Origin of the sequence: Bacillus sp. 3G2 (assembly GCF_044324725.1) — a bacterium.
In the GTDB taxonomy this organism is placed as follows: domain Bacteria; phylum Bacillota; class Bacilli; order Bacillales; family Bacillaceae_G; genus Bacillus_A; species Bacillus_A mobilis.
In genome coordinates this window covers 155,001-212,671 of sequence record NZ_CP172246.1, presented here as the reverse complement: position 1 = coordinate 212,671, position 57,671 = coordinate 155,001, and the positions used below count along the sequence as shown (strand labels likewise).

Annotated in this window: 53 protein-coding genes, 9 tRNA genes, 2 rRNA genes, 1 pseudogene and 3 riboswitches (2 of these 68 cut by a window edge); of the genes and pseudogenes, 19 read left to right on the top strand and 46 right to left on the bottom strand. The window is 35.9% G+C overall.

Annotation, left to right across the window (positions count from 1 at the left end; translation table 11 throughout):
* Window positions 1-1,146, top strand: the 3' portion of a protein-coding gene (locus tag ACHZK0_RS01205; RefSeq protein ID WP_395761076.1) for a DUF2334 domain-containing protein. It extends 504 nt beyond the left edge of the window; 1,146 of the gene's 1,650 nt are visible here — the last part of the coding sequence; the start codon falls outside the window, past its left edge; it ends in the stop codon at window positions 1,144-1,146.
* A 35-nt stretch (window positions 1,147-1,181) separates the two neighbouring features.
* Here the strand turns inward: ACHZK0_RS01205 and ACHZK0_RS01200 are convergent, their stop codons facing one another.
* The 6 genes from ACHZK0_RS01200 to ACHZK0_RS01175 form a co-directional block, all read right to left on the bottom strand.
* On the bottom strand, window positions 1,182-2,687 hold the full coding sequence (locus ACHZK0_RS01200; protein ID WP_395761075.1) for a DL-endopeptidase inhibitor IseA family protein: 1,506 nt from the start codon (window positions 2,685-2,687) through the stop codon (window positions 1,182-1,184).
* A 95-nt stretch (window positions 2,688-2,782) separates the two neighbouring features.
* Entirely contained in the window at window positions 2,783-3,547 is a 765-nt protein-coding gene (locus tag ACHZK0_RS01195; RefSeq protein ID WP_262741422.1) for a TatD family hydrolase, read from the bottom strand.
* A 743-nt stretch (window positions 3,548-4,290) separates the two neighbouring features.
* On the bottom strand, window positions 4,291-4,647 hold the full coding sequence (locus ACHZK0_RS01190; RefSeq protein WP_262741423.1) for a YxeA family protein: 357 nt from the start codon (window positions 4,645-4,647) through the stop codon (window positions 4,291-4,293).
* A gap of 138 nt (window positions 4,648-4,785) precedes the next feature.
* Entirely contained in the window at window positions 4,786-5,622 is an 837-nt protein-coding gene (locus ACHZK0_RS01185) for a YitT family protein (protein WP_262741424.1), read from the bottom strand.
* A gap of 117 nt (window positions 5,623-5,739) precedes the next feature.
* The gene (locus tag ACHZK0_RS01180; protein WP_395761074.1) at window positions 5,740-6,069 is read right to left on the bottom strand and encodes a PH domain-containing protein; all 330 of its coding nucleotides are present in this window, start codon (window positions 6,067-6,069) and stop codon (window positions 5,740-5,742) included.
* A gap of 147 nt (window positions 6,070-6,216) precedes the next feature.
* Window positions 6,217-7,194 (bottom strand): LacI family DNA-binding transcriptional regulator, encoded by a 978-nt coding sequence (locus tag ACHZK0_RS01175; protein ID WP_395761073.1) that lies wholly within the window; start codon window positions 7,192-7,194, stop codon window positions 6,217-6,219.
* A gap of 304 nt (window positions 7,195-7,498) precedes the next feature.
* On the opposite strand from ACHZK0_RS01175, the gene ACHZK0_RS01170 reads away from it, so the two are divergent.
* Entirely contained in the window at window positions 7,499-7,594 is a 96-nt protein-coding gene (locus tag ACHZK0_RS01170) for a DUF3948 family protein (RefSeq protein ID WP_070127837.1), read from the top strand.
* 73 nt (window positions 7,595-7,667) lie between these two features.
* Here the strand turns inward: ACHZK0_RS01170 and ACHZK0_RS01165 are convergent, their stop codons facing one another.
* Window positions 7,668-8,273: a lysophospholipid acyltransferase family protein gene (locus tag ACHZK0_RS01165; protein ID WP_000277789.1), complete on the bottom strand. Its 606-nt coding sequence runs from the start codon at window positions 8,271-8,273 to the stop codon at window positions 7,668-7,670.
* Window positions 8,274-8,609: 336 nt separating this feature from the next.
* Here ACHZK0_RS01165 and ACHZK0_RS01160 point away from each other — a divergent pair, with 336 nt between their 5' ends.
* Window positions 8,610-8,705, top strand: a complete 96-nt coding sequence (locus tag ACHZK0_RS01160; protein ID WP_001060007.1) for a DUF3948 family protein — start codon at window positions 8,610-8,612, stop codon at window positions 8,703-8,705.
* A gap of 60 nt (window positions 8,706-8,765) precedes the next feature.
* On the opposite strand, the gene ACHZK0_RS01155 is transcribed toward ACHZK0_RS01160, so the two are convergent.
* Together ACHZK0_RS01155 and ACHZK0_RS01150 are read right to left on the bottom strand one after the other, a co-directional pair.
* Window positions 8,766-8,906, bottom strand: coding sequence for a YrzO family protein (locus ACHZK0_RS01155; RefSeq protein ID WP_061677922.1), 141 nt, complete (start codon window positions 8,904-8,906; stop codon window positions 8,766-8,768).
* A gap of 21 nt (window positions 8,907-8,927) precedes the next feature.
* On the bottom strand, window positions 8,928-9,896 hold the full coding sequence (locus ACHZK0_RS01150; protein WP_262741427.1) for a DMT family transporter: 969 nt from the start codon (window positions 9,894-9,896) through the stop codon (window positions 8,928-8,930).
* A 127-nt stretch (window positions 9,897-10,023) separates the two neighbouring features.
* On the opposite strand from ACHZK0_RS01150, the gene ACHZK0_RS01145 reads away from it, so the two are divergent.
* Together ACHZK0_RS01145 and ACHZK0_RS01140 are read left to right on the top strand one after the other, a co-directional pair.
* Window positions 10,024-10,890 carry a LysR family transcriptional regulator gene (locus tag ACHZK0_RS01145; RefSeq protein WP_262741428.1) on the top strand — a complete coding sequence of 289 codons (867 nt, stop codon included), beginning with the start codon at window positions 10,024-10,026 and terminating at the stop codon, window positions 10,888-10,890.
* Between the two features lie 255 nt (window positions 10,891-11,145).
* Window positions 11,146-11,247 carry a DUF3948 family protein gene (locus ACHZK0_RS01140; protein WP_001060017.1) on the top strand — a complete coding sequence of 34 codons (102 nt, stop codon included), beginning with the start codon at window positions 11,146-11,148 and terminating at the stop codon, window positions 11,245-11,247.
* 216 nt (window positions 11,248-11,463) lie between these two features.
* On the opposite strand, the gene ACHZK0_RS01135 is transcribed toward ACHZK0_RS01140, so the two are convergent.
* A complete protein-coding gene (locus tag ACHZK0_RS01135; RefSeq protein ID WP_262741429.1) occupies window positions 11,464-12,411 on the bottom strand; it encodes a helix-turn-helix transcriptional regulator in 948 nt (315 codons plus the stop codon).
* A gap of 133 nt (window positions 12,412-12,544) precedes the next feature.
* On the opposite strand from ACHZK0_RS01135, the gene modA reads away from it, so the two are divergent.
* From modA to ACHZK0_RS01100, 7 genes are all read left to right on the top strand, one after another.
* The gene (gene modA, locus ACHZK0_RS01130) at window positions 12,545-13,351 is read left to right on the top strand and encodes a molybdate ABC transporter substrate-binding protein (RefSeq protein ID WP_270606371.1); all 807 of its coding nucleotides are present in this window, start codon (window positions 12,545-12,547) and stop codon (window positions 13,349-13,351) included.
* Between the two features lie 5 nt (window positions 13,352-13,356).
* Window positions 13,357-14,031: a molybdate ABC transporter permease subunit gene (modB, locus tag ACHZK0_RS01125; RefSeq protein ID WP_000006670.1), complete on the top strand. Its 675-nt coding sequence runs from the start codon at window positions 13,357-13,359 to the stop codon at window positions 14,029-14,031.
* A gap of 300 nt (window positions 14,032-14,331) precedes the next feature.
* Window positions 14,332-15,183: a GRP family sugar transporter gene (locus ACHZK0_RS01120; RefSeq protein WP_000353549.1), complete on the top strand. Its 852-nt coding sequence runs from the start codon at window positions 14,332-14,334 to the stop codon at window positions 15,181-15,183.
* A 212-nt stretch (window positions 15,184-15,395) separates the two neighbouring features.
* Window positions 15,396-16,199: a pyrroline-5-carboxylate reductase gene (proC, locus tag ACHZK0_RS01115; RefSeq protein ID WP_262741431.1), complete on the top strand. Its 804-nt coding sequence runs from the start codon at window positions 15,396-15,398 to the stop codon at window positions 16,197-16,199.
* Between the two features lies 1 nt (window position 16,200).
* Entirely contained in the window at window positions 16,201-17,034 is an 834-nt protein-coding gene (locus ACHZK0_RS01110; RefSeq protein ID WP_270343628.1) for an aldo/keto reductase, read from the top strand.
* Window positions 17,035-17,187: 153 nt separating this feature from the next.
* Window positions 17,188-17,292, top strand: a riboswitch (SAM riboswitch).
* A 132-nt stretch (window positions 17,293-17,424) separates the two neighbouring features.
* The gene (locus tag ACHZK0_RS01105) at window positions 17,425-19,065 is read left to right on the top strand and encodes a peptide ABC transporter substrate-binding protein (protein ID WP_262741433.1); all 1,641 of its coding nucleotides are present in this window, start codon (window positions 17,425-17,427) and stop codon (window positions 19,063-19,065) included.
* A gap of 480 nt (window positions 19,066-19,545) precedes the next feature.
* Window positions 19,546-21,186, top strand: a complete 1,641-nt coding sequence (locus tag ACHZK0_RS01100; RefSeq protein WP_395761072.1) for a peptide ABC transporter substrate-binding protein — start codon at window positions 19,546-19,548, stop codon at window positions 21,184-21,186.
* A 47-nt stretch (window positions 21,187-21,233) separates the two neighbouring features.
* On the opposite strand, the gene ACHZK0_RS01095 is transcribed toward ACHZK0_RS01100, so the two are convergent.
* The 4 genes from ACHZK0_RS01095 to ACHZK0_RS01080 form a co-directional block, all read right to left on the bottom strand.
* On the bottom strand, window positions 21,234-22,376 hold the full coding sequence (locus ACHZK0_RS01095; RefSeq protein WP_262741435.1) for a YhgE/Pip domain-containing protein: 1,143 nt from the start codon (window positions 22,374-22,376) through the stop codon (window positions 21,234-21,236).
* A gap of 58 nt (window positions 22,377-22,434) precedes the next feature.
* Window positions 22,435-23,016 (bottom strand): TetR/AcrR family transcriptional regulator, encoded by a 582-nt coding sequence (locus ACHZK0_RS01090; protein WP_262741436.1) that lies wholly within the window; start codon window positions 23,014-23,016, stop codon window positions 22,435-22,437.
* 65 nt (window positions 23,017-23,081) lie between these two features.
* On the bottom strand, window positions 23,082-23,273 hold the full coding sequence (locus tag ACHZK0_RS01085) for a hypothetical protein (protein WP_395761071.1): 192 nt from the start codon (window positions 23,271-23,273) through the stop codon (window positions 23,082-23,084).
* 18 nt (window positions 23,274-23,291) lie between these two features.
* Window positions 23,292-24,191, bottom strand: coding sequence for a helix-turn-helix transcriptional regulator (locus ACHZK0_RS01080; RefSeq protein WP_262741438.1), 900 nt, complete (start codon window positions 24,189-24,191; stop codon window positions 23,292-23,294).
* Window positions 24,192-24,363: 172 nt separating this feature from the next.
* Between ACHZK0_RS01080 and ACHZK0_RS01075 the strand changes: the two genes are divergently transcribed.
* A complete protein-coding gene (locus tag ACHZK0_RS01075) occupies window positions 24,364-24,831 on the top strand; it encodes a YusW family protein (protein ID WP_262741439.1) in 468 nt (155 codons plus the stop codon).
* 29 nt (window positions 24,832-24,860) lie between these two features.
* Here ACHZK0_RS01075 and ACHZK0_RS01070 read toward each other — a convergent pair whose 3' ends face one another.
* From ACHZK0_RS01070 to ACHZK0_RS01020, 11 genes are all read right to left on the bottom strand, one after another.
* Entirely contained in the window at window positions 24,861-26,450 is a 1,590-nt protein-coding gene (locus ACHZK0_RS01070; RefSeq protein ID WP_270343625.1) for a peptide ABC transporter substrate-binding protein, read from the bottom strand.
* A 13-nt stretch (window positions 26,451-26,463) separates the two neighbouring features.
* Window positions 26,464-27,237: an ABC transporter ATP-binding protein gene (locus tag ACHZK0_RS01065; protein ID WP_262741441.1), complete on the bottom strand. Its 774-nt coding sequence runs from the start codon at window positions 27,235-27,237 to the stop codon at window positions 26,464-26,466.
* Window positions 27,234-28,244 (bottom strand): ABC transporter ATP-binding protein, encoded by a 1,011-nt coding sequence (locus ACHZK0_RS01060; RefSeq protein ID WP_262741442.1) that lies wholly within the window; start codon window positions 28,242-28,244, stop codon window positions 27,234-27,236. The genes ACHZK0_RS01065 and ACHZK0_RS01060 overlap by 4 nt, the downstream gene beginning before the upstream one ends.
* Complete coding sequence (locus ACHZK0_RS01055) at window positions 28,201-29,205, bottom strand: ABC transporter permease (protein ID WP_262741443.1); 1,005 nt, start codon at window positions 29,203-29,205, stop codon at window positions 28,201-28,203. The genes ACHZK0_RS01060 and ACHZK0_RS01055 overlap by 44 nt, the downstream gene beginning before the upstream one ends.
* 17 nt (window positions 29,206-29,222) lie before the next feature.
* On the bottom strand, window positions 29,223-30,140 hold the full coding sequence (locus ACHZK0_RS01050; protein WP_262741444.1) for an ABC transporter permease: 918 nt from the start codon (window positions 30,138-30,140) through the stop codon (window positions 29,223-29,225).
* A 134-nt stretch (window positions 30,141-30,274) separates the two neighbouring features.
* Window positions 30,275-30,380, bottom strand: a riboswitch (SAM riboswitch).
* A gap of 292 nt (window positions 30,381-30,672) precedes the next feature.
* Window positions 30,673-31,176, bottom strand: coding sequence for a hypothetical protein (locus tag ACHZK0_RS01045; RefSeq protein WP_061677906.1), 504 nt, complete (start codon window positions 31,174-31,176; stop codon window positions 30,673-30,675).
* Window positions 31,177-31,577: 401 nt separating this feature from the next.
* A complete protein-coding gene (locus tag ACHZK0_RS01040; RefSeq protein WP_395761070.1) occupies window positions 31,578-32,828 on the bottom strand; it encodes a multidrug effflux MFS transporter in 1,251 nt (416 codons plus the stop codon).
* Between the two features lie 127 nt (window positions 32,829-32,955).
* A complete protein-coding gene (locus ACHZK0_RS01035; RefSeq protein WP_395761686.1) occupies window positions 32,956-34,674 on the bottom strand; it encodes a DUF3981 domain-containing protein in 1,719 nt (572 codons plus the stop codon).
* 78 nt (window positions 34,675-34,752) lie between these two features.
* Window positions 34,753-35,286 carry an MFS transporter gene (locus ACHZK0_RS01030; RefSeq protein WP_242255662.1) on the bottom strand — a complete coding sequence of 178 codons (534 nt, stop codon included), beginning with the start codon at window positions 35,284-35,286 and terminating at the stop codon, window positions 34,753-34,755.
* Entirely contained in the window at window positions 35,283-36,719 is a 1,437-nt protein-coding gene (locus ACHZK0_RS01025; RefSeq protein WP_375807670.1) for an FAD-binding protein, read from the bottom strand. Before ACHZK0_RS01025 ends, ACHZK0_RS01030 begins: the two co-directional genes overlap by 4 nt.
* Before the next feature lie 110 nt (window positions 36,720-36,829).
* Entirely contained in the window at window positions 36,830-37,594 is a 765-nt protein-coding gene (locus ACHZK0_RS01020; protein WP_262741448.1) for a DUF6612 family protein, read from the bottom strand.
* 145 nt (window positions 37,595-37,739) lie between these two features.
* On the opposite strand from ACHZK0_RS01020, the gene ACHZK0_RS01015 reads away from it, so the two are divergent.
* From ACHZK0_RS01015 to ACHZK0_RS01000, 4 genes are all read left to right on the top strand, one after another.
* A complete protein-coding gene (locus ACHZK0_RS01015) occupies window positions 37,740-38,648 on the top strand; it encodes an NAD(P)-dependent alcohol dehydrogenase (protein ID WP_395761069.1) in 909 nt (302 codons plus the stop codon).
* Window positions 38,649-38,728: 80 nt separating this feature from the next.
* Window positions 38,729-38,843, top strand: a riboswitch (SAM riboswitch).
* Between the two features lie 85 nt (window positions 38,844-38,928).
* Window positions 38,929-39,741: a MetQ/NlpA family ABC transporter substrate-binding protein gene (locus tag ACHZK0_RS01010; protein ID WP_262741450.1), complete on the top strand. Its 813-nt coding sequence runs from the start codon at window positions 38,929-38,931 to the stop codon at window positions 39,739-39,741.
* A 12-nt stretch (window positions 39,742-39,753) separates the two neighbouring features.
* The gene (locus tag ACHZK0_RS01005) at window positions 39,754-40,794 is read left to right on the top strand and encodes a methionine ABC transporter ATP-binding protein (protein ID WP_262741451.1); all 1,041 of its coding nucleotides are present in this window, start codon (window positions 39,754-39,756) and stop codon (window positions 40,792-40,794) included.
* The gene (locus ACHZK0_RS01000) at window positions 40,769-41,437 is read left to right on the top strand and encodes a methionine ABC transporter permease (protein WP_071724876.1); all 669 of its coding nucleotides are present in this window, start codon (window positions 40,769-40,771) and stop codon (window positions 41,435-41,437) included. Before ACHZK0_RS01005 ends, ACHZK0_RS01000 begins: the two co-directional genes overlap by 26 nt.
* Before the next feature lie 37 nt (window positions 41,438-41,474).
* Here the strand turns inward: ACHZK0_RS01000 and ACHZK0_RS00995 are convergent, their stop codons facing one another.
* A complete protein-coding gene (locus tag ACHZK0_RS00995; RefSeq protein WP_262741452.1) occupies window positions 41,475-42,251 on the bottom strand; it encodes an SDR family oxidoreductase in 777 nt (258 codons plus the stop codon).
* A 461-nt stretch (window positions 42,252-42,712) separates the two neighbouring features.
* Between ACHZK0_RS00995 and ACHZK0_RS00990 the strand changes: the two genes are divergently transcribed.
* Both ACHZK0_RS00990 and ACHZK0_RS00985 read left to right on the top strand, forming a co-directional pair.
* Window positions 42,713-44,014 carry a DUF5068 domain-containing protein gene (locus tag ACHZK0_RS00990; RefSeq protein WP_395761068.1) on the top strand — a complete coding sequence of 434 codons (1,302 nt, stop codon included), beginning with the start codon at window positions 42,713-42,715 and terminating at the stop codon, window positions 44,012-44,014.
* A 157-nt stretch (window positions 44,015-44,171) separates the two neighbouring features.
* Window positions 44,172-44,678 (top strand): DoxX family membrane protein, encoded by a 507-nt coding sequence (locus ACHZK0_RS00985; RefSeq protein WP_000236336.1) that lies wholly within the window; start codon window positions 44,172-44,174, stop codon window positions 44,676-44,678.
* 73 nt (window positions 44,679-44,751) lie between these two features.
* Here the strand turns inward: ACHZK0_RS00985 and ACHZK0_RS00980 are convergent, their stop codons facing one another.
* The 20 genes and pseudogenes from ACHZK0_RS00980 to ACHZK0_RS00885 all read right to left on the bottom strand — a co-directional run.
* Complete coding sequence (locus tag ACHZK0_RS00980) at window positions 44,752-45,318, bottom strand: DUF4256 domain-containing protein (RefSeq protein WP_262741453.1); 567 nt, start codon at window positions 45,316-45,318, stop codon at window positions 44,752-44,754.
* Window positions 45,319-45,415: 97 nt separating this feature from the next.
* Window positions 45,416-47,380 carry a S9 family peptidase gene (locus ACHZK0_RS00975; protein ID WP_395761685.1) on the bottom strand — a complete coding sequence of 655 codons (1,965 nt, stop codon included), beginning with the start codon at window positions 47,378-47,380 and terminating at the stop codon, window positions 45,416-45,418.
* A 268-nt stretch (window positions 47,381-47,648) separates the two neighbouring features.
* Window positions 47,649-49,451 carry a glutamine--fructose-6-phosphate transaminase (isomerizing) gene (glmS, locus tag ACHZK0_RS00970; protein ID WP_262741455.1) on the bottom strand — a complete coding sequence of 601 codons (1,803 nt, stop codon included), beginning with the start codon at window positions 49,449-49,451 and terminating at the stop codon, window positions 47,649-47,651.
* 12 nt (window positions 49,452-49,463) lie between these two features.
* Window positions 49,464-49,650, bottom strand: a pseudogene (locus ACHZK0_RS00965) (hypothetical protein).
* 286 nt (window positions 49,651-49,936) lie between these two features.
* On the bottom strand, window positions 49,937-51,283 hold the full coding sequence (gene glmM / locus ACHZK0_RS00960; RefSeq protein ID WP_262741456.1) for a phosphoglucosamine mutase: 1,347 nt from the start codon (window positions 51,281-51,283) through the stop codon (window positions 49,937-49,939).
* Window positions 51,276-52,751, bottom strand: coding sequence for a CdaR family protein (locus tag ACHZK0_RS00955; protein WP_270343604.1), 1,476 nt, complete (start codon window positions 52,749-52,751; stop codon window positions 51,276-51,278). The genes glmM and ACHZK0_RS00955 overlap by 8 nt, the downstream gene beginning before the upstream one ends.
* Entirely contained in the window at window positions 52,744-53,565 is an 822-nt protein-coding gene (cdaA, locus tag ACHZK0_RS00950; RefSeq protein WP_048528662.1) for a diadenylate cyclase CdaA, read from the bottom strand. Before cdaA ends, ACHZK0_RS00955 begins: the two co-directional genes overlap by 8 nt.
* A gap of 248 nt (window positions 53,566-53,813) precedes the next feature.
* Window positions 53,814-54,707 (bottom strand): arginase, encoded by an 894-nt coding sequence (gene rocF / locus ACHZK0_RS00945; RefSeq protein ID WP_063262605.1) that lies wholly within the window; start codon window positions 54,705-54,707, stop codon window positions 53,814-53,816.
* A 209-nt stretch (window positions 54,708-54,916) separates the two neighbouring features.
* On the bottom strand, window positions 54,917-56,062 hold the full coding sequence (locus ACHZK0_RS00940) for a glycerate kinase (protein WP_262741458.1): 1,146 nt from the start codon (window positions 56,060-56,062) through the stop codon (window positions 54,917-54,919).
* Window positions 56,063-56,177: 115 nt separating this feature from the next.
* Window positions 56,178-56,250, bottom strand: a tRNA-Ala gene (locus tag ACHZK0_RS00935).
* A gap of 10 nt (window positions 56,251-56,260) precedes the next feature.
* Window positions 56,261-56,332: transfer RNA gene (locus ACHZK0_RS00930), tRNA-Gly, on the bottom strand.
* Window positions 56,333-56,337: 5 nt separating this feature from the next.
* Window positions 56,338-56,413 (bottom strand) — tRNA-Lys (locus tag ACHZK0_RS00925).
* A gap of 5 nt (window positions 56,414-56,418) precedes the next feature.
* Window positions 56,419-56,493: transfer RNA gene (locus ACHZK0_RS00920), tRNA-Gln, on the bottom strand.
* A 65-nt stretch (window positions 56,494-56,558) separates the two neighbouring features.
* Window positions 56,559-56,642 (bottom strand) — tRNA-Tyr (locus tag ACHZK0_RS00915).
* A 17-nt stretch (window positions 56,643-56,659) separates the two neighbouring features.
* Window positions 56,660-56,735, bottom strand: a tRNA-Val gene (locus ACHZK0_RS00910).
* A 5-nt stretch (window positions 56,736-56,740) separates the two neighbouring features.
* Window positions 56,741-56,815: transfer RNA gene (locus tag ACHZK0_RS00905), tRNA-Glu, on the bottom strand.
* Window positions 56,816-56,836: 21 nt separating this feature from the next.
* Window positions 56,837-56,909 (bottom strand) — tRNA-Thr (locus ACHZK0_RS00900).
* Window positions 56,910-56,913: 4 nt separating this feature from the next.
* Window positions 56,914-56,988, bottom strand: a tRNA-Asn gene (locus ACHZK0_RS00895).
* A 9-nt stretch (window positions 56,989-56,997) separates the two neighbouring features.
* Window positions 56,998-57,113 (bottom strand): 5S ribosomal RNA (gene rrf, locus ACHZK0_RS00890).
* Between the two features lie 90 nt (window positions 57,114-57,203).
* Window positions 57,204-57,671 (bottom strand): 23S ribosomal RNA (locus tag ACHZK0_RS00885) (it continues 2,454 nt past the right edge of the window).

The window sequence follows — 57,671 nt, the reverse complement described above, 5'->3', positions numbered from 1 at the left end:
AGCCCACTAATCGTTCAGCATGAAACATCTTATTATGTTGCAACATCAAATCTCTTTGACTGGATGTCTCATTACGTCGGCGAAATGTTATTTTCTTACTTCGGACAAAAACCAACGACAGATAAAGTGGAAGCTTATTTACGTCTTGAGGATATTCATCCAGCCGCAGATATAAATAAATTAAAAGAAATTGCTGAATTACTAAAAGAGAAAAAGATTCCTTACATGATTACAGTCATACCGGTATATAAAGATCCGGATACAGGAAAGACAATACATTTAAAAGATAAACCTGAGCTAGTCGATCTTTTGCGCTCTATGCAAGATGATGGTGCAGCAATTATTATGCATGGTTATACGCACCAATTTTATGATAGTGAAACTGGAGAAGGTTTTGAATTTTGGGACGTAAAAACAGACCAACCAATTCGTCAACCGAAGCATGAAAAATCAAAAACAAAAGATGATTTTCCTAATATAGAGGCATATAATGCATACGTAAAAAAAGGGGAAGAATTTGAAGAAAAATATACGACTGAGCATATTGAAAAAGGCATTCAAGAACTTGTAGATGCCAAGCTATATCCTGTCGCATTTGAAGCACCCCATTACACGATGTCCCAAAAAGGATATGGAATATTATCAAGATACTTTTCAACTTATGTAGGACAACTACAGTTAAGTGATACAACTTGGAAATCCATGCACTCACCATTTTATACAAGTACTCCATCATTTTTACATGGGATGAAATTAATTCCTGAAACAGTTGGTTTTATTGAAGAAGATAAGCCACACGCTATTGCAAAGATGAAGGAACGTGCTGTATCTGTTGCTAAATTATCCGATGGAGTTATTGGTGCATTCTACCATCCTTACTTAGGTGTGAAACCATTAAAAGAAGTATTAAAGGATCTAGAAAGCATTCCAAATATAGAATGGATTGATTTACAAAAAGAAACAAATGAAGTAAAAATGCAAGATATTCATATTACTACGAATAAAGACGGCATTCACGTTGAAAAACCAACAAGCGCAAGCGACGTAATGGATTACGTAAAACAATATGGATTCTTCCTTATACTCGGTTTCTTCATCATTGTCTTTCTATTGTTATTAAGACGTGCGAAAAAATTAGAATCCTAAAATAAAACCACCAAGCAAAATGCTTGGTGGTTTTTTTAACTTAAACCAAAACGTGGCATGTTATTAATAACCCATTGATTATTTTCATAAATAAATTCAACTTCTACTTTTTCCGTTACATTATCATATTCATTATACGTTTCTACCTGCGCTTTTATTTTTCCATCCTTTAGCTCGGCAGAAATAATTTTTGTAAATTTAGTTGCTGCTTTTGATCCTGGATCTCCAATAGCATAGTGCATTTTTCCATTTAACTCTTTCATATACTTACTCTTCATGTACTCTGCTATAAATGGTTGTGAGAAGTACGTAGATAGCGTAGTCTCTAAAGTATCCTTCGTATTATAAATAGGATTCACTAATTCCCCGTATGAAAAATCCCCTACTCGTTTTGGATTTCCTGTTAGTGCAGCCATTTGAACATTAATAAGTTCCTTCTGTGCATTCCATACTTTCTGTAACATAACATCATCTGCTAATTTCTTATCTTTTTCTTCATTTGATTTCTTTGTATCTAGATTTAAAATAGTTCCATTATCCGTATAGAGATACATATCTCCTGCTACAAAATATAAATAGGATTTAGTTGGTTCAACCGCTTTATTATAAATTACTTTTTCATTTCCACTATTCATTTTCTTCTTATATACTCCATCCTTTTTTAAATAATAAAAAGTATCCCCTTTCATATTCATCTGCAAAGCACCCTTTACCAATAACTTTTCGTTATTTTGTTGAATGTCTATTTCATATATGCCATGCTCAACTTCATTTGTTTCAAAAGGTAACGAAAAGTCGACAACAGCATATAATTTTTCATTATTATAAGTAGCACTAGATATTGTTGCATAATTTTCTTTTGACCAAGTTTTATTATCTTTTGTCACTTGTGTTCCACGATTTTTATTCCAATGTAGAATACTATCGTCTATCGTTTGAGACCAACCTGAGTTTTTAAATGCCGCTTCTTCTTCCTGCCCCGTTTTCAAATCCATTTTTACTATCCCTACAATATCAAAACCACCATGCTCAGAATATTTTTTCGGATAAAATAAAGTTTGATCTTTTATATAAACATAATTTGTATCCGCTTTTAACGTGTCTAGCTTTTTGTTAGATATATCGTACTTCATTAAAGAAGATAATCCCGCATTCTTATCTTCATCCGTATGAATAAAATATAAAGCTTTGTCTTTTATATTTATGTACGAAGCATTTACACCTTCCACTACACGTTCCGAAGTCTGAAATTGATCTTTCGTACGATAAATGCCTCCTGTATTTTTATCACCATTTACCGCATAGTAAACCCATCCCTTACTCTCTACCATCTGCCCTTTATTAGAACTGTTTCCAACCGTATTCCCATTTTTCTCATTTTCTTTCATCTGTTTTTCAACTACTGGATCCATTGATTCTTCCCTTTTTTCCTGTGTTGTGTTTGGATTTATAACCTTTTTTTCTGCCTCACACCCAAACGCTACAAGTGAAATTGCACCGACCATCATTGTAATAGCTATTTTTTTATATGCTCTCCCCATTTTCTTCCCTACTTCCTTCATCAAATTAAACACATCATAAATTATAGAAAATATTAGAAAAAATATCCATAAAGAAAAGGATAAGAGTAACGCTCCTATCCTTTCAAGTAAAATTGAATCGTATTTTCATATATCATTTTCGCAACCTTATCAACAGATATGTTTTTTATAACACTAATTTCCTTTAATACCTCTCGAATCATTCTTGGATGTGTCATAACATTCTCTTGAAATTCCCACGGTCCATCCGTTTCTACCATCATATATTCAAGTGGATAATACGAAACAATTTTTCTAATTTTCTCCTTATGTAAAACATCTGGCGTGATAGAAATATAATAACCGTTCCTCATCATCCGTTTCATTGTTGTTTCACTTCCTTTAAACCAATGAAAATGTGCACGTGAAACTTTATATTTCTCCAATAAATCACATACAATATCAGCATTTTCATACACTGCATGCAATATAATTGGTAAATCATATTTACTAGCTAGTTCAACAAACCGTTGTAACACTGATATATATGAATTGACAGCAATGTGCTCATCTTCTTTTCTTAAATAATACGGTAAGCCAACTTCACCAATCGCAACTATGTCCTCTACATGCTCTTCAATTAATTTATAAACTTGCTCACATTCTTCTTTATGAATCGGTTGCTCCGGATGAAAACCTATTGCTGGATGTACAAAAGGATATCGCTTTGCTAAAGATAAAGTTTCTTTACATGATTGATAATTCATAGATACTGCAATAAGCCCCTTTATCTCTTTACTATGTTCCACATCTTTAAGTAATCTACTTTTTTCTTCATCCTTATATTGGTCAACATGTATATGACTATCAATCCATTTCATTTTTATTCCCCCATAAAAAAAACAAGAAAGGATCTCCTTTCTTGTTTTATCATCTATGTTATTTAACAATTAAGTTTGTTATGATATCAAATAATCCAATACATACTACGGCAACAGTAAAGTAGCTACAGAAATCTTTAATTGGAAACTTCACTACTTCTTCTTTACGCATCCCAGTTTTCTCCCTTCTTACTATATCCCTAATTATTTTTATCTATTTGTATCTATTATGCAAAAAATATGACAAACTTACTATCGAATTAACTTACGTAAACCTTACAATGTTGTAAGGTTTATAAAAAGAGCCTCATCTACATACAGATGAGGGCTATTAAAAAGTAGTTGGTTTTCATTCTTCATTCATATTACAAACAGAAAGTAATACAGTGAGACTTTCTAATTACACTATATAAAATTCACTATCTTTTAACCATCGAATTACATTACAGAAGGCTTACATGTTTGTAAGCTATGTGTAATGTAATTCGATAGTTTCCCTTCGCTACATCTCGTACAATAAAGTTAGAAAGTAAGCCAAATAAGAAGAACACTCACATAACCAAATTACATTGCTAGTAGCTACTCTTCTTATACCTTTCACTCATGCTACTACAATGTACCCCCTTCCCCTTTATATAATGAAGAAGGCCTTAGTCCATATGGACTAAGGCCTTCTTATACACCAAAAATACCCCTACCTAGTATTTTTATTTTCGACAAAAAATAGGTGGGGGTATAATTCGCTATCTCATCGCTAAAAGTTTACTCTTCGCATTAATAGGAATATTTACAGCTTCAATTTCTTCAATCGCCTCGCCATAGCGCCCTTTTGCATACACCTTTAATGCTTCATCTCTCTTTAACATATGCTTAACAGTCTTCTTTATTTTTTGTTCTTTTCCACGTTCGTCAAACGCAATAAATTCATATTCATACCATTCATCACCAATAGGCTGACCAATTGTATTCACAACCGTATAGTATTCTTTCGTCTTATAAAGCGGATTATATTTATCGATAACCGGTCCAAGTTTCGTAGGCAGTAACATTATTACTATCACTACCATCGCTATTATAGTAGTGATTATTTTTTTCTTCATAATAAACATTCCTCCTCAGCAGGATATATATACATCCATTTTAAAAAGAAGGAATAAAATCTACTATTGAATCTCATTACATTACACTTACATTTTTGTAAGAATTAAAAAAGGTGAACGAATTTACTCGTTCACCTTTTAGCTCGCTTTAAAGCCACCGCCAAGTACATCACGTACATCATGAATAACAACGAAAGCATCTTCATCTACTCGGCCAATAACTTGCTTTAACTTAACAAGCTCTTGTTTATTAATAACAATATATAATACTTCTTTATTTTTGCCAGTATATCCACCGCGTCCTTCTAATACAGTGACACCGCGTGTCATGTTTTTCGTAATAGTTTCACGTATTAAGTCTGGTTGATTCGAAATAATTGTAACAGCCGTTTTTGTATCCATTCCTTCTACAATGAAATCAATCACTTTCGCTCCAATGAATACTGCAACAAGTGTGTACATTGCTTTTTCTTGTCCTATTATAAATACAGACCCAGCAATTACAACGATATCAATAATAAGTACGCCTTTACCAACGCTCCACCCTAAATATTGATTTGCTAATTGCGCTAAGATTGCCGATCCTCCTGATGTACCTCCAGCTTTGAACATACAGCCTAATCCAACACCGACAAATAAGCCAGCGAATAGAGCCGCTAATAACGTATCACTATTTACATGATACTCAATATGTTCCGTAACATATAAAAACAAAGATGTTTCTACAATCCCTAAAACTGTATAAACCATCGTTTTCTTATCAAAAAATTTATAACCGATAGCTAGTAAAATTGCATTTATAGCAAAGTTCACAATCCCCGGCGACCAATCAAATAAATAGTACGTAACAACCGTTACACCAATAATTCCACCCTCTGATAAACGGTTTGGAATTGCAAAGTAATTAATACCAATTGCGAATAATAATGAACCAATTGTAATTAGTGTTATTTCCTTTATACGTTGATTAACCATAGTTCATACCTCCCCCCATTTGACATTGTATCACTATCTCCTAGAGGTTTAGAAGTTGTTTTTATTGCGCATTTTCACTCTTAAAGATCAAGATATTATGTTTAAGCAGAGGGGTGATTAATTATTCATATTTGCTCTAACTGTACGGACAAATCGCTCCACATTCCCCTTATGAATATACTTAGCTCGAATGGTTTCATGATTACAAGTACATTCGAAACGCGGACGAAAATCTATGCTATCTATATGCAAATACGAATAATCTTTAACTGTTGCAGGATAGTATGAAAATTTCCCGTAAAAGAGGAGACGTCTAGTAGTAGCAGCAAAAATCCCATGTTGATACGATAGTGCAAAATCATCCTTCTCAAATATCCCTACTACAAAAGCCAAAATCTTTTCATCATCCTCTATATACTTTTTCATACCCAATAAAAGTTCATTCATGCATATCCCTCCAAATACCATTTTTGAAAAGAATCCATGGATTATTACAGACCGGTTTAACTCCTTTATAAAGTATGAAACGCGTTTCCTGTCAAAGATATTTCAAAAAAATAATCCGTTATGCAATTTACACATAACGGATTAAAACTAAACAGTAGAGCGTTCCACAAGTTCGTATGGAATCTCCACCTTTTCTTGTTTAGAACTTTCATCACTTATTTGCCTGTAAAACATTTCAAAGGCCTTTTTACCTATTTCCTTTAAATTTTGATCAATGGTTGTAAGTTGTAACACTTGCGAAATAGGTTGATTATCAAATCCAATAATCGCTAAATCTTTAGGAACTTGAATACCTAATTTTTCAGCTTCTGTCATCACCCCAATCGCAACTTCATCTCCGGCTACTATTAACGCTTCAGGAAGATGCTGCATCTCCTTTAATTTATGAGCCACTCTCACACCATCTTCTAATGTAAAGCATTCTGTGAAAATCCATTCTTCATTCACTTCTTCATCTATAGATTGCAATTGCTGTTTATAAACATCAAAACGTTTTTGACTACTCGGTCCTAATTTCCTTCCCGTGCAATAACCAATTTTTTTATAATCTTTCTCGATTAAATACTCCATTCCTAATTGAAAAGCGGCCGAATGATTCGTATATACACTTGAGATATTTGAAATATCATTATCTTCACAAGCAACAATTACCCCATAGGAAGCATACGGCTCTATCGTTTCCCAATCGTTTGCACGAGAACAAATAATAAGACCATCCAATTGTTTTGTTTTTAACATATGTAAACTTTTCATTTCTTCTTTTTTATTATAATTCGTTTGGCAAAGTAGCACTCTGTAATTATGAGCTAACGCCACCTCCATCATCCCGCCCACCATCGCATCAAAGCATGGATGATTAATATACGGTAAAATCACACCAACAATATTCGTTTTCCCTTTTGATAAATGAACAGCATTTGCGTTTTGCGAGTAATTCAATTTCTCAACTATCTCTATAACCGCTTTCCTTTTTTCTTCACTTACATACGGATGATCATTCAATACTCTCGAAACAGTCGTAACTGAAACTCCCGCCATCTTTGCAATATCTTTAATATTAGCCATACACTCACCTCTACTTTTAAATTAATGAATTCCATGCACATATGTCAAATCTACTCATCATTACACCTACATTCGTTTTTCTTACAAAAGTGTAATTTTCCTGTAAGCTAATTCGATAGTGACTCCCCGCAATATTTCATACAATTAAGTCAGAAGGAAACAACAACTATTCGAAAAGGAGCGGATTCATATGATGAACAAAGTGAAATCAAACAATTTTTTAAATACAATGGGCATGGTATTATCCGCTCTAATCGATGCTAAAGCTGTTGCTTCTACATTAAACAAGTAAGGAAAATTCATTATGAACAATATCACTTTTAACAAATTAGATTTTTTAGGACTAGCTAGCGGATCAGTTCTTCTTACTGCTTTCATTTACGCCGCTACGCTCATATAAATTTCGTGTCCCCTTTCCCCTTTATTATAAATAGTAATAGAAAAGACGACCGTCTATGCTCGGTCGTCTTTTCTTATTTTTGATTTGATTGCAAAGTTTCCTTTAGCTCCTCAAACTTCTCATTTAATTGATCTGTCATCATTTTCATCGCTGTTTTTCGATCTATTTGTTCTTCAGCATCAATTTGAATTGGGTCTCCAAAAATCAATTGCGCCTTTTTCCCCTTTATTAATTCTTTTACACTTGATGGACCAACATAAGCTGCCGGTACTAACGGGACATTAGAACGTAGCGCAATCGTAACAGCCCCAGCTTTTAATGAAACGTCTTCTGTTGATCGCGTTCCACTTGGGAAGATCCCTACTACTTTTCCTTCCTTTAATAGGCGTGACGGAATTTTGAGTGTGCTCGGTCCTGGATTTGCACGATCTACAGGGAATGCATTCACATTTTTAAAGAACCAATTTTTGAACTTCCCTTCAAATAATTCTTTTTTCGCCATGTAATGAATTTGGGTCGGATACATCCCTGTAGCTAACATTAATACATCCATAAAACTTGTATGTGTACACGCCACAACATACGGGCCGCCTTCTGGTAACTTTTCTCTTCCTTGCACTTCTACTTTTCCAGCTGTTTTAAATATATATTTCAACAAAAATGTAATTGGTTTATACATTTGTTTCGTTCCTTTCTGAACATCCGAATTATAATCATTCTCTTACAACGATTATAACACTAAGTTTTAGGAGTTGGTAATAAAAATAAGTATTAATTGTTAAATTTCAATTCTTACAAAAGTGTAATTTTCTTGTAAGCTAATTCGATAGTTACTTCTTGCAATATTTCATACAATTAAGTCAGAAAGAAACAACAACTATTCGAAAAGGAGCGGATCAATATGATGAACAAGATGAAAACGAACAATTTTTTAAATACAATGGGCATGGTATTTTCCGCTCTAATCGACGCAAAAGCTGTTGCTTCTACATTAAACAAGTAAGGAGAATTCATTATGAACAATATCACTTTTAACAAATTAGATTTTTTAGGATTAGCTAGCGGCTCTCTTCTTCTTACTGCTTTTATTTACGCTGCTACGCTTGTATAACTTTGTGTCCCCTTTCCCCTTTATATAGAAAAAGACGACCGTCTATGCCCGGTCGTCTTTTTAAATGTTTCTTTCTTTTAACTCTTTTAAAAGCTGTATCATTTCAGCTTGTTGTTTTATCTTCTTACGACCATTTCGGTTAATCGCTGCAAGCTCACAAGCAACTCCGACAGCAAAGAAAAACAATACACTTTCTAACATGTGAAATCCTCCAATTGCCTACTAAACAGCTTGGCGTAATTGCTCTTCTTGTAAAACCTTCTTATTTATATTTTCTTCTTTTCTCTGACAAACGTTATTGCGAATAAGTGCTGCAATAACAAGTAAAGTTCCTACAATATCAAACATCGTTATTTTGTATCCTTGCATCATCATAATCATTAAAGTCGTAATCGGTACAAAGTTAATAAATAAAATCCCATTAATAGATGATAAAATCTTCACACCATAATTCCAAGCGAGCAACGCTACGATTCCCGGTAATGTCATCATAAACAATAAATCATATTTCACGATAGAAATCGTTCCCATACTCGGAATCGATACATATCCAAGTGATGTAATAATTACAGTTATAATCCCTGTGACAGTCGTACCGAATACACACGTCAACGTAGAATAACGTAATGTTGACCAATCGCTACACGTTTGACCACCCATCGTATAAATAACCCAGCCTACAACTCCAACAAATATACATGCTAGTGAAAACATGTTATCTTTCAAGGTTAAAAAGAAACCCATATCACCTTTTGTAATAACAAGTATAGCTCCTACAAAAGCGATAATCATACTCGTTATCATATACTTTTTCGGTTTTACATGCTTATATCCCCATAGAATACAAATAGAAATCATCGGCATAAGTGCTTCCATAATGGAGGCTACCATCACACCTGATTTCCCCATTAACATTTGACCTAAAAATATAAGTACATTATATACAGTAAACGCCATCGTCCCGAAAAAGACGAGTAACTTTCCTCTTCCCTCTAAACGAAATGCCTGCCTTCCTTCTTTCGCTAACAACAATACAATCAGTACGATTGCCACCGCTCCATAGCGAATAAGAGAAAAATAAAATGGATCTATGTATTCTAGCGCATGATCAGCAACCGGAAACATTGCTCCCCACGACATACTTGCAATTAAACACGCTAAAGCCCCTATTATCATTTGACCTTTTTTCACCACAATCCCCCACTTCTTTCTATTTGCACAAAGAGAATTGTAAAAGAAAAAATATATCACGTAAAATGATTCGAAATGATGTTAACTATCACTTATAATGATAGTTAACATCAAGGAGGAGCATAAAATGGAATTAAGAGACTTACAAATCTTCCAAAGCGTTGCCGACCAAGGCAGTGTAAGCGGCGCAGCAAAGGAATTAAACTACGTACAATCAAATGTAACTGCACGTATTAAACAACTAGAAAACGAACTAAAAACACCGCTCTTTTATCGTCATAAACGAGGTATGACTTTAACAGCCGAAGGAAGAAAAATGCTCGTTTATGTTCATAAAATTTTGCAAGATGTTGACGAGCTAAAACAAGTATTTTTAGATAGTGAAACACCCTCCGGTATATTAAAAATTGGTACAGTCGAAACAGTAAGTACATTACCTACCATTTTATCTTCTTACTATAAACGCTATCCGAATGTCGACTTATCATTACAAGCAGGTCTAACAGAAGAATTGATTAGAGAAGTCCTTAATCATCAATTAGATGGTGCCTTTATATCAGGTCCAATTAAACATCCACTAATCGAACAATATGATGTTAGTACAGAGAAATTAATGCTTGTAACACAAAATAAAGCTTTTCGTATTGAAGAATTTACAACCACACCCCTCCTCGTTTTTAACCAAGGATGTGGATACCGTTCCAAACTAGAACGATGGCTGAAAGATGAAGGTTTGCTACCAAAAAGAATTATGGAATTTAATATATTAGAGACCATATTAAACAGTGTTGCACTCGGCCTTGGAATTACACTCGTACCACAGTCTGCTGTCCACCATCTTTCTAAAGCTGGTAAGGTACATTGTCATGCAATCCCTGAAAAATATGGTAGTATTTCAACGGTTTTCATACGCCGTAAAGATAGCTATATGACGAATTCAATGCGTAGCTTTTTAAAAACAATTGAAGAGCATCATCATATCAATATGCTTTAAAAGACATTCTTACACGAATGTCTTTTTTTCTTACAAAAGTGTAAGCCTTCCGTAAGCTAATTCGATAGTTGCAGGCGATCATATTCCCTATAATTAAGACATAAAGCAGGGCAACAACAATTCGAAAAGGAGCGGATACGCATGATGAACAAAATGAAATCAAACAAATTTTTAAATACAATGGGCATGGTGCTATCCGCACTTGTCGATGCAAAAGCCGTTGCAACTACATTAAACAAATAAGGAGAGATTATAATGAACAACATTACTTTCAACAAATCAGACTTTATCGGACTTGCAAGTGGAGCTACTCTTCTTACAGCTTTCATTTACACACTTGCTCAAGGTCTTATTTAATACTTTGTTTCCCCAAACCCCTTTATATATAGAAAAAGCAGCTCGTCTTATAGACAAGCTGCTTTTTAGTTTATCCCGCTTTAATGGGCAGTAAGACCCCCACCTCCAAATTCAGCGAAAGCAAAGAAGTTAGGTGGGGGTCGGGCTGCCCATTAAAGTCCGGTTGGTGAGGGCTGATAATCAGTGTGGGATGAAGCCCCCTCACTGATTAAAGTTTCACTTTATTTCATATATAATTTGACCTGTTTTCGTCATATCGTATCCGCCAATTGCTTTTAATTCATTATGAAATTCTTCTGATTGCAGAATATCTTTCACGACTTCAATCAGCTCTTCATTTTCTTTATTCTTCAAAATCACCAAATCATACTGTTCTTTCATGATTGGAATAAAATCTACATTTACAATTTGCGAAAACTTTTCTGATCCTACTCCTACATCAGCTTTTCCATTCGCGACTTGCGTAGCAACACCAAGATGATTCGATTCTTCCCATTCATATCCACTAATACGTTCTTTATTTAACTTTTGAATGCGCAATTGTTCATCGACTAACACCCTAATACCAGAACCTTTTTCTCGATTTACAAATCGTATAGATGATTGAGATAAATCAGCCCATGTTTTTATATTTTTAGGATTTCCCTTTTGCACATAAAACCCAACGTTCCTTGCTAATAAATTAATCATAGTACATGGTTGTCCAACTAAAATACGTTTTACGTAAGGAACATTATATGTACCCGTTTCTCCATCAAACAAATGAAGACTAACGATACTTCCTTCTCCTTGATACATTTTTATTAAACTCGTTAAACTACCTTGATATGCCCTTAATATATTTGAACTTGGCAGGCGATTTTCTATACGTTTTGCCAACATATCTAACGTTAGTTCTTGTCCGCTAATAATACATGTATCCAAGCCTCTACTATCTTCGCTCTTTACAGGAGTACCTTGTATTTTCCCTGTTTTCATTTGCTTTATATATTGTTCTAAATCTGTTGCATCAATGCGCATCTGTCTACCGATTCTATAAGAAGGCAGTTCTCCTTTTTTAATTAGATCGTATACAGTTAATTTTGATACTTTTAATCGCTTCGCTACTTCTTCCGTTGTGTAGGAATGATGATCCATAGACGATTCCTCACTTTCTTCCTTCATTGTAACAAAGAACAGAATATTTCTCCTATATTTTAAAAACAACTACATCGTTCAAATTATATTCAATTATAACTAGTTATAATTAGTTATATTTAGTTATAATTAAATATGTCAAAACGAAAGGGGAATTTTTATGAATAAGTTTACATTACGATCCATCGGAGCACTTATACTTTCTTTTCTTCTTATATTTAGTGCTGCATGTACAAGCGGTGAAAAGAAAGAGAAATCAACTGCTAAAGAAGGAAAAACAGTAGAACTGACTATATCAGCTGCTGCAAGCTTACAAGATGCACTAAAAGAAATTGAAACAAAATATAAAGAAAAAGAACCTAATATTAAACTTTCTTTTAACTTCGGTGCTTCTGGTGCACTTCAACAACAAATTGAGCAAGGTGCACCTGCTGATTTATTCTTCTCAGCAGCCGAAGATAAATTCCAAACTCTTGTTAAAAAAGGATTTATTAATGAAAAAGAAGGGAAAAATCTTCTTGGAAATGAACTCGTTCTAGTCGTTCCAAAAGTTAGTTCTCTTACAAAAATTCAAGATTTAAAAGATGAAAAAATTAAGAAGATCGCACTTGGTACACCTGAATCAGTACCTGCTGGAAAATATGCAAAGGCTTCTCTCACACATGAAAATCTATGGAATGATATTCAAAATAAAATCGTATTTACAAAAGATGTTCGCCAAGTGTTAACATATGTAGAAACAGGTAATGTCGATGCTGGTATTGTATACAAAACAGATGCTCTTATTTCAAACAAAGTAAAAATTGGTGAGACAGCAGCAGCGACTTCTCATGAGCCAATTCACTATCCTTTAGGTGTTATAAAAGAATCTAAGCACAAGAAAGAGGCGACCTCATTTTATGAGTATTTGCAGTCAAAAGATGCACAATCTATCTTTAAGAAATATGGATTTACAGTCCTATCATAATTGCTATGAGCTTTGATGCTATTTTGTCACCAATCTTTCTATCTTTACGAGTAGCTGCATGCGCCACCATTATCGTTACAATTTTAGGAACGATAATCGGACGAGCGCTAGCACGCTCCTCATGGAGATATAAAGTAATATTAGAAACTATTTTCTTATTACCAATGGTACTTCCGCCAACTGTAATCGGCTTTTTTCTCATTATCATTTTTGGAAATAATAGTCCCATTGGAACGTGGATAGAATCAATATTTCAGCAGTCTATTATGTTCACATCTACTGCTGCTATCATCGCTTCTACAGTTGTTGCATTTCCGCTTATGTACCAATCAGCAAAAACAGGATTTTCTATCGCAAATGTACAAATTGAAGAAAGCGCTCGTGATCTTGGTGCAAGTGAATATCAAGTTTTTCTGCACGTTACACTTCCGCTTGCATTTCCCGCCTTACTAAGCGGAATGATTTTGAGCTTTGTTCGTGCACTAGGGGAATTTGGTGCTACACTCATGTTTGCCGGAAATATTCCTGGTAAAACACAGACTATCCCAACTGCAATTTATATGGCGATTGATGCAAGTAATATGCAACTTGCTTGGACACTAGTAGTTATCACTATTAGTATGTCACTCCTATTTCTGCTATGTATTCAGCTTATTAATAAAAGAATCACCAACTCTTAAAGCAGCTTCTGTCGCAGCTGCTTCTTTATTTCTTAGGAAATAAAATATACCAACGGGAAATAACTGAATTTTACCTTTTATTAAAATATACATTTTATTTGAATTCACTTTCTAAAATAGGCAATTTCCTGTTATTATATGGAGGTGTTTCAAAAAATGAAGAAATGAAAACGCATTTATATCGTGAATTCTTCATCCTGTTTTAGCAATCGGTAATCTTCTACTCTATTAGTGGGGCATTACCGATCGTTAGAACGATATGTAATTATATTGGTATAGAAAACCGAAGGGAGTCTTGTAATGGACATTTTATTAGCGCTTCTTCCTGCAATTGCATGGGGAAACATCTTATTAGTAAGCGTAAAAATGGGCGGTGGTGCATATAGCCAAACGGTAGGTATGACAATCGGTGCTCTATTCTTCGCAACAATTATGTATGTATTTACTCAACCAGCTTTAACAATGACAGTCTTGATTGTTGGTTTTATTTCAGGTTTATTCTGGGCTTTAGGACAAGTAAACCAATTAAAAACAGTTGAAAAATTAGGTGTTTCAACTACTGTAACGATTTCTACTGGTATGCAACTCGTTGCAACTTCTATCTTTGGGGTTATCGCTTTCCGTGAGTGGACTACTACAACGACGATTGTTCTGGGAACGATTGCAATCCTATTAATCGTAGTTGGTGTTGTATTCACATCACTAGATGACAAAGAAAATGCACAGCCACCAGGACAATTGAAAAAGGGACTTCTTACTTTAATTGTTTCTACTTTCGGCTACCTTGTATATGTAATTATTATTCGTTGGTATAATATCGATGGTTGGTCTGCTATTTTACCACAAGCGGTCGGTATGTTTGTTGGTGCGGTTGTACTGACATCTAAACATAAACCATTTAACAAATATGCAATTCGTAATGCTTTATCTGGTTTACTATGGGGAACTGGAAACTTATTCTTACTTCTTTCATTACCACGTGTCGGAGTAGCAACAAGCTTCCCATTATCTCAAACTGGAATCGTTATCTCAACATTCGGTGCGATCGTCTTCTTAGGTGAAAAGAAAACAAAACGTCAATTGATTTTTATTGCACTAGGTAGTGTTTTAATTATCGGCGGCGCTGTATTGTTAGGTATGACAAAAGCATAAACTTATAATCTATTAATCTCTGAAGCAATTATGCTTCAGGGATTTTTTATTACAACTATTTTTTAAGTATAATAATTTTTATAACCTTATTTGTATTAACCCTCCTCCCTCCATTTCCATCCTTTTCACGATAAGTCTTTTCTTTTTACAAAATTCTCTTGAAAATGGTATCGTTTTTTATAACATATCTCCACTAGAAAGGAATAAAGGATATGCTAACTAAACATCGAATTCTATTTATTGGTGCTGGTCGTATGGCAGAAGCTATATTTTCCGGATTACTTAAAACAAGCAAAGAACACATCGAAGAAATTATCGTTTCTAACCGAAGCAACGTAGAAAAGCTAGAACAATTACGAGTGCGATATAATGTGTCTACTGCAACAGATTGGAAGCAGCATGTTACATCTGTTGATACGATTGTTTTAGCAATGCCACCTTCTGCACATGAAGAACTATTAGCAGAATTATCTCCGTTACTATCGAATCAACTTGTCGTAACGGTAGCCGCTGGCATTGGTCCATCTTATTTAGAAGAAAGACTTCCCGTGGGAATACCTGTTGCTTGGATTATGCCAAACACAGCTGCTGAAATTGGAAAGTCTATCTCCTTATATACAATGGGACGATCAGTAAACGAGATGCATCAAGAAACCCTGCAACTGCTTTTAAGAGGCATTGGTACTTCGCAACTTTGCACTGAAGAGGAAGTTCATCAGCTTACTGCAGTTACTGGAAGTGCACCAGCTTTCCTTTATTACTTTGCTGAAAGCTTAATTGAAGCAACAAAAAGTTATGGAGTCGATGAATCAACTGCCAAACACCTTGTCATTCAAATGATTTCTGGCTCTGCTTCTATGCTTGAACAAACGCAAGATCCAGCTAACCTCCGTGAACAAGTAACAACACCAGGTGGTTCCACAGCTGAGGGTCTCAAAGCTTTATATGAATATAATTTTTCAGAGGCAATTCAAAAAGCAGTAGAAACAACAAACAAAAAAGCTAGGGGGAAATAATATGAATTTAACAAGTTTAAAAGACTATACAACATTACATAACGGTGTAAAAATGCCTTGGTTCGGTTTAGGTGTTTTTAAAGTAGAAGATGGTTCAGAAGTAATTGAATCTGTAAAAGCAGCAATTAAAAATGGCTACCGCAGCATTGATACTGCAGCAATTTATCAAAACGAAGAAGGCGTTGGACAAGCGATCCGTGAATCAGGTGTTTCACGTGAAGAATTATTTATTACATCAAAAGTGTGGAATAGCGATCAAGGGTATGAAACAACAATTCAAGCATTTGAAACTACATTAGAGAAATTAGGCCTAGAATATTTAGATTTATATTTAGTACATTGGCCTGTAAAAGGGAAATATACTGAATCATGGAAAGCATTAGAAAAGCTTTATACAGACGGCCGTGTTCGCGCTATCGGTGTGAGTAATTTCCATATTCACCACTTACAAGACGTATTTGAAATTGCTGAAATTAAGCCAATGGTCAACCAAGTGGAATATCACCCACGTTTAGCACAAGAAGAGCTGCATACTTTCTGTAAAGAACATAACATCCAACTTGAAGCTTGGTCACCATTAATGCAAGGCCAACTGCTAGACAACCCTACATTACAAGACATTGCAACAAAATATAATAAATCAACTGCACAAATTATTTTACGCTGGGATCTACAAAACGAAGTTGTAACAATCCCTAAATCTATTAAAGAACATCGCATTATTGAAAATGCAAATATATTCGATTTTGAATTAAGTGCTGATGACATGAAAGCAATTCAAGCTCTAAATGAAGATCGTCGCGTTGGTCCAGATCCAGATAACTTTAACTTCTAATAGAAAAACCACTGCCATATGCAGTGGTTTTTTCAGTCTAAGAAAACTGAAAATTTAAAATATATTTCATTTGGTTGACACTTCATTATCCAAGGTGTAAGATTTTGAATTATCAAAGAAACACAAAAATTAATAAAGTTTATTCGTTTACTCATTGTATCAAGAGAGGTGGAGGGACTGGCCCTTTGAAACCTCGGCAACAGGTTCACTTTGAATACTGTGCCACTTCCTGCAAGCTTTATGCTTGAAAGATAGAATGAGGGACTTCGTTTATATACGGGTGCATAACTTGTACGTAAAAATCCCTCTTTCTCAATACGAAAAGAGGGATTTTTTATTTTTCATTTCCCTCATCATCATCCAAACTTAATTATTTAGGAGGAAAATCAAATGAAAAAGAAGTTTGTACCCGGTATTGCATCAGTTGTAGGAGTAAGTATTTTATTAACTGGTTGCGGTAGTTATAAAAACGAAGCAAGCGGAGCAAATGCAAAAGACGAGGCGCCTAGTAAACAGGTTTTAAACTTATCTTCACCTACTGAAATACGAACAATGGATACAGCTCGTGCTACAGATACTGATTCTGGTCAAGTAATGAGAAACGTATTTGAAGGTTTGTATAATCTTGGTGAAGGTAACAAACCTGTCCCTGGTGTTGCAAAATCTCATGAAGTAAGTGGCGATAAAACGAAATACACATTCCATTTACGAGATTCAAAATGGTCAAATGGCACTCCTGTTACAGCGAAAGACTTTGTCTTTGCTTGGCAAAGAGCTGTTGATCCAGCAACAGCCTCTGAATATGCATTTCTATTCTTTGATATTAAAAACGCAACAAAAATTAACAATAAAGAACTTCCAGCCGATCAACTTGGTGTAAAAGCAATTGATGACCATACGTTTGAGGTAGAATTAGAACGTCCTGTTCCGTACTTTATAAGCTTAACAGCGTTCCCAACATTTCTACCAATTAACGAGGAATTCTTTAAAACACAAGGTGATAAATATGCTTTAGAAGACAATACAATTTTGTACAACGGAGCTTTTACACTAAGCGATTGGAAGCACGAGCAAAGCTTTAAATTCAAGAAAAATCCTACCTATTGGGATAAAGATACTGTCAAACTAGAAGAAATCAACTTTAACATCGTAAAAGAAAAGTCTACAGAAGTAAATTTATTCGAGTCAAAACAATTAGACCGTATCAAACTAACATCTGACTTCGTTGATAAATATAAAAAGGATGCTAACTTTAAAGAGCGTCCGAATGTAGGAGTACAGTTTTTACGTATGAATCAACAAAACAAAGTACTTCAAAACGTTTCTGCACGCCAAGCAATCGATCAAACAATTGATCGAAAATCCTTTGTAAATACGTTATTAAATGACGGCTCTACACCAACCTCTAGTCTCGTGCCGAAAAACTTTGCAAAAGGACCTGACGGAACAGATTTCCGTGCTGCAAACGGCGATTTAACAAAGGTTGATACAAAATCTGCTCAAGAATTATGGAAAAAGGCAAAACAAGAACTTGGATCTGAAAAAATAACGTTAGAGCTATTAACAAGTGACGGTGACCTTGAAAAGAAAACTGGTGAATTCTTAAAAGGACAACTAGAAAAGAATTTAGATGGCTTAACAGTAAATATAAAGCCGCAACCACGTAAACAACAAGTTTCACTTTTATTGAAAGGTGACTACGAAATTGGAATTGACGGCTGGAGCCCTGACTTTGCGGATCCAATTACATTCCTTGAGCTATTTACAACGAATAACCCTTACAACTTAGATCATTACTCTAATAAGGAGTTTGATGAAACAATAGCAAAAGTAAAAACAACTTTAGCCAGTGATGAAAAAGCTCGCTGGGAAGCATTACTAGCATCCGAGAAAATATTATTTAAAGACTCTGTTATCGCTCCCCTTTACCAAAAAGGCGAATCTTATTTAGAGCGTTCTTATGTAAAAGGAATTGTGCAAGTAGACTTTGCAGGTCAATTAAACTTCAAATGGGCAAAAATTGAAAAATAAAGCGAAACTTTAATTAGTGGGGTTTTCTTCATCCCCACTAATTATTAACCCGCACCAATCGGAGTTTTATCGGTAGCCCGCAAATAGCGGAATAAAAGGCCACTTTATTTGAAATTTCTCCCCCATACCAATTGTTTTTTTAGCAAAATATATGAAAAGCAGATTCCCTAATCCGAGGAAATCTGCTTTTTTAATATATTATTCTAAGAAATAAACAATCTATTTTTATTATTGACATATAGTTCTTTCCAGTGTTAATATTCTAAATAATCAAAGAAACGAAATATTTTACCATCAAAATATAACGTCTACTACATTGAAACATATAACGATAGATTATAGTTCAACATGTATATACATATAGAACACCTGATTACCTACATACACATATCTGTAATAGGTTTTCTCTTCTTCTATAGCTACACTTCAAAACGTGGACATTACGACGTTACGAACAACACATTTAGGGAGGAACGAACAATGAAGAAAAAAGTTGTACCTGTTGTTGCATCTGTTTTAGGGGCAAGTCTATTACTAACTGCTTGTGGGGGAAATAAAGATCATGCAAGCGGAGCGAAAGCAAATGATAAAGCAAATGATAAACAGGCAATTAACTTATCATTCGCTTCAGAAATTCCAACAATGGATGTTGCAAAAGCAACGGATGGGGAATCCATGAGCGTAATGCGAAATGTTTTTGAAGGTTTATATGCAATGGGAGAAGATAACAAACCGATTCCTGGTGTTGCTGAGTCGGTTGACGTTAGTCCGGATAAAACAAAATATACATTCCACCTGCGTGATTCAAAATGGTCAAACGGTACTCCTGTTACAGCAAAGGACTTCGTCTTCGCTTGGCAACGTGCCGTAAACCCTGATACAGCAGCTGAATATGCGTTCTTATTCTTCGATATACAGAATGCGAAACAAATAAGCCAGAAACAATTGCCAATTGATCAACTAGGGGTCAAAGCTCTTGATGATAAAACGTTAGAAGTACAACTAGACCGTCCTGTTCCCTACTTCTTAAGCTTAACGACCTTCTCAACATTCTTACCAATTAACGAAGAGTACTTAAAATCTCAAGGAGATAAATATGGTTTAGAAACAAATCATTTAATTTACAACGGTGCTTTCACATTAGATAACTGGAAACACGAGCAAAGCTTCCAATTGAAGAAAAACCCTAACTATTGGGATGCTAAAACTGTAAAATTAGAAGAAATCAACTTCAATGTCGTTAAAGATAAGTCTACAGAAGTTAACTTATATGATTCAGGACAAATTGATCGCGTTGCTTTAACTGCGGAGTTTGTTGATAAATATAAAGGCGATCCAAACTTCAAAGACCGTGCTGAAGTTGGCATTCAATTCTTACGACTCAATCAAAAAAATGAAACATTAAAAAATCAACATGCACGCCTTGCTATTAACGGAGCAATGAATAAAAAAGCATACGTAGAAACAATTTTAAACAACGGTGCTGTTCCAGCTGAAGGAATGATTCCTGCGAAATTCGCAAAGAGTCCAGAAGGTAACGACTTCCGTAAAGAAAACGGAAACCTAGTCAAAGATGATGTGAAAACAGCGAAAGAAAACTGGAAAAAAGCGAAACAAGAACTTGGTACTGACAAAGTAACAATCGAACTATTAACAAGTGATAATGCTTTAGCTAAAAAGACTGGTGAATATTTAAAAGGTGAACTAGAAAAGAATCTAGATGGATTAACAGTGACATTAAAACCACAACCACGTAAACAACAGTTAAAACTACTATTAAGTGGTGACTATGAAATCGGTATTGATGGCTGGGGCCCTGACTTCGCGGATCCAATTACATTCTTAGATTTATTTACAACAGGTAGTGCTTATAACTTCGATAAATACTCTAACAAAGAGTACGATGAGCTCATTCATAAAGTGAAAACAGATTTAGCTGGTGATGAAAAAGCTCGCTTTGAAGCAATGAAGCAAGCTGAAAAAATCCTATTACAAGACGGCGCTGTCGCTCCTTTATACCAACAAGGTCGTTCTTACTTACAACGCTCTTTCATTAAAGGGCTTGTAACAACTGACTTCGGCGGTGAATTTAACTACAAGTGGACAGAAGTTGCAAAATAATAAGTAACAGTAAAAAAAGGTATCCAATTGAAGGATACCTTTTTGTTTTATACTTCTTTAACTACAGAGCTTCTTCTTCCCTTTACTATTCCTTTTATAGATACAGTAATCATTGCTACCAATTGTGTAACTAATATAATGACTAATAATGAAATAATATTTTTCTCTAAACTAACTCCCCCAAATATTATTGTATAATAGCCATTCGCTGCATAGGTTGCGGGAAATAATTCGCCGATTGTTTGATATGTTTTAGAAAGCATCTCGTGTGGTACAATGACACCCGAACTTACAAGTTGTAGTGAAAGTGAAATTATATTAAAGATCATACCTGCATTTCCGAAAACAGTTATGAACATTTGTGTTAATGAAAGAAAGGCAAAGAAGACTATCGCTTGAAACATCCATATACTCCATACTGCTTCATGTAGTTCAATTTGGAATCCTTTCATCAAACCAATTGTAATACATGCAAGTAAAATTGATACTGTACCGTTAATAACCTGTCTTGATACGAAATTACTCCAACCGTTCTGCACCTCCTTTGCAACTTTTGATAGTTCCATACTCATAATCATTGCTCCTACAAATGAAGCTAATACTATCATTAGTGGTACCATATTAGCCGAAAATCCTTTTGCATCATTTACTTTATGAACTGTAAAACCAATTGAATCTTCGGTTAATCCTTTTATCACTTCTACATTCTCAGGCCCTACAGCTTGTAATTTCCCCACAATTGCTTGTTTTTTATAACTTGTTATCTCTGTATTTACATTGTCTCGAATTTGTTTTGCAGCTCCTTCCATCATTTGCTTTGCCATCATGGCATTCGCTTGATTAATGTGGAAGTTTACATTTGATTTTCCTGTTTCATTTATATCCTTTGAGAAAGAAGCAGGAATTTCAATAATCATATCGTATACATGGTCATTCATTGCTGTATTTGCTTTTTCTACAGACTGTTCTGCTTTCACCTGAAATGGCAAACTTCTTTGTAAGCCTTCTGCTATTTTACTACCTATATTTCCATCCTCATTCACAATAGCAATACGCATTTGGTCTGCTCTTTCATTCACTCCATCATATGCAGTTAACCAAACACAAAAGAAAACAAGTTGAAACGATAGCGCTACTACCATTCCAATATACGTACCTGGTCTTTTTAAAAACTGTTTTAATGTATCCATCTTCCCGCTCTCCTATTTGGCAAGCAAGTACTTACTTGCATTTTATTTTAAATAAATACTAGGGTCTTAAAGCCCTAGCATATAAAACTATATTATTCTCAATAAATTTCTCATCATCGATTTCCATAAGTCGGTTTTCAAAACGCAATTTAGATAAGAAGTAACCAAAATTAATCCATATAAAATTCATTACTTGCGCTTCAATATTTGTATGAATAATCTTTCCCTGTTCCTGCATTTTAGCAAAATATATGATTAATTCTTCTTTTAACCCTTTTGGAATTTTGGAGATTTCCTCATCTAATTCAGGAAATTCCCTCGCCTCACGTATACCTATAGAAATAATATCTTTTATGCTATCTAAAAATTTATGATAATGCCTTGCTAAGTTCTTTAAATCCGTTTCTAATTCCCACACAATTTCTGTCTGCAAAAACTGTTTTAAATGCGGTACATATGAAAATTCAGCAACCGCGGCTTCAATAACACCCTTTTTACTTTTAAAATTGCGGAATATCGTTACTTCATTAACACCAGCACGCATTGCAATTTCTTTCGTTGTCGCTGCTGTATATCCCTTTTCTTTCACTAATTCAATTGCTGCTTGGATGATTTTTTCTGCTGTTTTTGAGCGCGCCATAAAATCCTCTCTCTCTCATGCAAGTGATCACTTACATTTAGATTATATACCTTTTCTAATCATTGTCAATAATCCTCTTTTCCTTCTTTTTTCATCGAATTAAAACTTATCAGAAATATAAACATAAATATCAAATATGTTTTCCACGTCAAAGAAGGTACATGCCCTGACCAAAGATAGCTAATTAAATAGTTAATCCCCATAATACAAGACGATATTACTAAACTAATACTTATTAGTTTTACATATTTGAGCATATCTTTTCTCCTTATTTTTTATTTTTCTACTTCTTCAAATTGCAGATTCACTGGCTCTTCTAAGAGTGTTTCATAAAAATTTTCTGCCAAATCTGTTGAAGGAATTTTTTCATCCACTTCATCAAATCGGATACTATCTAGCCACACGCTGCCTTCTCCTGATAATAAAATACCAAATGCAATACCAAGCGCTTCTTCTTTTATATCTAATACAACCGAGTACGATTGCCAGTTATTCGTATTTTTAATTGGGCGATTTTGCATATTATCCATAGCCAGTGGTTCCGTATCTTTTCCGTCTACTCGCATCCACAATCCTGCCCAATCCCTTACGTTCTCACTCTTAACAAATGCTGTTAAACGTAATCTTTTACCTACATATTTATCCGCTCGAAACATTTGCATTAATGTTGAAAATCCTCCGTGTGTAACATCCTCTTTTGCTTTTATGTATGCAGATACTTTTCCTTGATGGGCAACTTCATAATCTAAACCCATCTCATATTCAGCAGGATGACTTCCACTTAAGATCCATCCTTTCGGTATACCTTTTTGCATTGAAACACCCTCTCTTTCTATATAAAATGACTGGAAATACTTTCGATATTTCTTCGGTGGCAATTGAAACATTCTTTTAAAAGCTCTCGTAAATGCCTCTTGTGAGGAAAAGCCGTATTGCATTGCAATATCAATAACAGCCCTCTCCGTTAACACTAAGGATTGCGCAGCATGAGTTAATCTTCTCTTTCGAATATAATCCGTTACACTCATCCCAATATACTTTTGAAAAATACGATGAAAATGGTACATCGATACTGCACTGTGAGACGCCACTCTTTCTGTAGTAAGCTCCTCATGTAAATGATCCTCTATATATTCAATTGCCTGTTTTACCATCTCTTTATATTCTTCATGCACGTTAGTACCCCCTCACAAATTCAATTTACCATATACATACAAATCATTTTTGATTTAAATTGCGGATTATCCCTTGCGGCTATAGGGTAATAATTTATTTTTAACTCATACATAATTACATGATTTTGGGAAAAACTTGTATAGAACGAATTTACATAAGGAGGAATTTATAATGAGAATTTTACTATCAGTTTTATTAGCTCTTATGCTAGTACCTGCATTAACAGGATGTAAAGCTCCTGCAAAAGAAGACACAACTTCTAATAAAAAGACTACAGAAGAGGCAAAGAATGAAGCTCCTGCTGATTTAAAACTAGACTTTAATGAATTCGATTTAAAGGCAGACTACCAAGATACAAAGAAAGACTACGAAGCTGACTATAAAAATGTAGCAGCAGATAAGAAAATGGAAGCAAAAATTGAAGATCATAAAGCAGATGTAAAATTAACAGGAGACGAGGCTATCACAAAATTAAGCCCACTTCTAAAAGAATTAAAATTTAATAAAGATACTCCTGACCAAGAAGTAATCGATCAAGTAGTAAACGTGTTCAAGCTTGATAAAGACTACCAAAAGTTCGATTTAGAAGTTGTCTTCTCTGATGGAACGAAAAAAGAATATAAAAGAGAAATAAAATAAAGAAGTAGGCGGTTGCCTACTTCTTTATTTTATTTCTTAGCATATCGTAAGCTCGGTTGAGATCCTACGTAGTATTCTAATCCAGATACAGATGATTTTTGTAAATAAGAATCTGTCGGGAATACAAGTGGGATTAAAGGATACTCTGTAAACATAATATCTTCTGCTTGATGTAATAAGTCAAAGCGTTTATTTTCATCTTGTTCTAATTTTGCTTGATTAATTAAATTATCAAAGTCTTTATTAAACCATTTCGCATAGTTATTTGGACCATCACCTGCATAAATTTCCAATTGAGCAGCTGGATCTAATGTAGATCCTCCCCATCCCATATATGCAATTTGGAAGTCACTTTGTTTGTACATATCGATATAACTTTTCCACTCTTTACCTTCTATTTTCACATCTACCCCAAGATTTTTCTTAAACATTTCTTGAAGTGTTTCAGCTATTTTCTTCTTATCTGAATATTTCACTGTTACTTCTGGAAGAGTAGTCCATCCCTCTTCTTTCATTCCTTCTTCTAATAACGTCTTAGCTACTGCAGGATCATATTTAAAATAGTCACCTTTCTCTTTACGGAAGTCGCGACCACTTTCTGTTTTTGCTCCTTCTGGTACAAATCCATATGCTTCTTTTGCATTATTCTTTAATATTTTCTCTACGATAAACTTACGATCTACAGCTATTGCAAAAGCTTTACGAATTTTCGCATTTGTAAATGGTGGCTTTTCTGAATTAAATGAGTAAATATGAGTTGAGTAGTCTTGCATTTTTTTAAACTCTTTATTGTTTTGTTCCTTTTCAACTAAATCTGTAGGTATGTGAGATAGTAAATCTAATTCTCCAGATTTGTATAATTGATACGCTGTTTTACCTTCAGGAATAATACGGAATTCAATTTCTTTTGATGCTACTTTTTTATCATGAAACTCTTTATTTTTTTCTAAAATAATCGATTGATTATGTTTCCATTCTTTCAATGTAAAAGGACCGTTGGTAATTAATTCTTTTGGATCTACCTTTAGTTTACCTTTTTCATCAATAGATTTTTTATTAAGTGGAATATATAACGACTGAGATAATGTTCGTTTAATAGATGTTACTGGATGTTCAAATTGTAGCTTTAGAGTTACATCGTCTACCGCTTGAATTCCTACTGCATCTTCTGCACCTTTCCCCGTATTAAATGCTTCTCCACCTTTAATGAAATATAGTTCTGTTGCATTCATAGAACCCGTTTTAGGATTTAATATTCTCTTCCAAGCGAATTCAAAGTCTTTTGCTGTTAATGGAGAACCATCAGACCATTTCAATCCTTTTTTCAAATAGAATGTATACTCTTTTCCATCTGCCCCTGCTTCCTCTTTCTCTACTAAATCCTTTTCAAATTTCCCATCACTCGTCTGTCTATACAAAGTTGCAAATAAGTGCTCAATTACATAATTAGAGTTATTATCTGTTGAAATCGCTGAATCTAACGTGTAAGGATCACTACCAAGATTCGTTACAAAACGGTCTCCTTTACTAGCACTTGCTTTTGAAGTATCTTTCTTACCGCAAGCGACAGAAGTAATTGCTAATACGGTCATAATGACAAATAATAAAAACTTCTTCATCTTCCATTCCCCTTTAACCTGAAATTTTTGGTGTTGATGCTAATAATGTTTTTGTATAAGAATGTTGTGGATTACGGAACACTTCGTCCGTATTTCCAAATTCAACAAGTTCTCCTTTATATAAGACAGCCACTTTTTCACATAAATAGTGAACCATCGGTAAATCATGTGCGATAAATAAATATGTATAGCCCTGCTCCTTTTGAATCTTTTGCAACAAGTGCACAATTTGGATTTGAAGTGAAACATCTAATGCCGAGATTGGTTCATCAAGGATCAATACTTCTGGTTCACATAATAATGCCCTTGCAATAGCGATTCGTTGACGTTGCCCTCCGCTAAATTCATGTGGGTATCGATCGATATATCGTCTATCTAAGCCAACACGTTCTAACGCATCACCTGCGACTTTATCTTTCAATCCCTTATCACCTAAACCGAATGAAATATATCCTTCTGTTACGCTATCGCGTACTTTCCAGCGCGGGTTTAATGCAGCTGTTGAATCTTGAAAAATGAACTGTACTCTCTGCAAGAAATCCCGTTTATGAGCTGACTTCAACTTGTGAACAACTTGACCGTTATAATCAATTTCACCGGACGTTGGGCTCTCGATCCCAGCTATGAGCTTACCAAGTGTTGTTTTTCCTGAACCACTTTCTCCAATAATCCCAAGCGTCGTTCCTTTCGGGATAGAAAGTGATATATCTTTTAATGCCGCTATTTCTTTCTTTTTACTTCCATACGTTTTCGTTACTTGCTTTACAGTAATTAAATCTGTCGTCATGAGGCATTCACCTTCTCTTTTGATTTCGCTTGGTCATGCTCTAGAACATGTTGCCAACAATGTGAACTGTGTTCCTCAGAATACGATGTTCTATCAGGGAAACGATGAATACATTCTTTTATTGCTACTGGGCATCTATTTACAAATGGGCACCCAAAGCTATTTAACGTTTCAATTGATGGTGTTGTTCCCTCAATAGCCCTAAGTACCTTTTCAGAATCATCCATATTCGGAATGGCTTGCAATAAACTTTTCGTATATGGGTGCTTCGGTGAACCTATTACTTCTTGTATCGTTCCTTTTTCAACAACACGTCCCCCGTACATCACAACTACTCGATCTGCTACTTCACGTACAAGTGCCAGATCATGTGTAATTAATAAAATACTCGTATTTTGTTTTTCTTTTCGCTCTTTTAATAACCCCATAATTTGTTTTTGAATCGTTACATCTAATGCAGTTGTAGGCTCATCTGCAATAACGAGCTTTGGGTGACAAGCAAACGCAATCGCTAAACAAATACGCTGCCTCATTCCTCCGCTTAATTGATGTGGGTACTGTTCAAAACGTTTCTCTGCTTCATATATTCCTAAATCATTTAATAAGTTAATTGCAATTTCTTTCGCCTCTTTCTTTGACTTCTTTTCATGTTGCAAAATCACTTCTGTGATTTGTCTTCCTACCTTCATCGTCGGATTTAAAGAGGACAAAGGGTCTTGAAAGATAAACGAAATATCTTTCCCTCGAATTTGATTCCACTCTGATTCTTGTAAATTCGTTAATCCTTGAGATTGGAAAGAGATACTTCCATCGTCGATATGAATAGACTCTTGATTTAGTCCAATAATAGATTGTGCTGTAACGCTTTTCCCTGAACCACTCTCTCCTACAAGTGCAACAATTTCACCTTCGTTAATAGAAAAGGAAACATGCTTCACAATTGCTTGCTTACTATTCTCTTTTTCAACGGCCAACGTTACGTTTTCTAAAGATAAAAGCTGTCCCATGTTTTTTCTCCTTTCGATTCCGTTTTACGATTTTTGGATCAATTGCATCTTGTAAACCATCACCAATTGCATTAAATGCGAACATAATGAGCGCAATCATCAGCGATGGGAAGAAGAGTTGCCACCATTCCCCGCTTAATAGTGTCCCGAGCGCGTCATTTGTCATCGTCCCCCAGCTTGCTGCTGGTGACTGTACCCCGAGTCCGATAAAGCTTAAAAATGATTCTGAGAAAATAGCTGCTGGAATTGTAAATGATAAATTTACGATAATAATGCCTGTTAAATTTGGAATGATATGTCCGTATATAATCTTCATATGCGATGTACCTAATCGCTCTGCTGCAATAACAAATTCCCTTTGTTTTAAAGATAAGACTTGCGCCCTAACGAGACGTGCCATACCAATCCATCCTGTTAATGCAAGGGCAATAATGATTGTAAAAAGTCCTGGTTTCATAATGATTAGTAGTAAAATGACAATTAATAAGTATGGGATACCGTATAATACTTCAATTCCTCGTACAATCCACTCATCAATCAATGTTCCAAGGCGATTACGCCCTCTCACATAGCCACTAAATCCCCCAATCAGTACACCAAGTCCTATATCAAGAACGGCCGCTACTAATCCAACTACTAATGAAATTTTCCCACCAGCCCAAGTACGTGCCCATATGTCTCTTCCTAAATCATCTGTTCCAAACCAATGCTCACTACTTGGAGGTAAATTTGTCGCCTCTTTTACTTGTTCACTCGCAGTGAAAGGAGTTAAACTCTCACCGATAAGAGAAAAAATAATAATGAGTAACAATGTCACTGTTCCTAGAACTGCGATTGGATTTGATACAAACTTACGAAACACTTCTTTTTTTCGGCTAATTGTTTGTTGCTCTTTATTTATCGTTAATTCTTTTTTCTCTTCATTCGTTAATAGCTCTTTATTGATTTCATAAGCTCCCATTTAAATGTCCTCCCTCCTTACGTAATAGAACGAATACGCGGATCAACAATACGGTGAATAATATCTGTAATGAAAATACAAGAAATTAATAATGCACTATAGAAAATTGTTGTTCCCATAATGACCGGATAATCCCGGTTAAAAATACTATCTACAAAATATTTTCCGAGACCAGGAATTGCAAAAATCTTTTCAATGATGAACGTCCCTGTTAAAAGCCCAGCCATTAATGGCCCAACAAATGTAAGCACTGGCACAATTGCATTTCGAAGGGCATGTCTTATAATAATCTTCTTAATTGGTATACCTTTCGCTCTTGCTAATTTAATATAATCACTCTGCAATACTTCAATCATATTAGAGCGAACAAACCTTGTAATAACCGCGATTGGCCCTAATGCTAATGCGAAGGATGGCAATACCGTATGTTCAAATGTGCCCCAAGATGCAACTGGTAACAATTCAAACTGTATAGCAAATACTTGTATAAATAGTGGTGCTAGAATAAAACTTGGAATAGAAATACCAAGAATTGCCAACAAACTCACGCTATAATCAATTACTTTTCCATGATATAGAGCTGCAAATGTACCTGCTGCAATTCCGACTAATAATGAAATAACAAGTGCTTGTAAACCAATAATCGCTGACGGGCCAAACCCTGTCGTTATAATTTCTGATACGCCTTGCCCCGTCGATTGAACGGATTCACCAAAATCAAAATGAACTACACCGTCTAAATAAGCAACATATTGATTCCATAACGGTTCATCAAGGTGATACTTCGCTCTCATATTCTGCACAACTTCTGCCGGAAAGATCTTTGCATCCGATGAAAATGGATCCCCCGGAATAATGTGCATAATCAAAAATGTTACTGTCGTAATAATCCATAGTGTAAACACCATAACTGATAGTTTTTTAACAACATACACTCCAATAACCCCCTAAACAAATGAATTTACTTTGTTTTATTGACATATTTGTTCCCATTACTTTTCTGCTTCTTAAAATACAAAAAGCCTTGATCTTAAAAAATAAGATCAAGGCTTAATAAATGAAGGCCCATCACTTATCTTTCAAGACTTGCTTGCTGGAATTAGCACGGTGTTCCTGTTACAGAACCCGCTGCTGAGGTGTCATAGGGCCAGTCCCTCTACCTCTCTGGATAAGTAAATTGCTATATTATTATTTGGTTCAAATTGTATATTTCGAATTATAATTCTGAAAAAATGAAAAGTCAATCAAATTGGATATATTTAGAAAAATCAGTTTTTAACCCTTTTATCGGAATTACCATTAACAATCGTTCTACTTGTCATCCTCGGCTTCTACAAACTTTTTATACTCCATTCGATACTATTACCTGGCAAACCATTTCTATATTTCATGAAGAGCAGCAAGTATTAGTATCCGAGGAGGAAGACTGAGACGGTAAGAAGAAAAAATAACCTTGCATGTGCAAGGTTATTTTTTCGTTTCTGCTTGAAAACGTTTATAGTATGTCGATGCTGTTGCAAAGTTAATTTCTATATCACGAATCAACGATGAATCTTCTTCTTTAGCTAACTTCTGTAATTTTTTCATCGCTTGTTCCGATTCATTCAGGAAACCAGCGTATACCTCATGTTCTTGCTCTTTCGACTTTGGAACACGAATTTCTTTACGTATATTATCGATATCTTCTAACATGCTCGTTGTTACCTTTTGCACATCCTCTTTATATGTAGCATTCGTTATTTCCTTACCGCCCTTTTCTTTTGCTACTTCAAATAACTGCAGTGCTTTATTAATTTCTTTATTTATTTTTATATCGTATTTTTCATGTACTGCAAGGTATTCTTTTATCTCTTCTGTTTGTTCAGTAGATTGCTCCACCTTTTCTTTCGGTTCTTTCGTATCTTTATTTCCATTACACCCTGCTAGAAGGAGCATACTTCCCATTACAGCAATACCCAAAACCTTCTTCATCTCTTCTTCTCCTTTTATCTACAGCTATTACTCATTATAGTTTCTTTTATCTCCACTTTTTATTATACCGAGAACACCCTACTTTTTACACTTAAGACGATATCTTAATATACACACCAACATTTTTGTCACAGTATCGTCACTTTATCAATTTAGCCAAGAAGACTCCTTCCTCAAGGATCGTGAAGGACGTAGCCCAGCGAGTAGGTGGGAAATGAATTAGAAGCCACTAGGCTTCTGTACTTAGGAATCTCCCACTTCAAACAGTCCGTAAGGACGTTAAGTGGTGAGTAGTTCAAGCAAATAACTTTTGCATCACCTTACAACACTGTATAAGTCATTTCAAAGAAATGAAAAAAGAGCTGATTCAACACACGTTTGAATCAGCTCCTTTTTATAAATTAAGCCTCTAAATTTTGTCTTTGTTGCAGTTCAAACTGCTTCTCACTTCTTCTGGCCATAAATAGATAACATAAAACAGCACCAATTTCACAAAGAGCTATTACAACACCCATCGGTAATGCGGTGTTGCTTCCACCAATACCTACTAACGGTGCAACAAGTGCTCCTGAAATGAACTGTAATAACCCTAATAAGGCCGACGCTGTTCCTGCAGCTTGTTTCTGATTTCTCATCGCTAACGAGAACCCAGTTGTTGAGACAACCCCAACACTTGATACAACAAGGAATAATGAACATAAAACACCAATTAAACCTATTCCTAGTACGATTGTCAGTAATAAAGATAGGCCACCAACAGCTGCGATAATAATACCAGCAACAAATAATGTCTTCTCATTCACTTTCCCTGCTAAACGACCCGTTACCTGACTAGCAATAATAATACCGATACCGTTAATCGCAAAGAATAAACTAAATTGCTGTGGTGACGCTCCATATATGTTTTGCAACACAAATGGTGAGCCTGAAATGTACGCAAACATTGCCGCCGTTACTAGCCCTTGTGACAATGCATATCCCATAAACAGACGATCCTTTAACAGTTTTCCATACGTCGCCAACGTTCCTGACAATCCACCTGTTTCTCTTTCTTCAAGAGGTAATGTTTCACGTAATACGAAAGTAGCTGATATTAACATTAATACACTAATTGCTCCAAGAACGATGAAAACACCGCGCCATGTTGTAAACTGTAGCAATTGTCCTCCAATAATCGGTGCCAAAATAGGCGCCGCTCCGTTTACTAACATGAGCAGTGAGAAAAACTTCGTCATTTCAGAACCTGAATACATGTCACGTACCATTGCACGTGATATAACAATCCCAGCTGACCCTGAAGCTCCTTGTAAGAAGCGTAATAACACTAAACTCCAAATAGATGGCGCAATAGCACAAAGTAAAGAAGAAGCAACATAAATAATAAGAGCAATAATAAGAGGTTTGCGCCTTCCGTAAATATCACTAATTGAACCGACAAATAATTGTCCAACTGAAAGCCCAAGTAAACAAGCTGTTAAAGTAAGCTGCGCAAGGGATGCACCTGTCTGTAAATCATCCGTTAATTTCGGTAAAGAAGGCAAATACATATCAATAGATAATGGCCCAATCGCCGTAAGTGTCCCTAGTACAAGAATCATCCATAACCTATTTGTCTTTACAGGTTTATATATTTCTTGATTAATTCCATTCACTTTTTCCGTTCACCCTTTCCTATAACTACTGAATCGTAACAATTATAGTTACAACATAAACATACGTCAAGTATAGTGCATTTTCCTGTTTCATGCTGTAAAAAAAAGCGATAGAATTTCTATCGCTTTACTTTTTCAAATTACTATTTGCAAATTTAGATACGGAAGACATCGCCTCTCCTGTATCTAAATACGTGATTTGAATTGGATCTCCCACTTCTGTAAACATAGCATATGGGAATTTCTTCGCAGGTATCATAAATACTTTTTGTTCATTTTCTAACAGTACGTACACAATTGTATTTTCACCTGATTTTTCTTTATATACACGTTGTACAACGCCTTCTTTTTGTGCCTCTTTACCACTTGAAGTTGGTCTAAATGAATCTCCACTTCCGCTCAGCGCATTTTTATAATTCTCAAGCGCTTCTTTTTGCGTCGAACCTGTTGCAAATATTTTTGCATTAGAAGCATAGATAACTGTATGAGCACGTACTAATCCCCCGTCATCAATAACAGGTACAATCCAAGAAGGTTTACCATACACGTTATAAATAACCGGCATCGTTCCATGCCATTTCTCTCTCTTAAAGGAATTATCCACTACTTCCGAAGCAGCTGAACCATCCATAATTCCCTTCACTTCTTTTCCGTTATAGTAATACAACTTACCTGTACGCGCATCGATAAGCGAATAACCTAGTGCAGAATCTACTCCCTCTTTCGGAGAGGTGAAATCAGTAAAGTAATATAACGTTCCATCCTTACCGAAAATTGGTGTAACTCCTTCTTTCGTTCCCCACTCAGTCGGAATCTTCATATCCGTTTGCGAGAATTTTGTATTCCAAAACCCGTGAATATATTTACCGAAATACGTATTTAATGTAGATGCGGTCTCATGATTTAATACACCATCAACAAATTTAGGTGCCTTTCCTTTATCGTATCTTTTCACTTCACCTGTTTGTGCATCTACTACTACAACGCCCTCTACCTCAAATCCAGATCTTCCTGAGATAAATTCACCATACGTCATTGTATAATACGGTTTTCCTTTATCATCAACTTCGAATTTAGGTTTCCCTTTAAAAATCAAATCCGGTTCTGCTTTTCGAACGACACGTTCTAATTTATTACCAAAAAACATGCTTGGCACATATTTCATTTTATAACCGAGATGCAGTTTCGCTTCCGCATCAGGATTCGTACCTGACATCGTTACGTACCCTGGAATTGTCTCAGCTTTACGTGCTTTAAAAAATCCTGAAACTTCAATTGGTGCTACATATAAAGCCTCACCATTTACCATTTGTGGTGTTAATTCTCCTAGCTCAAAATAAGCCACTTTCGGAATGTCCCCAAATACTTTTTTCATTTTATTCTCCGCTGTCTTTGGCGGCACTGTAAACGGCTGATCATTTTCAGTAAATGGCTCTGAAATATCTTTCTCTACCTTTACAACAGAATCATATTTCTTTTGCGAGATTACTATATCGTGCAAATAACCAAAATAACCGTAACTTGCGAGTAAAACAAACATTAGAAGTCCTTTTAACGTACCTTCTAATTTCCCTATTTGATCTTGTGAAAATAAAACAAGCCCAATTAAAATTGCTACTGCAACAGAATAATGGGTAAGAATCGAATCTGCTCGATCATCAATTAGCCAAAAATATTCATAGATTACAATACCTATCCAAAATAAAACAGGAATAACTAAAATGGATGATTTCTTACCCTTTACAACCTTCTCATCCCCCTTCTTATCCACTGCTCGAAGTTTACTACCGCTTCTCGTCCATGGAATCAAAAACAAAGTGAGAATAGCTAAAATCAAAAATTTCATCAAAGGCAATGTCCCCTTTTCTTTTGTCTTCCCTTTTAGTATAACAAATAAAGGGTATTCAGGTAAAAATGGGAATGATTATATTTTTTTACTACTTAATACAACTCCGCTTACTACATATAAAATAGATGCAATATAAAAAATCGTACCAATCGTAAAGAAATCTACTAAATATCCCGTTGCAATAATTGCTACTGCTCCTCCAATCGATGTCCACACATGATATTTTCCAATCTCATAACCAGCATTTTTTTGCACAACTTTTCGCGCTAACGATGTCTTCTCCGTATTACGCTGCACAGCACCTAAAACCCCCATTAAAATTTGAAGAATGTACACATGCCAAACTTCCGTGGCAATCGGGAAACAAAGCATTAATATTGCCATGGACCAAGCATATATAATTAATAATTTCTGATCACCTACTCGATCAGACACCTTTCCTACTACCGGATATACAAGTGCTGAAGTTAGGGCAAATAAGCCATACGCCCAGCCAAACTGCGAGAAGCTATTCCCAACATTCCGAAGCAATAGAATGTAAAAAGGAAATACCATACTTCCCGCCATCATAATTATGCTTTGTGATGCTACAAATCTTCTATATGTCATTTGCTATACTCCTTATAAAATAAATTCACAAACCGTTCCTCTGGGTCTACTTCCTTCTTCTTCTGAAGGAACTCTTCTATGCGAGGATATGCTTTCTTTAGTTGCTCCTTTTCTGGATAAGAATAATAAGGTAAATAATAACTTCCATTATGCTTCAAAGTAACATCAATCATCTTCTGAATGACCGCTTTTGTTTTCTTTATTTCATCCTCTGAGCGCCCTTGATTAATTAAAAGCACAAGCGCAAACATATCATCTTTCGCATAAGATAGTACCGCATTTTCATTCTTTTCTACATAGCGGATGGTAATGTTAAGAAGGTTTAATTCCTCTTCATTCAAAACACTTCGCAAGTCATCTATATACGCTGCAAAACTATCTATTGGTACGAAATACTCCTGTAAAATCTCGGTCAAGTTTGGATTATCATATTCCATAAAGGCACTATCCGACCTCATTACATTATTTCGTGTTTCGTACTTACCATTTGTACGTTCAAAATAACTTCTTTGTATATCCCAAAACGTATCCTTTCCCCAATCACTATAGCGTGATAAACCAAGTAAAAACTTTGGCGCAGCTATAATATTTTCTTCTTTTAATTTGCTGTATTCTTTCAACCTCTGCTGATCTTTTGCTAATACATAATCTGTCACATACATTTCTTTTAAAAATGAATGTGGGGCAACAGAAATACGTGCTAAATGCATGCGTATATTCTCTTCCCTTCGCACTTTATTCTTAAAATATGAAGAGTACTCTTTATAATCTAGTACCTTCGTATGCTCTTCATACAATTCATCATCTGTTAACTTTAGCGTCACATCTAAAATCACGCCAAACAATCCATATCCCCCAATTACATACGGAAACAGATTCGCATTTTCTTCTCTACTTACATTACGCACCTTACCATCTGCCATTAACAACCTAAACGACTCTACTGTATCAATCAATGCTTCATGACGAATATCACGCCCATGTACATTTACACTTAATGAACCACCAACAGTAAAAATATTTTGAGATTGCATCACTTGAACCGCAAGACCATATGGATTGATTTTCTTTTGAATGTCATTCCATGTGACACCACTTTGCACCCTAATCCTCTTCTTCTCCGCATCGAATTCTAATATTTTATTATACCCTTTCATATCAAGCATCGTACCGTTTGGATAATACGTCTGACCGCCTTGGCTATGCTGCATACCTGCAATAGAAATCTTCTCTCCAGAAACATTCGCATCTTGCACGACCTGTTTTAATGAACCTTCATCCTCAGCATCTTCAACACGTTTAATTTTCGTTGGAAGTAACTTTCCTACATCACTCACAATGGGATGATTTAGTTGCTCTTTATATGTATTTACAGATGTTGCAAGCAACACTGTATAAGCTACAATGACCACCGCTATCTTTCTTTTTTTCAAATGACACTCTCCTCTTCTACAGTTTTTCCTCTTCATATTGTACCTATTTTCCTAAGAAGAAAGTATACAAAAAGGGGGCCCTTATTTTAGGTCCCCCCTCATCAAAACTGTTACTTTGCTGCTGGCAGTTGTATTGGATCAAACTTTTCGTACGACGTATACTTTGCGTTCGTAATAATGTGTGCTTTATCCTTGCCGTTACTACTCATAATCATGTCTATCTTTGCTGATTCATATTTAAAATCTTTTGTAATGATATATTCTGCATCCACTTCTTCTATCTTCGCATTTTGTGCTTGTAACATTTTCTTCTGCGTCTCATCCATGCTAGTTAACATACTTTCTGTTTCTTGCCCTTTTAATGTAAATTTCAGTTTATATTTATCTCCACTTTTCTCCATCTTCATTTTATCTAAAACTACTGCTGGTACTTCTAACTTATCTATAATATCCTGAGTCGCTTTCATTCCACCAGCGTTTAATTGCTCCTCTGGTACGGTTATAACTTCTCCTGTATTAGGGTTTTTCACTTCACCAGCAACTTTACCATCCACAGTATACACTACAACATCTGTACCAGAAATATTCATTTCAGAACGAGAATTCTTTGTCTTTGGCTCTAATTGCATCTTAGCCTTTAATATATTCATCTCTGTTCCTTCAGCTTTTATCTCTACATCATATGTCATCGTTACATTTTCTTCATTCTTAAAAGCTTCGTTCGTTTTCTTGAAAACATCCTTCGCTGCTAATTCTTTTTCTTTCTGCATGGCTTCTTTTTTCGGTTCATCAGTTTTTGTTGTTTTCTCATTGCTACACCCTACCCCTAGACTGATTGCAAACACTAAACTTGAAATAAAAATAATTTTTTTCATAATGTCGCCCCCTTTCCCAAAATAATATCACCTCTTTTCCTATGAAATCTATACAATTTTTAATCTATATTCGCTATATAGCGACATGTTTAATGAAGATTTTAAATATGATATAAATAACAACAACTCATTTCAGGAGGTCATTATGAAGGCGATCATTTGCACAAAGTATGGACCACCTAACGTTCTTCAGCTTCGAAATATAGAGAAACCTACACCTAAAAAGAACGAAGTATTAGTTAAAATTCACGCAACAAGTGTATCAACTGGAGATTGTAGAATACGCGGTTTTAATAGTCCCCTCTTATTTTGGGTTCCTATGCGAATCATATTAGGTTTCAGAAAACCGAGAAAACCTATACTCGGCGTAGAGTTATCCGGTGAAATCGAAGAAATAGGAACAGATGTAACCCAATTTAAAAAAGGCGATCCAATCTTTGCATTAACAGAACTAAACCTCGGTGGTTATGCCGAGTACACATGCTTACATGAAAGTGGATTAATAACATTAAAACCTACCAATGTGACGTATGAAGAAGCGGCAGTTATTCCTTTTGGTGGAACTTCAGCATTGCATTTCCTTCGAAAGGGTCGTATAAAAAAAGGGAAACAAGTGCTCATATATGGTGCCTCAGGATCAGTAGGAACAGCTGCTGTACAACTTGCTAAATATTTCGGTGCAACCGTTACGGCTGTTTGTAGTAATTCAAATTTTGAACTCGTTCAATCTTTAGGAGCTGATACAGTAATTGATTATACGAAAGAAGACTTTACTAAGCGGCGCGAGCGCTACGATATTATATTTGATGCAGTTGGGAAGTATAAAAAATCCCTTTGCACAAATACATTAACACCCAATGGAAAATATGTATCTGTTAATGGAATGATGGCGAAGGTAAGTAAAGAGGATATGATTCTACTAAAAGAACTAACTGAAACAGAACATTTAAAGCCTGTTATTGATAGAACCTACCGATTAGAAGAAATTGCTGAAGCTCATATGTATGTGGAAAAGGGACATAAGAAAGGTAATATTTCGATTACCTTAAAATAAAATATATTCAGAAAATAACATTGACAATTCTTTTTGTAAGATTTACTATTAGTACCATATTAAAAAACTACATACACAAACTCTTATCAAGAGTGGCGGAGGGACTGGCCCGATGATGCCCGGCAACCGAGCTTATAACGTATAAGCTAAGGTGCTAATTCCTGCAAAACGAGTTTTCGTTTTGGAAGATAAGAGAGGAACCTATTTTGTCTATTCGGCACCTCTCTTATTTTTGAGAGGTGCTTTTTATTTTGGAACGTATATGGAGGGGGAATTATAGATGAAAAAAGTATTATTGAGCATTGTAAGTGGAGCGGTATTATTGCTAGGTGCATGTGGTGCTAATTCTGATAAAGAGGTAAAAGCATTAGATGAGAAAAAGATTACTGTCGGTGTAACTGGCGGACCTCATGAACAAATTTTTGAAAAGGTAAAAGAAGTGGCAGCGAAAGACGGACTCAAAATCGATGTAAAAGTATTTAATGATTATGTAGCACCAAACGTATCTTTAGATGAAAAAAGCCTCGATGTAAATAGCTATCAAACGAAATCATATTTAGACGTATTTAAAGCTGAGCGCAATATGAAGTTGACGGAAGTATTTTCAACAGTAACATTCCCTATGGGCGTATATTCTAAAAGCTTAAAGGATGTAAAAGACTTAAAAGAGGGCGACGCAATCGCTGTACCAAATGATCCAACGAATGAACTTCGAGCTTTAAAGCTATTTGAAAAAGCAGGAGTTTTAAAAGTAGATCCAAAGGCGACAGAAAAAGCGACTGCGAAAGATGTAATTGAAAACCCAAAAAATTTAAAGATTGTTGAATTAGAGGCATCTCAATTACCAACACAACTAAGTGAAGTGAAAGCAGCTGCAATTAATACAAACTTTGCATTAGGTGCAAAATTAAGCCCTGCGAAAGATTCCATCTTCCGTGAAGGAAAAGATTCACCATATGTGAACTGGGTCGTTGTTCGTACTGAAAATAAAGATGATGCTGTTGTAAATAAATTAAAGAAAGCTTATCAATCTAAAGAAGTAAAAGAATTTATCGAGAAAAAATTTGATGGTTCTGTTTTACCGTCTTGGTAGGAGCTGACGATAATGATTAAATTAAAAAATGTATCCAAAGTATTTACAACAAAAAAAGGGAATGTAGAAGCTCTTAAGTCTACTTCCCTTCAAGTAAAAAAGGGCGAAGTATTTGGAATCATTGGATATAGTGGCGCTGGTAAAAGTACATTAATTCGATGTGTAAATTTATTAGAAAAACCAACGACAGGAAATATCATTGTAAACGGCCAAGACTTAACAACTTTATCAGCAAAAGAACTAGCAAAATCGAGACAAAAAATCGGGATGATTTTTCAAGGATTCAACTTACTTAAAACTGTGACAGTTTATGAAAATATCGCATTACCGTTACGTCTATCTGGTCTTCCCAAAAATGAAATTGAAAAAAGGGTAGAAAAGTATTTACGTATTGTCGATCTTTTTAATCGAAAAGATGCCTATCCGAGTGAACTTTCTGGTGGCCAAAAGCAGCGTGTTGCAATTGCACGTGCACTATCACATGAACCTGAAGTATTATTAAGCGACGAAGCAACGAGTGCTTTAGACCCAGAAACAACAGATTCTATTCTTGACCTATTACTAAAGATTAATGAAGAAATCGGGATTACAATTTTATTAATTACACATGAAATGAATGTCATCCAGCGTATATGTGACCGAGTTGCTGTTATGGAACATGGAGCAGTAGTCGAGAGCGGGACCGTGAAGGATATCTTCACAAATCCACAACATGTAACAACGAAGAAATTCGTAAATAGTGCATTTGCAGCGAAGATTCCAGAAGAAGTACAAAAAGAACTACAAACTACCGGTGAAATTGTAACTCTCTCCTTTATAGGTAATGCTTCAGGAGAGCCAGCATTAGCTGTTGCTACAAAACGTTTTCAAGTGTATCCGAATATTTTATCCGGTAATATTACGCAGTTAAAACATGAAGCATACGGGAAACTAATCATTCATATGCAGGGGGAAAAAAATGAAGTAGCCCGCGCTTTATCATTTTTACAAGAGCAAGGGATCATCGTAGAAGGAGGTAGAACAGATTATGGGAAACAAGTCCTTTTTGGATGAATGGGGTAAAGTCATATGGGAAGCAACCATTCAAACATTTCAAATGACATCTATTTCACTATTCATCTCTATCCTTATTGCATTACCACTTGGCGTTACACTTGTTTTAACGAGACCTGGTGGACAGCACGAAAATAAAATCATTTATCCAATTCTTAATACAATTATTAATATCATTCGCTCTCTTCCATTTATCATTCTATTATTCTTCATTTTACCTTTTACAAAGTTTCTAATGGGAACATCTATTGGTGTGCAAGGTGTTATCGTACCACTTGTCGTATTCACAGCTCCTTATATTGCACGATTAATGGAGACAGCTTTATTAGAAGTGGATCGTGGAGTTATTGAAGCTTACCAAGCGATGGGCGTTTCTACTATAAAAATTATTTGGCACGTTATGGTGAAAGAAGCTCGTCCCTCCCTTGTACTCGGCTTAACAATTGCAACAATCGGCCTAATTGGTGCAACAGCAATGGCTGGACTTGTAGGTGCTGGCGGTCTTGGTGATTTAGCATATCGATTCGGACACTTACGCTACGAACCTGAAGTAATGTATGCAACAGTCTTTATTTTAATTGTCCTCGTTCAAGGGCTACAGTCTTTAGGAAATGGTGTTGCAAGAAGATTGAAGAAAGATTAAAAAAGAAGGTATCTCACCCTGGTGAGATACCTTCTTTTTACCTTTTAAACCCACCTTCAGAATGAATAACTTGTCCAGTAATCCATTCTGCTTCTTCACTTACTAAAAACTTAATAAGTCTTGCTGCATCCCTTGGCTCACCAATTCTACCAAAAGGAAACATCGGCTTTAACCCTTGCTTTATCTCTTCATTCATCCATCCCGTACTAGTTGGACCTGGGTTAATTGCATTCACTGTTATCCCTAAATGAGCTACCTCGGCTGACAACGAACTCGTAAGAGCGTCAATAGCTCCCTTCGTTGTTGCATACGCCAGTTCTCCAACCATAGGCCCTTGAAATTGCCCCGACGTCATATTCACAATTCTACCACCAGATTTCTTATCAAACCCTCGGGCAAATTGACTACTTAACAACGTAGTCGCTCGAATATTTACCATGTAATGCTTATCTAATTCTTCAGCAGTCAAATTAGAGAAATCATTATTCGTAGAATACGCTGCATTATTAATTAATATATGAGGGTACCCTAATTGTTCAGTAACTTTATTTATAAGCTCTTTTGGTGCATCATTCTGAGTTAAATCTAACTCCATACTCGATACTTTAACACCGCTTTTTAGTAACTCTTCTTTTAATTGTATTTGTTCACTTTGATCAACGCCCCAGGGCATCTCTTTATCGTACGCCGTCCAATAGGTAAAAAATATATCGTATCCTGCTTCAGCTAATTCTTTACAAATTGCTGCGCCTATACCATCTAGACGACTTACACCTGTAACAACTGCTATTTTATTTTTTAATTGATTCATCATATACTCCTCCAATTTAAAGGACGCATACTTTATATAAGAGATATGAATTTCCCTACACATTATCCTTACAAAAGGGATATACAAGCCAAATATGCAGTCCTTGAATGATTTACAGATAGCTAAATAAACCCTCACTTATGAGAGAAAAATTGATCTATCTAGTTTCCTAATCATTACAAGTTCATCCGCATATTGAGTCCTTGTCCCCTTTCCATATATCTCTATTTCTATCATACCAATATGATGTAATATTTCAAATGATAAAAAAATAAAATTCAATATTCCATGCCGGCCTTCCACTAATTTTAATATATTACAATAACTAAATAATTAAAATAATCAGAAAAACACTGGTAAATACTGGCTTTATTTTTTATAATAAAATGTGGGGCTAATGTGAGAGTTGTAAACGGTCTGATTATACAGACTCAACTAGTTTTAAACAAATAGGGGGAAGAAACATGTCAAAAAAATTACTTTCTTTATTTTCTACAGTAATCGTAGCAGCGTTTGTAATAACTGGCTGTGGTCAAAGCGATACGACAAATAAAGAACAAAAAGAAAACACAACAAAAGAAAGCAAAACAGAAAAAACGGATACAACGAAGGAAAATAAACCTGAAGAAAAAAAATCCGAAGATAAAAAAACTGATGATAAAAAGCCTGAAAATACAGCTACTAGCTCAAGCGATTACTCTAAGCTGATTTCCTATATGGAAAAAGAAACAGGTGGTAAAACAAAAGTTCTTTTTGAAAATAAGGAACCACAAGTCCATAAAGCTGAAGATGTTTCAGTATCAATGAATAGTTACACATTAGTTGAATTAAATGGATTCCATGCAAACTTCGATATTCCGTTTAATCGTCAAACAGAGGGCGGAGTTATTCTTGTGAACTACAGCGTGAAAAATAGTTCAGCTAAAGATATTTATTATATGCCAGCACTAGACATATCATTTACTGGTGCGCAAAAAGTATATAGTAACTATAAAGATTTAATTCCAAAAGAAGATCAGCTCCCAACTAAGCTTGCTCCAACGAATGATTACTTAGTAAAAGCAGGAGAAACTATTTCTGGTTATATCGCTTATCCATTCGGAAAAGATGATTTAGCGAAAATTTCAAGTCTCTCAACAGTCTCAGTCACAGTCCCAACCGCACAAGCTAATAAAGGAAAATTTGATGCTCCAATCGGAAGTCCTGGAAGCTTTTCATTAAGTTTAAACAAACAAGGTGCTGAAAAGGTTGCAACAGATAATACTTTCTACCAAGATAAAGCTACAGCTAATAACATGGGCGATAAAAAAATGTTAAAAGAGAAATCAAGTATTAATAACAGCCAAGAATTAGGCGCTGTTAATGTTACATTAGACGGATACCAATTCACTCAATTCACACCAAATTCCGTCGAAGCTCCACGCTTTGCAAATTTTAAAAACGGTCTCGTTCTATTAACAGTAAAATTCAAGCTTGATAACAAAGATGCTCAAGACGTTTCACTGTCTCCTATAAGCTCTACATTAAGAGTGAATGATGGTACACAATATACGCTTAATGAAGGTATGCTATTAAATTACGACTATAATGCTTCAGTCAAAACAGGAACATCTGGAGAGTTACTACAAGTATATATTTTAGATCAAGAGCAGTATGAAAAGATTTGGAAAGACAAAAGCTTTGAGATTGAGTTAGGACCTATGAGAAATAAAGAAGCAAAAGATATTTCACAAGGTAAAAAAGCTAAATTTACATTACCTAAATAAATTACTAAATATATAATAGAAAAGGCATATAACATATGATTGTTATATGCCTTTTTCATTTTATAAAAACACCATTTTTGTTCACACTTTATCCATTGTGAATCTTTTCACAATGGATATATAATAAACATGTAAATAAAATATTGGAGGGATTTCAATGGTTATCAATTTTTTAAGAACTGATAAACGTGCTGCTTTCATATTATTATTTTTACGTTTTTACATAGGATATGCATGGCTCGCTGCTGGGATAGGTAAAGTTTTCGGACAATCTTTTGATGCAAGTGGTTTTCTAAAGGGCGCTATCGCTCAGGCATCAGGTGACCACCCTGCCGTACAAAGTTGGTGGGCAGATTTCCTTCAACACTTTGTTCTTCCAAACGCAGACCTATTTAGCTTTTTAGTTCAATGGGGAGAAATTTTAGTAGGTCTAGGTTTAATTTTAGGCGGATTAACAAAAACTGCTGCATTCTTTGGAATTATAATGAATCTTTCATTTTTACTAAGTGGAACTGTTAGTGTAAACCCAAATCTACTTATTCTGACTATGTTCATTTTAGTTGCAGGTCATAACGCTGGACGCATTGGATTAGATGGCTATGTTTTCCCTAAACTTTTCCGTAAAAACAACCATGAAACATATAAATTAAGTAAAACTGCGTAGTAACAGTTTACTTTTAAAATATAAGTAAGAAAAAGAGCCTAAGTATAGGCTCTTTTTCTTACTTACTTCAAATTTAAACTTTTAACGAACCGCGAAATCCTCTAGCAGCATAATAGGAGTCTGCTCCATTGTGGTACACAAAAACGTGTCCGAAGCGATAATCACAAAATAGAGCACCACCGAGTTCTCGAATATCTGAAGGCGTTTGTACCCAGCTTGATGATTTCATATCGAAATCCCCAAGTTGTTGCAACTCTCGATATTGTTCTTCCGTTAATAATTCAATGCCCATAGCAGTCGCTACATCAATAACATTATTTTCTGGTTTATGTTTCTTTCTTGCCTCTAACGCTTCAAGATCATAACAAAGACTTCTTCGGCCTTTAGGACTTTCCTTTGAACAATCACAGAAAGTATACTCATCCTTCTCTTCATCATAACCAACAACATCCGGCTCACCGCCAGTTACTTCCATTTCGTTAATTGACCATAATTTTTCAGTATTAGTAGCTAGCTTTGCTTCAACTTTAGCCCATGCAAGGCCTTCATGACGGTTCATGTTTTTCTCAAAACGAGCTTGTAATGCTTTTAATAGTTCTTCACGTTGTTCTACAGATAACTCATTTTTATTCTCTGTCATATTAATCCTCCGAATTACGTTTCCTTATAATCATTTAAATTTTTTCAATGATAGTTTGTATACAGTTTACAATGAAAAACCCCTGTACATATATCCATTATATAGTACGAAAACCTTTCATGCTTTCTCCAAGAATATAGTGTGAAAACCATATCAAGTTCTGCCTCATAATAGCTACTCTCATTCCTGGCTGATCCGAGCTATATGCCATTCCTTTAAATATAATTAATTCTGTATCAACTTCCATTTCTCTTAATCCCTCATATAGCTCATATGCATTTGTAGTTGGAATTCTTACATCCTTTTCTCCATGTTGAATTAACGTAGGCGTACAAGCTGATTTAATATATGTCATTGGCGATGTTTTCTTATATATCTCTGGATCATTCCATGGAGTATTTCCTAAATACATGCTAATAAAGTAAGGGATATCTGTATTTACATAATGGGTACCCCAGTTCGTAATTCCGCCCCCAACTGAAATAGCTTTAAATCTACTGCTACATGTAGAACAAAAAGCTGATATATATCCTCCGTTACTCCATCCCATAACTCCTACTCTCTCTTTATCTACCATCCCTTTTTCAACTAGTGCATCCACTCCAGATATAATATCATCATAATCAGCAAATCCTTGTTTTCTATAGTTTGCTTTTAAAAATTCATTACCATAACCAGAACTTCCTCTATAGTTTGGCTCTAAAACGATAAAGCCTTTTTCTATAAACTGTTCAATCGGATACTTCTCATTGAAGCAGTCTGAAAATATCGGAAAGGACGCCCAATTCGGACCACCATGGATTACTACTAATAAGGGATATTTTTTATTTGCCTCAAACTCTACTGGGGTTGATAAAACACCTTCTATTTCAAGACCATCACTACTTCCCCATGAGATGATTTCCCTGTTACTTTTAAGCTTGCTTTCGAAAAAGCTATTTTCATTCGTTATTTTTTTATCATCCAAATAAATTTCAAAGGTTTCATTTGTTATAGCCTTAGTATATGTTATATGATTGCCATCCCTTGTTATAGAGGCATCCATTATAAATCCTTCTACTGTTTCGCTTAACATTTCCACAGTGCCATCCTCACATAGCAATCCAATACGGTAATTCGTTTTATCCTGCCACCTAATTAAAATACCTTTAGCCGTCCACCGTAACGGCATAACCGTACTATCAAAATTTGTTAAAGGTTGAATTACCTCTCCAGTATTCCTATCATATATCTCTAATGTACTATCTTGTATATGATTTCTATAGTAATCCTTCTTTCTTATGCTTGCTGCGTAACATATTTTGCTACCCTCAGGAGAAAAGCAGACGCTCGCTCCTAACAGCTTATCCATATTCATTTTTTGTAGTTCTCCAGCTTCAACATCTAATATGTAGAGCTCACCATTCATATAATCGTTTAAGCTTGGTGTAGCCATACATACAACCTTTTTCCCATCATTTGAAATATCAAAGTTATGTATATAAAACTCCTTACTATCCGTTAGTTGATAAACACCTTTAATCTCGCGTTCCTCTTTATCATTTTGTATTACCTTTTCTATCTCAATGTAGTATAAACAATTATTCCGATGTTCCTTACCTACATGGTGGAAATCCCCATATCGTTCCTTACGTTTCTTTATCTCCTCACATTCTTTTGACTGTGCAATATAATAAAAGCCTTTACCAGTAGGCTCCCATTTGAATGTATTAACTCCTTCCTCCTCATCCGTAATTTGAACCTCACTACCACCGTCTATTGACTTAACAAAGATCTGATTTGTATTAGCTCCGTCATCGCCTGGGCTAAGGTATGCAATAGTCTTAGAATCTGGAGACCATAATGGATGTGTACTATCTATATCTCCATTTGTTAGTGGGTAACTCTGCCCTTTATCTTTCTCATATATCCATACATGATTTCTATACGCATTGTCTTCCCAGCTAGCTGTCTTCTTTACAAATGCTACGTTTTTTCCATCATCACTTATATTTGCACTTGATACGGCCGGTAATGAAATAATCTCTTCTATACTTAAATATGTTTTTGTTTTTGCTTTCACTTTCATTAATAAGCCCCCTTGTAATGATCATGAATCTATCGTCTATTCTCTTTATAATAAAGAAAATTGTTCACGCATACTTAAAATGATAACGGAAAATTCAGATAAATAAAAGTGGTTCTATTCCAAATCCGATAAAGTAAAATTTTAATTAGTAGGATTCTGTCCACTTACCAAATTCAGATGTTCTTTTTCGGCACAAAAATACCCCTTTAGATAACATATCTAAAGGGGTACCGATTCATATATTTATTAACCTACCAATCTCCTACTCAACCGTAACAGACTTAGCTAAGTTACGTGGCTTATCAACGTCACACTCGCGGTGAAGTGCTGCGTAGTATGAGATAAGTTGGAATGGAATAACTGCTACTAGCGGTGCTAGTGCTTCGTGTACAGCTGGTAATACGAAGCTGTCACCTTCCATTTCTAAGCCTTTCATTGAGATGATACATGGGTTAGCTCCACGTGCTACTACTTCTTTCACGTTACCACGAATTCCAAGGTTTACGTGCTCTTGTGTAGCAAGTGCGATAACTGGTGTACCGTTTTCGATTAAGGCGATTGTACCGTGTTTTAATTCTCCTCCAGCAAATCCTTCTGCTTGGATGTAAGAAATTTCTTTTAGCTTTAACGCACCTTCTAATCCTACGTAGAAGTCTACGCTACGTCCGATGAAGAAACAGTTACGCGTTGTTGCTAAAAATTGTTTTGCTAATGCGTCCATTTCTTCTTTTTGATCACAAAGTTCTATCATTGCATTTGCTACAAGTCCTAATTCGTGTGTTAAATCGAAATCAAGAACTTCACCTTTTGCTTTAGCAATGTCCGCAGCTAAAATTGAAAGTACTGCAAGCTGTGCTGTGTAAGCTTTCGTTGATGCAACTGCGATTTCTGGTCCCGCGTATAACGGAAGTGTGTAATCAGCTTCACGAGAAAGTGTAGAACCAGGTACGTTTGTAATCGTTAATGCTTTATGACCCATTTCATTTGTTTGTACAAGTACTGCACGGCTATCAGCTGTTTCACCACTTTGTGAAATGTAAATGAAGAATGGTCTTTCTGTTAATAATGGCATGTTATAAGAGAATTCACTTGCTACATGCACTTCAACTGGCATTTTTGCAAACTTCTCGATAAATTGTTTTCCAACAAGACCTGCATGATAACTCGTTCCACATGCAATGATGTAAACACGGTCGCTATCTAAAATCGCATTGCGAATGTCTTGATCCAATTCAATCTCGCCATTTTCATCTTGATACTTTTGAATTATATTACGGATTACAAGTGGTTGCTCATCGATTTCTTTAAGCATGAAATGAGGATACGTTCCTTTTTCAATATCACTTGCGTCTAATTCCGCTGTAAACGGTGCACGTTCAATCGTTTCACCTTGTAAGTTTTTAATTGTAATACTTTCTTTTGTTACGATTACGATTTCTTTATCCATTAACTCAATAAATTGATCTGTAACTTGTAACATCGCCATAGCGTCGCTCGCCACAACATTAAAGTTGTCACCAACACCTACTAATAGCGGGCTTTTGTTTTTAGCAACATAAACCATGTTTGGATTTTCAGCATCAAGTAATCCGATTGCATAAGAGCCATGTAAAAGAGATAGCGTATTACGGAACGCTTCTTCTACACTTAGTCCTGTGCTCACTTGTTGTTCCATAAGCTGTACGATAATCTCTGTATCAGTTTCACTTACGAACGTTACATCTTGTAAATATTCTTTTTTCACTAATTCATAGTTTTCAATTACACCGTTATGAACTAGTGTAAAGCGTTTTGATGTACTTTGATGCGGATGCGCGTTTACTTTGCTTGGAACACCATGTGTAGCCCAGCGTGTGTGACCGATTCCCACGCTTGCTGCTACGTTCTCATCTACGATTTCGCGAAGTTTTGCAATACGGCCTTTTTCTTTGTATACAACAACACCGTTCTCTGCTTGTACTGCAATACCTGCTGAATCATATCCACGATATTCTAGCTTTTCTAAACCTTTTAATAAAATTTCCTTTGCATCTTGTTCTCCAATAAATCCTACGATTCCACACATGTTTAGTCGCCGTTACAAATGCTTACATTGCTCTGCGAACATGTAACGACATAGTCCGATACCATTTTTATTTATACTAAAAAAACGGATTACATATTGCTAGCCCTGTAAGCTTGTAACGGCTTTCACCTTCCTCTCGATTGGGTTTAAGTCCGTATATACTTATACAGCTAGTTTGTATCCGTTCCTTTTCTCTCATCACACTTTCACCTTTGTCCACTAAGTCACCTTAATGATTTAAGTAAAAGCTTGCGGTTGTGATGAACAACCGGGAGTCATCCGCCGAAATCTCGATAAACTCCACCTCGTCAACTACACTACTTGTAGTTCTGGCGCTTCTATAATTTACAATATTTCCTTTGAGAAAAAGAACAAGACCATCTTATAACAAACATGGATAAACCGTCAATGAAATTTTTTTCATCATCTATAAAACATATGAAAAAGGAGCACTTATTGTGCTCCTTTTTCATAAATTTATTGAATTATTCAGCGCCAACTTCAGCTTTCACAACTTCTACAATACGATGTACATATGCGTCACAAACTTCTTGTGTTGGTGCTTCTGCCATTACACGAATAAGTGGCTCTGTTCCAGATGGACGAACAAGAATGCGGCCATCACCGTTCATTTCTTCCTCTACAACACCAATAATGTCTTTAATTTTTTCATTTTCTAATGCTAGTTTTTTATCTGTTACACGAACGTTTACTAGTAATTGCGGGAACTTCGTCATTTCTCCTGCAAGCTCAGATAATGGTTTTTTCGTCATTTTCATGATGTTTACAAGTTGAAGTGCACTTAACATTCCATCACCAGTTGTAATGTAATCAAGTAAGATAATATGACCTGATTGTTCTCCACCCAGGTTATATCCACCACGCTTCATCTCTTCCATTACGTAGCGGTCACCAACTGCTGTTTTATCACTTGTGATATTGTTAGCTTCAAGTGCTTTGTAGAAACCTAAGTTACTCATAACAGTTGAAACGACTGTATTATGCTTTAATTGACCAGTTTCTTTCATGTACTTCGCACAAATAAACATAATTTGATCGCCATCAACGATGTTTCCTTTTTCATCTACAGCGATTAAACGGTCACCATCACCATCAAAGGCAAGACCGATATCAGCGCCTTTGTCTTTTACTAATTTAGCTAATACTTCTGGATGCGTAGAACCTACTCCATCGTTAATGTTCATACCGTTTGGTGAAGTTCCCATCGTTGAAATATCAGCCTCTAAATCCGCAAATAAGTATGGAGCTAAAGAAGACGTCGCACCATGTGCACAATCTAAAGCGATATGTAAACCAGAGAAATCTTCCTCTACAGTTTGTTTAATATATTGTAAATATTTTTGTCCGCCTTCAAAATAATCACTCACTTGTCCAAGATTCGTACCTGTTGGACGTGGTAACTCATCAACCTCTTTGTCTAACAAAGCTTCGATTTCTGCTTCTTGCTCATCTGTTAATTTAAAACCGTCTGAACCGAAGAACTTGATTCCGTTATCCTGTACTGGATTATGAGATGCAGAAATCATAACACCCGCTTGTGCATCTAACGCTTTTGTTAAATAAGCAACACCTGGTGTAGAGATAACACCAAGGCGCATTACTTCTGCTCCAGTTGATAATAGACCCGCTACTAAAGCTCCTTCTAACATATGTCCTGATATACGTGTATCACGGCCAATAATTACTTTTGGACGATCTGTATCTTTTGTTAATACATAACCACCAAAACGTCCAATTTTGAACGCTAATTCAGGTGTTAACTCCTGGTTCGCAACCCCGCGTACTCCATCTGTACCAAAATATTTACCCATTATGATTCGCTCCTTTTTCTGGCTCTTTTTGATTATCTACTGTTGGCTCTTGACTAGTTTCTTTTTCTTTATCTTTATTTGGTTCCTGTTCCGTGTCAGGCTTAGGCTTCTGTTCAGGTTCAGGATTTTTTGGTTTTTCAGTTTGATTATCTTGGTTATTATTTGAATCTGGTTTTTCACCGTTACCCTGTACTTCTTTATCTGGATTTTCTTTCTTCACAATTGTGACTTTAGCACTTTTTTGCTTTGGCTCTATTGAAATATTACCAGGACCGCTCACTTGAATAGAAACATCCTTCGTCCCCGGAGTTACACTTTGCAGATTAATCGCTGCTGTTATTTGAGCAGCTGTTATTTTATCTACTATACTTGTTTCTCCTGAAATATCAACGCTTATCTTCCCATCTTGCGGCGAAAGTAGCTGGGCCGTAACATCTTTAGAAAGTCCATTTTTTTGAATTGATATACCATCAATCGTTCTTGTTTTCGTTTGTTTTGCTTTTTGCACGCCTACTGAAACCTTCACTTGATTCGGTTTTGAACTTGTTACACCCTTTGGCAATAAAACAGAGGTATCGAATGTTGTAGACTCTGTCAATTGACTAAGATCTACTTCGACCCCCTCTATCGATTGTATATTGTCCAATATATCTTTTGGACCTGCTATCGTTACTTCACTCGGCTCAACGCTAATATTTGTAACGGCCAATCCTTCTGGTAAACTCCCCTTTTTTGTATACGTTACAGGAACAGTTTTTTCAGTATTATTGGCCGTAGCTTGCGTCGCCACATTCAATGTTACACTAATTTTAGATGGACTCGTTCTTACATTTAAACGTTTTCCTTCTTTATTGTATAATGTAACTTCGGCTGTTTTTGTAACTGTTTTATTAACACCTTTTAAATCAATATACGCCTTTGCAGATGAAATACTTTCAATTTCTTCTTTCGTCCCAACTACTTCGACAGTATCAGGTTTAATGTTTGATTTTTCGAGAGTAGAACCCGCTGGCATTTGATCCTCATTTGATAACTTTAAGTCTACATGAACGTATTTTCTCGCTTTTTCATGTAACGTAATTTTAATTGTTGATGGCTGAACTGTTCCTTTCACATCATCTGGAAGGCCGTTCGTTTTTAAAGAAACTTCATAAGTTCCTTTTTCGCTATCTCTCAAATCAACTGGTATATCAAATTGTTTTTTCGCTTTTGCTGTAGCAACTGCTGCTTTTGGGCCCTCTAACTTTACCTTAACGCCCTCTGCCGGAATACCACTTACAATATATTTGTCTTCATCATACTTAAGGGTAATAGCATAATTAGTTAATGTTTCTTTCGCATCATTTGCAAAAGGTAGTATCCCCGATGTCGTATTTTTTTCAGTTAAAGTCGCTGACATAAAAAGCATACACGCCAATAGTAATGAGATCCCCTTTAAGAACCAATGATTCTCCATTAACTTATCCATGACGCTTTCTCCTCCAATTCCATAAAGACGAAGAAGTCGTTTTTTCGCTCGCACTAAATTCAGCTAACAACATATCTTTCAGTTGTTCTGTCTTCAAATCACGATGCAACTTACCATTTTTCGTTAAAGAAATTTGACCTGTTTCTTCCGACACAACTACTGTAATACTATCAGTAACTTCACTAACTCCCATTGCAGCACGATGTCTAGTTCCTAACTCCTTAGAGATAAAAGGACTTTCCGATAACGGAAGATAACAAGCTGCTGCTTTAATGGTACTTCCCTGCATAATAACTGCTCCATCATGAAGAGGTGTATTAGGAATGAAAATATTAATGAGTAATTCCGATGATACGTTTGCATTTAGCGGAATACCTGTTTCCACATAATCACCCATACCGGTCTCTTTCGACAAAGTAATTAATGCACCAATTCTACGTTTTCCCATATATTCCGTTGCTTTCGCTATCGCTGTTGCAACGATTTCAGGTTCATCATCCTCATGAGTTCCAACACGCGAAAATAAACTCCCGCGTCCTAGCTGCTCAAGTGCCCTTCGCAATTCTGGCTGAAAAATAATAATAACGGCTAAAAATCCCCACGTTAATACTTGCTCAGTCAGCCAATAAAGCGTATGCAATTCAAGGAAAATACTGATCATCCGAACGACAATAATAACTGTAATCCCTTTTAAAAGTTGAACAGCTTTCGTCCCTCGGATTATGAGAATTAGCTTATATATAATAAACCATACAACGGCAATATCTAATACCGTACTAAGATATTTCAAAATGGTCGTATCTTCAAAAGGCATGCTAACCCTTCCTCCTACTTACGAGCAATTCTATCCATATATTGAAATATTGTTTTATGCTCTATCTGTATGTATTTCCAACAACTAGTTAATTATACCATACATGAAACAAACAACAATTACAAACAACCCCCTTTAGTCTAAATTGGTAAGATGTCAAACATTATTATCGTACAGTATAATATAAATCATTATTATACGCTTATTTTCAAATAAAAAAAGCAACTTCTCAGTTGCTTTTCTTACATTTATTTTAGTTTTTCACCGAATAAAGAACCCATTAAAGCAACTGCTGTTGTTGCCGTTCTATTTCGCTCATCTAAAATAGTATTTACTTCAACAAACTCAGCTGATGTAACAATATCAGCTTCCGCTAACATTTCCATTGCTAAATGGCTTTCACGATAAGATAGGCCACCAATTACAGGCGTTCCAACTCCTGGTGCATCATGTGGGTCAAGGCCATCTAAATCTAATGATAAATGCACACCATCAGTATGAGATAAATACGCGATTGTTTCTTCCATAACAGCTGTCATACCCATACGATCAATCTCGTGCATTGAGAATACTTTAATACCTTCATTGCGAATAAAGTCTTTTTCTCCTTCATCTAATGCACGTGCACCAATAATTACAACGTTCTCTTTTTTCACCTTTGGATATGCCCCGTATAAATCTACAAGCGTTTGATGCCCATACCCTAAACTTGCAGCAAGTGACATACCATGAATGTTTCCAGATGGTGAAGTTTCTTCTGTATTTAAATCACCATGTGCATCATACCAAATAACACCTAAATTTTTATAATGTTTCGCAACACCAGCTAATGTACCAATAGCGATACTATGATCGCCACCTAATACAAGTGGAAAACGTCCTTCTTCTATAATATGATCCACCTTACTCGCTAATTCATTACAAACAGTTGCAACTTGTGTAAGGTTTCTTAAGCTTGTATTTACATCTACTTCTTTTTCTCTCTCTATACATATATCTCCTATATCTTTAACGTCATATCCAATTTCTTCAATTCTTTCAATTACGCCTGCATAACGGATTGCGCTCGGCCCCATATCAACTCCGCGACGCATCTGTCCTAAATCCATTGGAACTCCAATAACCGAAATTTCTTTTTTCATAGATAGTATCCCCCTTTTGTGCCTTCACTAAATATTTTAAATCTTTTATATAGTCTGACTCAACTCGACATTTTTCTGTATGGATATACAAATTATTCACTTATATTCGCTTTAAAATCCAAATGTTAAGACTATTCTATGTATAAAGTTAACCTAATGAAACAACTACCATCATTATTATTAGATAATAATAAAAAACACTCCTGCATTTAGAAGTGTTTTTCTGATGCTATTTTCCATACTGCGGCAATATTCTTTGCTGTCATTTCGATATTCTCTTCCGCTACTTTATATGCCTCTTCTAATGTCATCGGACTTGCTGTAATACTAAATACTGCATCGATTCCTTTTTCGTGAACAGCTGGATAATTCGGAGATACAGATCCTCCAATAGCAATGACAGGAATATGAAAATGCTTTGCACGCTCCGCAACACCTACAGGGGCCTTTCCATATGCTGTTTGTTCATCTATTCTCCCTTCGCCAGTTATAATTAAATCTGCACCTTCTATATGCTTATCAAAATTTGTATAGTCTAATACAATTTCAATTCCTCTCCGCAAGCTTCCCTTTAACACTGCAATAACAGCTGCTCCCATTCCTCCTGCGGCTCCTGCTCCAGGTATTTTAGATACGTCGCAAGATAAGTATTGTTTAAGGATATTCGCATAATGCTTTAAATTCTCATCCAGCTCTTTCATCATCTCTACATTCGCACCCTTTTGCCTCCCAAATACGAAAGATGCTCCCCTTATTCCAACTAATGGATTATCTACATCACATGCTGCTTCTATCTTTATATGCGTTAAGCGTGAATCCAAGCGTGAAAAATCAATAGCGACAATCGAATGTAACGTTCCTCCAGATGGCTCTATTACTTCCCCTTTTCCATTTATAAACCTGACTCCTAAAGCTGACAACATACCTGCTCCGCCATCATTTGTAGCACTTCCACCAAGTCCTAAAATAATGTGCTCAGCTCCCTCGTCTAGCGCATGTAATATAAGCTCCCCAGTTCCTTTAGTCGTTGTAATAAGTGGATTTCGCTTTTTAACCGGAACATGTTGTAATCCTGATGCTGCTGCCATTTCAATAAACGCTGTCTTTTTATCTTTAGACATACCGTAAAAAGCTTGTACACGTTCTCTAAGCGGCCCTGTCACATGAAGTGATATAATCCTCCCCCCTGTGGCATCTACAAGTGAATTAACCGTTCCTTCCCCTCCATCTCCAATTGGTATTTTTACGTATTCTGCTTTAGGAAAAATTGCTCCAAAACCTCTCTCAATAGCTTCACATACTTCTATAGCTTTTAAGCTTTCTTTATATGAATCAGATGCAATAACAACTTTCACAATTATCCCCCATCCTTTATTTTCGCGTTTTCTCCATTTTAAATGACAAATATGAAAGTTGTCTTTTTAAACACAAAAAAAGCTTACATCATATGATGTAAGCTTCTCTATTAGATGGAGCCTAGCGGGATCGAACCGCTGACCTCCTGCGTGCAAGGCAGGCGCTCTCCCAGCTGAGCTAAGGCCCCTTAGTAATAAAGCGGAAGACGGGATTCGAACCCGCGACCCCAACCTTGGCAAGGTTGTATTCTACCACTGAACTACTTCCGCGAAAATGGTGAGCCATGAAGGATTCGAACCTTCGACCCTCTGATTAAAAGTCAGATGCTCTACCAACTGAGCTAATGGCTCGTAAATGGCTGGGCTAGCTGGATTCGAACCAGCGCATGACGGAGTCAAAGTCCGTTGCCTTACCGCTTGGCTATAGCCCATTAATATTTACTAGTATGGTTATCTTTTCAAAAAAATAAACCCTCTCAGGTTATTTTAAAGAAAATGGTGGAGGGGGGCAGATTCGAACTGCCGAACCCGAAGGAGCGGATTTACAGTCCGCCGCGTTTAGCCACTTCGCTACCCCTCCGACATTTAAAATATATATGGTGGAGGATGACGGGATCGAACCGCCGACCCCCTGCTTGTAAGGCAGGTGCTCTCCCAGCTGAGCTAATCCTCCAAAAGTGGTGACCCGTACGGGATTCGAACCCGTGTTACCGCCGTGAAAGGGCGGTGTCTTAACCACTTGACCAACGGGCCAAAAATTTAAAACTTTTTCCAAGCTTCCAACCGGGCTTGAACCGGTGACCTCTTCCTTACCATGGAAGTACTCTACCAGCTGAGCTATGGAAGCATAATGGCTCCGCAGGTAGGAATCGAACCTACGACCGATCGGTTAACAGCCGATAGCTCTACCGCTGAGCTACTGCGGAATAATACAAGCCTGGCAACGTCCTACTCTCACAGGGACAAGGTCCCAACTACCATCGGCGCTAGAGAGCTTAACTTCCGTGTTCGGTATGGGAACGGGTGTGACCTCTCTGCCATCATTACCAGACTTTTATCATTATACACATTCTTTTCAGAATGTCAAAAGGAATTTTAATATATATTCCTTCAAAACTAGATAACATTTGCTACATATTATATGGTTAAGTCCTCGATCTATTAGTATTCGTCAGCTCCACATGTCACCATGCTTCCACCTCGAACCTATCAACCTGATCATCTTTCAGGGATCTTACTAGCTTACGCTATGGGAAATCTCATCTTGAGGGGGGCTTCATGCTTAGATGCTTTCAGCACTTATCCCTTCCGCACATAGCTACCCAGCTATGCCCTTGGCAGAACAACTGGTACACCAGCGGTGCGTCCATCCCGGTCCTCTCGTACTAAGGACAGCTCCTCTCAAATTTCCTACGCCCACGACGGATAGGGACCGAACTGTCTCACGACGTTCTGAACCCAGCTCGCGTACCGCTTTAATGGGCGAACAGCCCAACCCTTGGGACCGACTACAGCCCCAGGATGCGATGAGCCGACATCGAGGTGCCAAACCTCCCCGTCGATGTGGACTCTTGGGGGAGATAAGCCTGTTATCCCCGGGGTAGCTTTT

What these genes read in the sequence shown, in the direction of transcription:
- ACHZK0_RS01035 (WP_395761686.1), bottom strand. Translation starts at nt 34,674, where the DNA reads ATGAAATTTTTGATTTTAGCTATTCTCACTTTGTTTTTGATTCCATGG.
- ACHZK0_RS00985 (WP_000236336.1), top strand. Translation starts at nt 44,172, where the DNA reads ATGGTTATCAATTTTTTAAGAACTGATAAACGTGCTGCTTTCATATTA.
- ACHZK0_RS01110 (WP_270343628.1), top strand. Translation starts at nt 16,201, where the DNA reads ATGAATTTAACAAGTTTAAAAGACTATACAACATTACATAACGGTGTA.
- ACHZK0_RS01055 (WP_262741443.1), bottom strand. Translation starts at nt 29,205, where the DNA reads ATGGGAGCTTATGAAATCAATAAAGAGCTATTAACGAATGAAGAGAAA.
- ACHZK0_RS01145 (WP_262741428.1), top strand. Translation starts at nt 10,024, where the DNA reads ATGGAATTAAGAGACTTACAAATCTTCCAAAGCGTTGCCGACCAAGGC.
- ACHZK0_RS01095 (WP_262741435.1), bottom strand. Translation starts at nt 22,376, where the DNA reads ATGGATACATTAAAACAGTTTTTAAAAAGACCAGGTACGTATATTGGA.
- ACHZK0_RS00990 (WP_395761068.1), top strand. Translation starts at nt 42,713, where the DNA reads ATGTCAAAAAAATTACTTTCTTTATTTTCTACAGTAATCGTAGCAGCG.
- ACHZK0_RS01155 (WP_061677922.1), bottom strand. Translation starts at nt 8,906, where the DNA reads ATGTTAGAAAGTGTATTGTTTTTCTTTGCTGTCGGAGTTGCTTGTGAG.
- ACHZK0_RS01000 (WP_071724876.1), top strand. Translation starts at nt 40,769, where the DNA reads ATGGGAAACAAGTCCTTTTTGGATGAATGGGGTAAAGTCATATGGGAA.
- proC (WP_262741431.1), top strand. Translation starts at nt 15,396, where the DNA reads ATGCTAACTAAACATCGAATTCTATTTATTGGTGCTGGTCGTATGGCA.
- ACHZK0_RS01140 (WP_001060017.1), top strand. Translation starts at nt 11,146, where the DNA reads ATGAACAACATTACTTTCAACAAATCAGACTTTATCGGACTTGCAAGT.
- ACHZK0_RS01030 (WP_242255662.1), bottom strand. Translation starts at nt 35,286, where the DNA reads ATGACATATAGAAGATTTGTAGCATCACAAAGCATAATTATGATGGCG.
- ACHZK0_RS01135 (WP_262741429.1), bottom strand. Translation starts at nt 12,411, where the DNA reads ATGAAGGAAGAAAGTGAGGAATCGTCTATGGATCATCATTCCTACACA.
- ACHZK0_RS01070 (WP_270343625.1), bottom strand. Translation starts at nt 26,450, where the DNA reads ATGAAGAAGTTTTTATTATTTGTCATTATGACCGTATTAGCAATTACT.
- glmM (WP_262741456.1), bottom strand. Translation starts at nt 51,283, where the DNA reads ATGGGTAAATATTTTGGTACAGATGGAGTACGCGGGGTTGCGAACCAG.
- ACHZK0_RS01020 (WP_262741448.1), bottom strand. Translation starts at nt 37,594, where the DNA reads ATGAAAAAAATTATTTTTATTTCAAGTTTAGTGTTTGCAATCAGTCTA.
- ACHZK0_RS01165 (WP_000277789.1), bottom strand. Translation starts at nt 8,273, where the DNA reads ATGTATAAACCAATTACATTTTTGTTGAAATATATATTTAAAACAGCT.
- modA (WP_270606371.1), top strand. Translation starts at nt 12,545, where the DNA reads ATGAATAAGTTTACATTACGATCCATCGGAGCACTTATACTTTCTTTT.
- ACHZK0_RS01120 (WP_000353549.1), top strand. Translation starts at nt 14,332, where the DNA reads ATGGACATTTTATTAGCGCTTCTTCCTGCAATTGCATGGGGAAACATC.
- ACHZK0_RS01190 (WP_262741423.1), bottom strand. Translation starts at nt 4,647, where the DNA reads ATGAAGAAAAAAATAATCACTACTATAATAGCGATGGTAGTGATAGTA.
- ACHZK0_RS01195 (WP_262741422.1), bottom strand. Translation starts at nt 3,547, where the DNA reads ATGAAATGGATTGATAGTCATATACATGTTGACCAATATAAGGATGAA.
- cdaA (WP_048528662.1), bottom strand. Translation starts at nt 53,565, where the DNA reads ATGCCTTTTGAAGATACGACCATTTTGAAATATCTTAGTACGGTATTA.
- ACHZK0_RS01100 (WP_395761072.1), top strand. Translation starts at nt 19,546, where the DNA reads ATGAAGAAAAAAGTTGTACCTGTTGTTGCATCTGTTTTAGGGGCAAGT.
- modB (WP_000006670.1), top strand. Translation starts at nt 13,357, where the DNA reads ATGAGCTTTGATGCTATTTTGTCACCAATCTTTCTATCTTTACGAGTA.
- ACHZK0_RS00955 (WP_270343604.1), bottom strand. Translation starts at nt 52,751, where the DNA reads ATGGATAAGTTAATGGAGAATCATTGGTTCTTAAAGGGGATCTCATTA.
- ACHZK0_RS01175 (WP_395761073.1), bottom strand. Translation starts at nt 7,194, where the DNA reads ATGGCTAATATTAAAGATATTGCAAAGATGGCGGGAGTTTCAGTTACG.
- ACHZK0_RS01185 (WP_262741424.1), bottom strand. Translation starts at nt 5,622, where the DNA reads ATGGTTAATCAACGTATAAAGGAAATAACACTAATTACAATTGGTTCA.
- ACHZK0_RS01105 (WP_262741433.1), top strand. Translation starts at nt 17,425, where the DNA reads ATGAAAAAGAAGTTTGTACCCGGTATTGCATCAGTTGTAGGAGTAAGT.
- ACHZK0_RS00995 (WP_262741452.1), bottom strand. Translation starts at nt 42,251, where the DNA reads ATGATGAATCAATTAAAAAATAAAATAGCAGTTGTTACAGGTGTAAGT.
- ACHZK0_RS01170 (WP_070127837.1), top strand. Translation starts at nt 7,499, where the DNA reads ATGAACAATATCACTTTTAACAAATTAGATTTTTTAGGACTAGCTAGC.
- glmS (WP_262741455.1), bottom strand. Translation starts at nt 49,451, where the DNA reads ATGTGTGGAATCGTAGGATTTATTGGAGAACAAGATGCAAAGGAAATT.
- ACHZK0_RS01090 (WP_262741436.1), bottom strand. Translation starts at nt 23,016, where the DNA reads ATGGCGCGCTCAAAAACAGCAGAAAAAATCATCCAAGCAGCAATTGAA.
- ACHZK0_RS01005 (WP_262741451.1), top strand. Translation starts at nt 39,754, where the DNA reads ATGATTAAATTAAAAAATGTATCCAAAGTATTTACAACAAAAAAAGGG.
- rocF (WP_063262605.1), bottom strand. Translation starts at nt 54,707, where the DNA reads ATGAAAAAAGAAATTTCGGTTATTGGAGTTCCAATGGATTTAGGACAG.
- ACHZK0_RS01060 (WP_262741442.1), bottom strand. Translation starts at nt 28,244, where the DNA reads ATGGGACAGCTTTTATCTTTAGAAAACGTAACGTTGGCCGTTGAAAAA.
- ACHZK0_RS01085 (WP_395761071.1), bottom strand. Translation starts at nt 23,273, where the DNA reads ATGCTCAAATATGTAAAACTAATAAGTATTAGTTTAGTAATATCGTCT.
- ACHZK0_RS00980 (WP_262741453.1), bottom strand. Translation starts at nt 45,318, where the DNA reads ATGACAGAGAATAAAAATGAGTTATCTGTAGAACAACGTGAAGAACTA.
- ACHZK0_RS01010 (WP_262741450.1), top strand. Translation starts at nt 38,929, where the DNA reads ATGAAAAAAGTATTATTGAGCATTGTAAGTGGAGCGGTATTATTGCTA.
- ACHZK0_RS01065 (WP_262741441.1), bottom strand. Translation starts at nt 27,237, where the DNA reads ATGACGACAGATTTAATTACTGTAAAGCAAGTAACGAAAACGTATGGA.
- ACHZK0_RS01180 (WP_395761074.1), bottom strand. Translation starts at nt 6,069, where the DNA reads ATGAATGAACTTTTATTGGGTATGAAAAAGTATATAGAGGATGATGAA.
- ACHZK0_RS01045 (WP_061677906.1), bottom strand. Translation starts at nt 31,176, where the DNA reads ATGAAGAAGGTTTTGGGTATTGCTGTAATGGGAAGTATGCTCCTTCTA.
- ACHZK0_RS01075 (WP_262741439.1), top strand. Translation starts at nt 24,364, where the DNA reads ATGAGAATTTTACTATCAGTTTTATTAGCTCTTATGCTAGTACCTGCA.
- ACHZK0_RS01200 (WP_395761075.1), bottom strand. Translation starts at nt 2,687, where the DNA reads ATGGGGAGAGCATATAAAAAAATAGCTATTACAATGATGGTCGGTGCA.
- ACHZK0_RS01015 (WP_395761069.1), top strand. Translation starts at nt 37,740, where the DNA reads ATGAAGGCGATCATTTGCACAAAGTATGGACCACCTAACGTTCTTCAG.
- ACHZK0_RS01160 (WP_001060007.1), top strand. Translation starts at nt 8,610, where the DNA reads ATGAACAATATCACTTTTAACAAATTAGATTTTTTAGGATTAGCTAGC.